At 44.5% G+C, this 53,800-nt stretch carries 55 protein-coding genes and 2 tRNA genes; 28 read left to right on the top strand and 29 right to left on the bottom strand.

Translation table 11 applies throughout. The features are described from left to right. Nucleotides 1–191 precede the first annotated feature (191 nt). Nucleotides 192–797 carry a bifunctional phosphoribosyl-AMP cyclohydrolase/phosphoribosyl-ATP diphosphatase HisIE gene (gene hisIE, locus ABS362_RS18140; RefSeq protein ID WP_350414298.1) on the top strand — a complete coding sequence of 202 codons (606 nt, stop codon included), beginning with the start codon at nucleotides 192–194 and terminating at the stop codon, nucleotides 795–797. Between the two features lie 60 nt (nucleotides 798–857). Here the strand turns inward: hisIE and ABS362_RS18135 are convergent, their stop codons facing one another. Both ABS362_RS18135 and ABS362_RS18130 read right to left on the bottom strand, forming a co-directional pair. Then, nucleotides 858–1,724 carry an alpha/beta fold hydrolase gene (locus ABS362_RS18135; RefSeq protein ID WP_350414296.1) on the bottom strand — a complete coding sequence of 289 codons (867 nt, stop codon included), beginning with the start codon at nucleotides 1,722–1,724 and terminating at the stop codon, nucleotides 858–860. Nucleotides 1,725–1,752: 28 nt separating this feature from the next. Beyond that, nucleotides 1,753–2,313 (bottom strand): TetR/AcrR family transcriptional regulator, encoded by a 561-nt coding sequence (locus ABS362_RS18130; protein WP_350414295.1) that lies wholly within the window; start codon nucleotides 2,311–2,313, stop codon nucleotides 1,753–1,755. Between the two features lie 186 nt (nucleotides 2,314–2,499). On the opposite strand from ABS362_RS18130, the gene ABS362_RS18125 reads away from it, so the two are divergent. Continuing rightward, entirely contained in the window at nucleotides 2,500–3,027 is a 528-nt protein-coding gene (locus tag ABS362_RS18125; RefSeq protein WP_350414293.1) for a hypothetical protein, read from the top strand. A 14-nt stretch (nucleotides 3,028–3,041) separates the two neighbouring features. Here ABS362_RS18125 and alr read toward each other — a convergent pair whose 3' ends face one another. From alr to ABS362_RS18110, 3 genes are all read right to left on the bottom strand, one after another. Further along, complete coding sequence (gene alr / locus ABS362_RS18120) at nucleotides 3,042–4,193, bottom strand: alanine racemase (RefSeq protein WP_350414292.1); 1,152 nt, start codon at nucleotides 4,191–4,193, stop codon at nucleotides 3,042–3,044. Between the two features lie 6 nt (nucleotides 4,194–4,199). Beyond that, nucleotides 4,200–5,363, bottom strand: coding sequence for an amidohydrolase (locus ABS362_RS18115; protein WP_350414291.1), 1,164 nt, complete (start codon nucleotides 5,361–5,363; stop codon nucleotides 4,200–4,202). A 117-nt stretch (nucleotides 5,364–5,480) separates the two neighbouring features. Beyond that, on the bottom strand, nucleotides 5,481–7,259 hold the full coding sequence (locus ABS362_RS18110; RefSeq protein WP_350414289.1) for a chloride channel protein: 1,779 nt from the start codon (nucleotides 7,257–7,259) through the stop codon (nucleotides 5,481–5,483). Between the two features lie 174 nt (nucleotides 7,260–7,433). On the opposite strand from ABS362_RS18110, the gene ABS362_RS18105 reads away from it, so the two are divergent. Further along, entirely contained in the window at nucleotides 7,434–8,258 is an 825-nt protein-coding gene (locus ABS362_RS18105; protein ID WP_350414288.1) for a metallophosphoesterase, read from the top strand. Here the strand turns inward: ABS362_RS18105 and mnhG are convergent. The 7 genes from mnhG to mbhE are packed head-to-tail and all read right to left on the bottom strand — an operon-like array spanning nucleotide 8,244 to nucleotide 14,143. Next, nucleotides 8,244–8,633 (bottom strand): monovalent cation/H(+) antiporter subunit G, encoded by a 390-nt coding sequence (gene mnhG, locus ABS362_RS18100; protein WP_350414287.1) that lies wholly within the window; start codon nucleotides 8,631–8,633, stop codon nucleotides 8,244–8,246. The two genes, ABS362_RS18105 and mnhG, sit on opposite strands and share 15 nt — an antisense overlap. Nucleotides 8,634–8,644: 11 nt before the next feature. Beyond that, nucleotides 8,645–8,914 carry an MrpF/PhaF family protein gene (locus ABS362_RS18095; RefSeq protein ID WP_350414285.1) on the bottom strand — a complete coding sequence of 90 codons (270 nt, stop codon included), beginning with the start codon at nucleotides 8,912–8,914 and terminating at the stop codon, nucleotides 8,645–8,647. Then, the gene (locus tag ABS362_RS18090; RefSeq protein ID WP_350414283.1) at nucleotides 8,911–9,402 is read right to left on the bottom strand and encodes a Na+/H+ antiporter subunit E; all 492 of its coding nucleotides are present in this window, start codon (nucleotides 9,400–9,402) and stop codon (nucleotides 8,911–8,913) included. Before ABS362_RS18090 ends, ABS362_RS18095 begins: the two co-directional genes overlap by 4 nt. Nucleotide 9,403: 1 nt before the next feature. Continuing rightward, on the bottom strand, nucleotides 9,404–10,918 hold the full coding sequence (locus tag ABS362_RS18085) for a proton-conducting transporter transmembrane domain-containing protein (RefSeq protein WP_350414281.1): 1,515 nt from the start codon (nucleotides 10,916–10,918) through the stop codon (nucleotides 9,404–9,406). A gap of 7 nt (nucleotides 10,919–10,925) precedes the next feature. Beyond that, nucleotides 10,926–11,294, bottom strand: coding sequence for a Na+/H+ antiporter subunit C (locus tag ABS362_RS18080; protein ID WP_350414279.1), 369 nt, complete (start codon nucleotides 11,292–11,294; stop codon nucleotides 10,926–10,928). Between the two features lie 3 nt (nucleotides 11,295–11,297). After that, nucleotides 11,298–11,840, bottom strand: a complete 543-nt coding sequence (locus ABS362_RS18075) for an MnhB domain-containing protein (RefSeq protein WP_350414278.1) — start codon at nucleotides 11,838–11,840, stop codon at nucleotides 11,298–11,300. Between the two features lie 2 nt (nucleotides 11,841–11,842). Then, nucleotides 11,843–14,143 (bottom strand): hydrogen gas-evolving membrane-bound hydrogenase subunit E, encoded by a 2,301-nt coding sequence (mbhE, locus tag ABS362_RS18070; RefSeq protein ID WP_350414276.1) that lies wholly within the window; start codon nucleotides 14,141–14,143, stop codon nucleotides 11,843–11,845. 155 nt (nucleotides 14,144–14,298) lie between these two features. Here mbhE and ABS362_RS18065 point away from each other — a divergent pair, with 155 nt between their 5' ends. Beyond that, nucleotides 14,299–15,219, top strand: a complete 921-nt coding sequence (locus ABS362_RS18065; RefSeq protein ID WP_350414275.1) for a universal stress protein — start codon at nucleotides 14,299–14,301, stop codon at nucleotides 15,217–15,219. Nucleotides 15,220–15,249: 30 nt separating this feature from the next. On the opposite strand, the gene ABS362_RS18060 is transcribed toward ABS362_RS18065, so the two are convergent. The 4 genes from ABS362_RS18060 to ABS362_RS18045 form a co-directional block, all read right to left on the bottom strand. Further along, nucleotides 15,250–15,876, bottom strand: coding sequence for a carbonic anhydrase (locus ABS362_RS18060; protein ID WP_350414273.1), 627 nt, complete (start codon nucleotides 15,874–15,876; stop codon nucleotides 15,250–15,252). Between the two features lie 94 nt (nucleotides 15,877–15,970). Next, entirely contained in the window at nucleotides 15,971–17,038 is a 1,068-nt protein-coding gene (locus ABS362_RS18055) for an alanine racemase (protein WP_350414272.1), read from the bottom strand. Nucleotides 17,039–17,041: 3 nt separating this feature from the next. After that, nucleotides 17,042–17,494: a GNAT family N-acetyltransferase gene (locus ABS362_RS18050; RefSeq protein WP_350414270.1), complete on the bottom strand. Its 453-nt coding sequence runs from the start codon at nucleotides 17,492–17,494 to the stop codon at nucleotides 17,042–17,044. Beyond that, nucleotides 17,434–19,173: a sodium:solute symporter family protein gene (locus ABS362_RS18045; protein WP_350414268.1), complete on the bottom strand. Its 1,740-nt coding sequence runs from the start codon at nucleotides 19,171–19,173 to the stop codon at nucleotides 17,434–17,436. The genes ABS362_RS18050 and ABS362_RS18045 overlap by 61 nt, the downstream gene beginning before the upstream one ends. A 510-nt stretch (nucleotides 19,174–19,683) precedes the next feature. Here ABS362_RS18045 and ABS362_RS18040 point away from each other — a divergent pair. Next, the gene (locus ABS362_RS18040; protein WP_350414267.1) at nucleotides 19,684–20,934 is read left to right on the top strand and encodes an aspartyl protease family protein; all 1,251 of its coding nucleotides are present in this window, start codon (nucleotides 19,684–19,686) and stop codon (nucleotides 20,932–20,934) included. Here the strand turns inward: ABS362_RS18040 and ABS362_RS18035 are convergent. Beyond that, a complete protein-coding gene (locus tag ABS362_RS18035) occupies nucleotides 20,931–21,224 on the bottom strand; it encodes a hypothetical protein (RefSeq protein WP_350414266.1) in 294 nt (97 codons plus the stop codon). The two genes, ABS362_RS18040 and ABS362_RS18035, sit on opposite strands and share 4 nt — an antisense overlap. Nucleotides 21,225–21,740: 516 nt before the next feature. On the opposite strand from ABS362_RS18035, the gene ABS362_RS18030 reads away from it, so the two are divergent. From ABS362_RS18030 to argH, 8 genes are all read left to right on the top strand, one after another. Beyond that, nucleotides 21,741–22,439, top strand: a complete 699-nt coding sequence (locus ABS362_RS18030) for a GNAT family N-acetyltransferase (RefSeq protein WP_350414265.1) — start codon at nucleotides 21,741–21,743, stop codon at nucleotides 22,437–22,439. Nucleotides 22,440–22,465: 26 nt separating this feature from the next. After that, nucleotides 22,466–23,677, top strand: a complete 1,212-nt coding sequence (gene argG / locus ABS362_RS18025) for an argininosuccinate synthase (protein ID WP_350414264.1) — start codon at nucleotides 22,466–22,468, stop codon at nucleotides 23,675–23,677. Next, entirely contained in the window at nucleotides 23,659–24,669 is a 1,011-nt protein-coding gene (argC, locus tag ABS362_RS18020; protein WP_350414263.1) for an N-acetyl-gamma-glutamyl-phosphate reductase, read from the top strand. The genes argG and argC overlap by 19 nt, the downstream gene beginning before the upstream one ends. 185 nt (nucleotides 24,670–24,854) lie before the next feature. Beyond that, entirely contained in the window at nucleotides 24,855–26,003 is a 1,149-nt protein-coding gene (locus tag ABS362_RS18015; RefSeq protein ID WP_350414261.1) for an aspartate aminotransferase family protein, read from the top strand. Between the two features lies 1 nt (nucleotide 26,004). Next, complete coding sequence (locus ABS362_RS18010; protein ID WP_350414260.1) at nucleotides 26,005–26,955, top strand: Rossmann-fold NAD(P)-binding domain-containing protein; 951 nt, start codon at nucleotides 26,005–26,007, stop codon at nucleotides 26,953–26,955. Between the two features lie 93 nt (nucleotides 26,956–27,048). Then, complete coding sequence (argB, locus tag ABS362_RS18005; protein WP_350414258.1) at nucleotides 27,049–27,843, top strand: acetylglutamate kinase; 795 nt, start codon at nucleotides 27,049–27,051, stop codon at nucleotides 27,841–27,843. Nucleotide 27,844: 1 nt separating this feature from the next. Then, nucleotides 27,845–28,909, top strand: a complete 1,065-nt coding sequence (locus tag ABS362_RS18000) for a M20 family metallo-hydrolase (RefSeq protein ID WP_350414256.1) — start codon at nucleotides 27,845–27,847, stop codon at nucleotides 28,907–28,909. Nucleotides 28,910–28,956: 47 nt separating this feature from the next. Next, complete coding sequence (argH, locus tag ABS362_RS17995) at nucleotides 28,957–30,291, top strand: argininosuccinate lyase (protein ID WP_350414254.1); 1,335 nt, start codon at nucleotides 28,957–28,959, stop codon at nucleotides 30,289–30,291. A 161-nt stretch (nucleotides 30,292–30,452) separates the two neighbouring features. Here the strand turns inward: argH and ABS362_RS17990 are convergent, their stop codons facing one another. Then, entirely contained in the window at nucleotides 30,453–31,139 is a 687-nt protein-coding gene (locus ABS362_RS17990) for an MCP four helix bundle domain-containing protein (RefSeq protein WP_350414252.1), read from the bottom strand. A gap of 196 nt (nucleotides 31,140–31,335) precedes the next feature. On the opposite strand from ABS362_RS17990, the gene ABS362_RS17985 reads away from it, so the two are divergent. The 7 genes from ABS362_RS17985 to ABS362_RS17955 all read left to right on the top strand — a co-directional run bounded on the left by ABS362_RS17985 (nucleotide 31,336) and on the right by ABS362_RS17955 (nucleotide 37,907). After that, nucleotides 31,336–32,052: a C39 family peptidase gene (locus tag ABS362_RS17985; protein ID WP_350414251.1), complete on the top strand. Its 717-nt coding sequence runs from the start codon at nucleotides 31,336–31,338 to the stop codon at nucleotides 32,050–32,052. Between the two features lie 8 nt (nucleotides 32,053–32,060). Further along, on the top strand, nucleotides 32,061–33,533 hold the full coding sequence (locus tag ABS362_RS17980) for a RimK family ATP-grasp domain-containing protein (RefSeq protein ID WP_350414249.1): 1,473 nt from the start codon (nucleotides 32,061–32,063) through the stop codon (nucleotides 33,531–33,533). After that, entirely contained in the window at nucleotides 33,526–34,788 is a 1,263-nt protein-coding gene (locus tag ABS362_RS17975) for a carboxylate-amine ligase (protein WP_350414248.1), read from the top strand. Before ABS362_RS17980 ends, ABS362_RS17975 begins: the two co-directional genes overlap by 8 nt. After that, nucleotides 34,782–35,510, top strand: coding sequence for an N-formylglutamate amidohydrolase (locus tag ABS362_RS17970; RefSeq protein ID WP_350414246.1), 729 nt, complete (start codon nucleotides 34,782–34,784; stop codon nucleotides 35,508–35,510). Before ABS362_RS17975 ends, ABS362_RS17970 begins: the two co-directional genes overlap by 7 nt. A gap of 297 nt (nucleotides 35,511–35,807) precedes the next feature. Then, on the top strand, nucleotides 35,808–36,413 hold the full coding sequence (locus ABS362_RS17965) for a YqaE/Pmp3 family membrane protein (protein WP_350414245.1): 606 nt from the start codon (nucleotides 35,808–35,810) through the stop codon (nucleotides 36,411–36,413). A gap of 158 nt (nucleotides 36,414–36,571) precedes the next feature. After that, nucleotides 36,572–37,522, top strand: coding sequence for a DnaJ C-terminal domain-containing protein (locus ABS362_RS17960; RefSeq protein WP_350414244.1), 951 nt, complete (start codon nucleotides 36,572–36,574; stop codon nucleotides 37,520–37,522). 25 nt (nucleotides 37,523–37,547) lie between these two features. Continuing rightward, nucleotides 37,548–37,907 carry a hypothetical protein gene (locus tag ABS362_RS17955; RefSeq protein WP_350414243.1) on the top strand — a complete coding sequence of 120 codons (360 nt, stop codon included), beginning with the start codon at nucleotides 37,548–37,550 and terminating at the stop codon, nucleotides 37,905–37,907. Here the strand turns inward: ABS362_RS17955 and ABS362_RS17950 are convergent. Beyond that, nucleotides 37,879–38,643 carry a pseudouridine synthase gene (locus ABS362_RS17950; RefSeq protein ID WP_350414241.1) on the bottom strand — a complete coding sequence of 255 codons (765 nt, stop codon included), beginning with the start codon at nucleotides 38,641–38,643 and terminating at the stop codon, nucleotides 37,879–37,881. The two genes, ABS362_RS17955 and ABS362_RS17950, sit on opposite strands and share 29 nt — an antisense overlap. 158 nt (nucleotides 38,644–38,801) lie before the next feature. Here ABS362_RS17950 and ABS362_RS17945 point away from each other — a divergent pair, with 158 nt between their 5' ends. Continuing rightward, nucleotides 38,802–39,002, top strand: a complete 201-nt coding sequence (locus ABS362_RS17945) for a hypothetical protein (protein ID WP_350414239.1) — start codon at nucleotides 38,802–38,804, stop codon at nucleotides 39,000–39,002. A 1-nt stretch (nucleotide 39,003) separates the two neighbouring features. Here ABS362_RS17945 and ABS362_RS17940 read toward each other — a convergent pair whose 3' ends face one another. Further along, entirely contained in the window at nucleotides 39,004–39,264 is a 261-nt protein-coding gene (locus ABS362_RS17940) for a hypothetical protein (protein WP_350414237.1), read from the bottom strand. 173 nt (nucleotides 39,265–39,437) lie between these two features. Here ABS362_RS17940 and ABS362_RS17935 point away from each other — a divergent pair, with 173 nt between their 5' ends. From ABS362_RS17935 to ABS362_RS17915, 5 genes are all read left to right on the top strand, one after another. Continuing rightward, nucleotides 39,438–39,857, top strand: coding sequence for a hypothetical protein (locus tag ABS362_RS17935; RefSeq protein WP_350414235.1), 420 nt, complete (start codon nucleotides 39,438–39,440; stop codon nucleotides 39,855–39,857). A 114-nt stretch (nucleotides 39,858–39,971) separates the two neighbouring features. After that, on the top strand, nucleotides 39,972–40,250 hold the full coding sequence (locus tag ABS362_RS17930) for a GIY-YIG nuclease family protein (protein ID WP_350414233.1): 279 nt from the start codon (nucleotides 39,972–39,974) through the stop codon (nucleotides 40,248–40,250). Between the two features lie 125 nt (nucleotides 40,251–40,375). Further along, nucleotides 40,376–41,377, top strand: coding sequence for a cation diffusion facilitator family transporter (locus ABS362_RS17925; RefSeq protein ID WP_350414232.1), 1,002 nt, complete (start codon nucleotides 40,376–40,378; stop codon nucleotides 41,375–41,377). Nucleotides 41,378–41,449: 72 nt separating this feature from the next. Beyond that, complete coding sequence (gene msrA / locus ABS362_RS17920) at nucleotides 41,450–42,121, top strand: peptide-methionine (S)-S-oxide reductase MsrA (RefSeq protein WP_350414231.1); 672 nt, start codon at nucleotides 41,450–41,452, stop codon at nucleotides 42,119–42,121. A 74-nt stretch (nucleotides 42,122–42,195) separates the two neighbouring features. Continuing rightward, nucleotides 42,196–42,600 (top strand): phage holin family protein, encoded by a 405-nt coding sequence (locus ABS362_RS17915; protein ID WP_350414229.1) that lies wholly within the window; start codon nucleotides 42,196–42,198, stop codon nucleotides 42,598–42,600. A gap of 67 nt (nucleotides 42,601–42,667) precedes the next feature. Here ABS362_RS17915 and ABS362_RS17910 read toward each other — a convergent pair whose 3' ends face one another. Then, a complete protein-coding gene (locus tag ABS362_RS17910; protein ID WP_350414228.1) occupies nucleotides 42,668–43,738 on the bottom strand; it encodes an oxidoreductase in 1,071 nt (356 codons plus the stop codon). A 571-nt stretch (nucleotides 43,739–44,309) separates the two neighbouring features. On the opposite strand from ABS362_RS17910, the gene ABS362_RS17905 reads away from it, so the two are divergent. Further along, nucleotides 44,310–44,783, top strand: a complete 474-nt coding sequence (locus tag ABS362_RS17905) for a hypothetical protein (RefSeq protein ID WP_350414226.1) — start codon at nucleotides 44,310–44,312, stop codon at nucleotides 44,781–44,783. Between the two features lie 252 nt (nucleotides 44,784–45,035). Here the strand turns inward: ABS362_RS17905 and ABS362_RS17900 are convergent, their stop codons facing one another. The 5 genes from ABS362_RS17900 to ABS362_RS17880 all read right to left on the bottom strand — a co-directional run bounded on the left by ABS362_RS17900 (nucleotide 45,036) and on the right by ABS362_RS17880 (nucleotide 51,165). Continuing rightward, the gene (locus tag ABS362_RS17900) at nucleotides 45,036–46,166 is read right to left on the bottom strand and encodes a tetratricopeptide repeat protein (RefSeq protein WP_350414224.1); all 1,131 of its coding nucleotides are present in this window, start codon (nucleotides 46,164–46,166) and stop codon (nucleotides 45,036–45,038) included. Between the two features lie 73 nt (nucleotides 46,167–46,239). Continuing rightward, nucleotides 46,240–48,789, bottom strand: coding sequence for a DNA gyrase subunit A (gyrA, locus tag ABS362_RS17895; protein WP_350414222.1), 2,550 nt, complete (start codon nucleotides 48,787–48,789; stop codon nucleotides 46,240–46,242). Nucleotides 48,790–48,870: 81 nt separating this feature from the next. Beyond that, nucleotides 48,871–49,110: a hypothetical protein gene (locus tag ABS362_RS17890; RefSeq protein ID WP_350414221.1), complete on the bottom strand. Its 240-nt coding sequence runs from the start codon at nucleotides 49,108–49,110 to the stop codon at nucleotides 48,871–48,873. Between the two features lie 122 nt (nucleotides 49,111–49,232). Continuing rightward, complete coding sequence (locus ABS362_RS17885; RefSeq protein ID WP_350414220.1) at nucleotides 49,233–50,003, bottom strand: SDR family oxidoreductase; 771 nt, start codon at nucleotides 50,001–50,003, stop codon at nucleotides 49,233–49,235. A 148-nt stretch (nucleotides 50,004–50,151) separates the two neighbouring features. After that, the gene (locus ABS362_RS17880) at nucleotides 50,152–51,165 is read right to left on the bottom strand and encodes a metal-dependent hydrolase (protein ID WP_350414219.1); all 1,014 of its coding nucleotides are present in this window, start codon (nucleotides 51,163–51,165) and stop codon (nucleotides 50,152–50,154) included. A gap of 106 nt (nucleotides 51,166–51,271) precedes the next feature. Between ABS362_RS17880 and ABS362_RS17875 the strand changes: the two genes are divergently transcribed. Next, nucleotides 51,272–52,309, top strand: coding sequence for an ion channel (locus tag ABS362_RS17875; RefSeq protein ID WP_350414218.1), 1,038 nt, complete (start codon nucleotides 51,272–51,274; stop codon nucleotides 52,307–52,309). Here ABS362_RS17875 and ABS362_RS17870 read toward each other — a convergent pair. The 3 genes from ABS362_RS17870 to ABS362_RS17860 form a co-directional block, all read right to left on the bottom strand. Next, nucleotides 52,302–53,468 carry a hypothetical protein gene (locus ABS362_RS17870; protein WP_350414216.1) on the bottom strand — a complete coding sequence of 389 codons (1,167 nt, stop codon included), beginning with the start codon at nucleotides 53,466–53,468 and terminating at the stop codon, nucleotides 52,302–52,304. The two genes, ABS362_RS17875 and ABS362_RS17870, sit on opposite strands and share 8 nt — an antisense overlap. A 127-nt stretch (nucleotides 53,469–53,595) precedes the next feature. Continuing rightward, nucleotides 53,596–53,668, bottom strand: a tRNA-Thr gene (locus tag ABS362_RS17865). A 58-nt stretch (nucleotides 53,669–53,726) separates the two neighbouring features. Further along, nucleotides 53,727–53,799, bottom strand: a tRNA-Thr gene (locus tag ABS362_RS17860). Between the last annotated feature and the right edge of the window lies 1 nt (nucleotide 53,800).

Genomic DNA, 53,800 nt, shown 5'->3' with positions numbered 1-53,800 from the left:
ATATAATTCTAGCGCCGGAATCTTTCCGGTGCCTAAGCGTGTGCGTGAGTCTCCAGACTCACTGTTGCAAACTATAGTATAAGCGAGTCTGGAGACTCGCATTCACAATGCGGCACGAGATGGATTCTCGCGCCAGGGTTAGTAGAGTCAAACTTTCTAACTCTCAAACTTTTTAACTTTCTAACTGACTTATGTTGGATTTCGATAAAATGGGTGGTTTGGTGCCCGCCGTGATACAGGACAACGCAACCGGCCAGGTGCTGATGCTGGGTTATATGAACCAGGAAGCCTTTGAAAAAACGCAACACGAAGGTCTGGTTACCTTTTATTCCCGTTCCAAAAACCGTCTATGGACCAAAGGCGAAACTTCCGGCAACACCCTGCAGGTAGTAACTATAGCCGAAGACTGCGACAACGACTCGCTGCTGATAAAAGTAAAGCCCAACGGGCCAACCTGCCATACTGGTGCTACAAGTTGTTTTGGTGAAGAAGCGACAGCTAAGCGTGTAAAAGCTATTCAGTTCATCGCGCAACTGGAAGAGGTAATACAAGAGCGGAAGTTAAATCCTTCAGAAGGCTCTTATACTAATTTCCTGTTCGAGAAAGGTATAAACAAAATTGCCCAGAAAGTAGGAGAGGAGGCTGTGGAAACTGTTATTGACGCAGTTGCCGGCAAGACAGAAACTATGAAAGGCGAAGCTGCCGATTTACTTTATCACTTATTGGTATTACTTGCTGCTTCGGGACTGGAGTTAGCTGATGTAGTAGCGGTGCTTGAGGAACGTCACAAAAAGTAAGAAGTAAGGTTATTATGTAAAGCAGCCGCAACCATAGTTTTATAGTTGCGGATGTTTTAGTTATTTCTGCTTTATAAAGATTTGAATTGCATCGGCAACTTCTCCGCCTCGTTCTTCCTGCACAAAATGGCCGGCTTTGTATTTGATAACTTTAGCCTCCGGAAATTCTTTTTCCCATTTATCCAGGAAGTTGATTGGCAACAGTTTGTCTTTCTCGCCCCACAGAATAAGCTTGTTTATAGTTCGCAGCTTCTCGCGTTGTTTCCATAGTTCGGCAAAGTAGGAGTTCGATTCGTGCAGGGCTTTTGCAAATTGCCAGGTTCCCATCCTGCTCGTTGCGGTAGCTAATGGTTTTTGGTAATGTAGTTTAAGGTCTTTAGTGAGGTGCTTGCTTTCGTGATAGCCTTGTGGTAACAAAATATTTGGTGAAAAACCCAGCCGCAGGTACAGGAATTTACCTATGCCCCCAGCCATAAATTTGCTTATCTTCATTATCCTGCTTTCATGTTCCAGGCTCCACATCCAGGTATTCAGGATAACTATATTCTTTACATTTTCTGGGTGGCGTATGGCGTAGCGCAAGCCAATTGGTCCGCCAAAATCATGCACAACCAGCGTTATGTTTTTTAGTTGTAGCTGCTCTATAAATTGCTCCAGGTTATCGGCATGCGCTTCAGGGGTATAGCTGAAATCTACAGGCTTTTCAGACAAGCCAAAGCCCAGATGGTCAGGGGCAAGGCAACGGTATGTCCTGCTTAACTGTTTTATCTGTTGCCGCCAAACAAACGACCAGGTAGGAGTACCATGCACGAAAACTACAGGTTCACCTTCTCCTTCATCAACATAGTGTATTTGTCCGGCAGCCAGCTGCACAGTGTGGTGTGCAAACGGGTACAAAATTCGGTCGAGCCATTTTGGTGATTTCATTTTTAAGCGATCTATAGTTAAAACCGGATTATCTTTTATACTTCATGATAAGCAAAGTAGCCACATCGTCGATCGGATAATTTTCGTGGAGCAGGTAATGTTGAGCCAGACCATCCAGAGAAGCAAAGTATAGTTTTGCTTCCAGGTCAGGGAAGGGGATACCGGCTTCTATCAGGTTCTGCTTAATTTGTGTCTCAATGTAAGCTGTTTGCTCTTTCATTTCTGCATTTAGCCTTTGCACAACTTCAGACTGCATTCTGATACCATGAATGAGTCTCCAGAAATCTTTTTTCTCTTTCAGGATCTTCACAGTTTGCCTGATGTGCCGCTCTATGGCCGACATGTTTTGCCATTCAGGAGTTACTTGTTCAAAAGAAACGCGAACATCGGAGGTACCACGTCTGCAAATTTCTACAAGTAGTTCTTCTTTGCTTTTAAAGTAGTTATACATAAGGCCCAGCGAAATGCCTGCCCGCTGCGCTATAGTTCGGATTGATGTAACATCATACCCTTGCTCCGAAAACAGAGCTAAAGCCGTGTCTACCATCAAGTTAATGCTCTGATCCCGCTTAACCTGTGATGTTTTCATATTATGAATGAACGTTTGTTCATAAAAATAGTTGTTTAATCTTGGCTATCAAAGTCTTTTTAAAATGTGAGTACAGTTCATCAGAAATAACACTTTCTCGTATCAGAACAAAAATTATTGTTACATGAGTCGATAAGCGAGTAAGCAAAACAGGAAGTGATTGGCACTGTCACAAACCTTAATAATATGCCAGCCTCTATAAGTGTTGAAAAACCGGCTGTAATAAAAGCGAATGCGAAGTTTATGGGTAGGGCAGCTGTAAAAGCTGCTGTTAAAATGCCGCTTTTGGATAAGAACGGGTATCACACTTTAGTAGCCGAAACCGGAAGTGCACAGCCAGAGCTACTGAAACCGATCCTGAAATCAACAAATTTAATGAGTGTAAAAAGCGGGTCTTTACAAAGTGCCAGCGTAAGTGTAACGTTAAAACGCAGCAACGCTTCCGGAACAATGCGCGTGCTATATCAGAATTTTAAAATCGAGCTGTTATCGGAAAGTGAAGGAAATGAACAGAGCCTGGGCAAAAAGATCATCAGCAAAGCGGCAAATAAGCTGGCTATAAAATCGGATAACCCGGAAGATGGCGAAAAGCCCAGGACAGGTAAAATATACGTTACAAGGAAGAAGATTCACTCTTTTTTTACGTACTGGAAAGATTGCCTTGCCAGTGTTTTTTTGTCGAGTATTGGTCTTAAAGCGTTATCTGAAAAATAAGCTCTGTCTATAGTTTAGTCGATCACTAACCGCGGAATATTAGATGGTAGTCGGGTTAGCAGTTCATAGTTAAGCTGCGTGCTCAGTTCGGCAAAAGAGGCAACCGTTATACTTTCATTTCCCTGGGTGCCGAGCAACACTGCCTCGTCATCTTTCTGTACACCTGGTATATCCGTTACATCTACCATCATCACGTTCATATTTACTATACCTACTACCGCAGCGCGAACTCCCCTGATCAGTACCTGGCCCTGGTTGCTTAGCGTACGACTATAGCCCCAGCCATAACCTACCGGTATAATGCCCAATGTCATGTTGCGTGGTGTCTGGTAAGAACTGCCGTACCCCACATACTCACCCTTCTGGATATGTTTGATGCTCATAATGCGGCTTTTCCAGTTTATCAGTCGGCGCAAAGGATCTTTTTTGATGGTACGCTGGCTAAAAAAATGACTATATGTTTCGGGACTGGGCCAGAACCCATATTGCATAATACCGATCCGCACCATATCCATATGCGTTTCGGGGTAAGAGACCATAGCCGCAGAACAGGCCGAATGCAGTTTTTCCGGTGAGTGACCTGAGTTGATAAGTAGTTCTGATAACTTCCGGAATTGCTGTTGCTGTATTTGTATGCGTTCATGATTCTGAAAGCTTTCTGCGCCGGCAAAGTGCGTACAAACAGCCTTTAGACTTACATGCTCTTTTGTGTCATCTAAGACTCTAATGGCGTGTGCTATAGTTGCGCTGTCAAATCCGGTTCGGTTCATACCTGTTTCAAGTTCCAGGTGGATCTTCGCTTTTTTGCCCAGCTTTTTAGCGATACTTGCGGCTTGCACTAGCCTGTCTGGTTCAAAAACAAAGAATTCTATATCATGCCGTATAGCCCATTCCAGTTCCGGATCATCAATATAGCCCATTATTAATGTGGTAGCCGGTTTTGGTAGAGATTGCTGCAGACGCAGCGCTTCATCTGCGCTGAAAACCGAGAAATGATCTACGCCACACTCCTGCGCTAAGGTAGCAAACTGCTCAATACCATGGCCATACGCATTGCCTTTTATAACAGACGAAAACTGTACACCTGGGCCGATCTCTTGCTTAATAACGTTGATATTGTTTTGTAAAGCTGATCTGCTGATCTCAATATAAGAACTATGAAACATACGGATTTATTTATTCAGGATGTGTTGGACTATGCCATAGAATACGGCGGCGCCGGTTGGTATAAGCTCGTCCGGAAAATCATAGTCGGAGTGATGGAGCTGAGGCTGCTCTGTGCCGGAACCAAGTCCGAAAAAAGCACCTTTATACCTGGCCGTAAAATGGCCAAAATCTTCTGACCATCTGAAAGGCTGTACGGCTTCCTGCACATCAAGTTCGAGGGCTCTTGCTGCCTGTTGTATAGTTTGCACCTGTTTACTGTGGTTCACAGTGGCCGGAAATTCTTCTGTAAAACGGATGCTAAACGTCAGGTTATAGTTGCTGGCAATTTCCTCTACCTGTTTGCGGGTAAGCTCTTTAAGTTTGTTCATGTCATCAGGCTGGTAGGTTCTAAGCGTGGCCATTACAGTAGCAAAACCGGGATTGGTACCAAAAGCTACTTCCCCAAGTCTTGCATGAATAACGGTTAACAACGTCAGGTCCTGGAACTGATCTTTTTGCCGAATGATATGGTTAAAAGCAACTATAATTTCGGACATGGCAAGCCCGGGATTCAAGCCATTTTCGGGTTCTGCAGCATGTGACGATCTTCCATGCAACTCCACGATCATACCGGTAGAGGCTGCAGCAAAAACATCTTCCCGAACAACAACCTGGTGCATCGGCTTGCCGGGTAAATTGTGCAAGGCAAACACATAGTCAGGCTTAAATTCTGTTTCAAAACGTTTGTCCTGCAGCACTGCCCAGGCACCGGCGCCGGTCTCTTCGGCAGGTTGATAGAGCAGAATTACTTTCCCTTTTGCAGGGCGCTGCTGGTGCAGCAGACTTCCCAGAGCAGTAAGTATGGCCATGTGCCCGTCGTGCCCGCACTTGTGACTTATGCTATCTGTTACCGAACTATAGTTAAGCTCTTCATTTGTTTCTGCAATAGGTAAAGCATCCAGTTCAGCTCTGAAAAGTACCGTTGGCCCATCTGTATTCAGCCCGTTAAAAACAGCTGCTACACCAGTTCCACCCAGGTGGGTATAAATTTTATCTGGTTTATAGATTTGAAGGTGTTCTACTATACGTCGTGCGGTTTCTGTTTCCTGGCCGGATAGTTCGGGATGCTGGTGAAGTTCCTGGCGTAATTTAACCAGGTCGGGGAGGTTTTTAAGCTTTTTTTGTTGCATGCAGTCTGTCGTTCGATCTCAGGGTAACTCTAAGATACGAAAAACAAGGCAGGGGTTTGTATAAAGAATGGTCGAACTATAGTTTTAGGTAACAGAACGCCCTTATAATTGACTCGCTTAAACGTTAGTAGTTTTGATCAGCAGCTTTCTGTATTTGGTGAAGATGCTTGATTTTGAAACAAATCCAAGGTATAGTTCTCCGTTCATTACTGGGAGATTCCAGGCACCTGTTTCATCGAACTTTTTCATTACGTCAGCCATGCTGTCGTCGTGCTGCACAGTAGCCGGGGGCTGTGTCATCAGTTCCTGAACCAAAAGGGTGTTATATTTTTCCCGTTTGAACATGATCTCACGCACATTTTCCAGCAATATGATACCTACCAGTTTTTGCTCGGCACTTACCACCGGGAAAAGATTCCGGTGTGAATTAGCGATCACCTCTACCAGGTCGCCAAGGGTAGCCTGGGGCGCAATTGGTTGAAATTCGGTCTCAATTAAATGCCCGATCTTCATGATGCGCAGGATCGTACGGTCTTTGTTATGTGTGAGCAGTTGTCCTTTTTGCGCCAGCTTTTTAGTATCCAGCGAATAGGGCTCAAAGTACTTTACAAGGGCAAATGCACTGGCTGAAACTAACATGAGCGGTATCATAAGTGTATAGCCGCCGGTGATCTCAGCAATAAGGAATACAGCTGTAAGCGGAGCATGCATCACACCGCTGAGGATACCTGCCATCCCGATCATCGTAAAGCTGCCTTCCGGTAATTTACCGGGCTGCAGCAGGTTTATAAAACGGGCCAGAAAAAAGCCGGCATGTGCGCCTACAAACATGGAAGGTGCAAAGTTCCCTCCATTGCCACCGGCCGATATAGTGCAGGTTGTTGCCACCACTTTTATCAACGCAAGCACTCCTATAAAACCAAGCAGTAACCATTCGTTCTCTCCAAAAATAGCGAACGGACTGCCCTGTATTAAATTCCCGGCACTATTACTTTCCAATAGCTTTATACTGTTATAACCTTCTCCGAAAAGCGGTGGAAAAAGCATGATCAGCAGACCAAGAATAGCGCTCCCTATAAAGGCTCGTTTATAAACCTGGTTATTAAAAGGCTCAAATAGGTCTTCAATTTTATGCACCATCCGCGTATAGTAAACCGACAGAAATCCGCAGAAAATACCCAACAAAATAAAATAAGGTAACTGACTGGCAGTAAAGTCCTGCACTGAACTGAAGTAAAACAGGATATCTTCCTGCAGAATAATTCTGGAGCATAAAGCACCTACCACAGCCGAGATAATGAGTGGTATAAACGCTGTGATACTAATGTCTGTCAGCAAAACCTCAATGGCAAAAAGTACCCCGGCAATTGGTGCATTAAATACGGCCGCTATACCAGCAGCAGCGCCGCAGGCAAGTAGCAAGGTTCTGTCACGGTAGTTAAGGTGGTAGTCGCGGCCAAAGTTAGACCCAATGGCTGAACCAGTTACAACTATAGGAGACTCCAACCCGGCAGAACCACCGAATCCGGCAGTAATACCACTGGTGATCACATGTGAGTACATTTTATGCCGCTCTACGATGCTGGATTTTTGGGAGATCAGGAACAGGATGTTGGCAGTACCCCGGCCCAGCTTACCGTTTAAGAATACGCGAACTATAAATACGGTCAGCAGTATACCGAACATCGGGAAAAGAACCAGCCAATAAGGTTGCTCAAGCAAGCGGTTACTGTAACTTATCAGTACCTGTATGTAATGCACCAGTGTTTTAAGCGCGACCGCAGCCAGGCCAGCTGTAAATCCGACCAACACACTTGAGATCAGTACAAAATTGCGGTCTGAGGTGTGCCGGCGCAACCAAAGCAGGGGTATTTTATACTTTTTTAGATAAGACATGTAAAGGCAGCAGGTAATACATTTTATTGATAAGCGGCCTCAAAGATAGCAACTTACTATCCTAAGCTCAAGTTATGACCGGATTTGCTCACTTACTCGTTTTATTTCGCATGGTTGCCCGAACCCCGGATACGTTTTTTCAGTTATAGTTTTGATTAGATCACCGAACTAAGCATGGCTCAGATAAAAGACTTAAGTGGATACCTGGTACAAACAGAGGCGCGTGGCCCCTTTGATATCATCGGGGATGTGCACGGCTGTTTTGATGAGTTGCATGAGTTGCTTCAGAAACTGGGTTACGAGGTAGATTTTGATAAAAAAGAAAGCCGGTTTACTGTTACGCCACCCAAAAATCATAAAGCGGTTTTTGTGGGAGACCTGGTAGACCGCGGCCCTGATTCGCCTAGAGTGTTACACCTTGTTATGGATATGGTGGAGGCTAAACAGGCGTATTGTGTTAGCGGTAACCACGATGACAAACTATACCGTAAGCTGGTAGGCAGAAATGTGCAGGTGCGGCATGGGTTGGAGCTAACAATGGAGCAGCTCAGCCATTGCAGCACAGCATTTGTAACCCGTGTCCGTGATTTTCTGGCTAATTTACCGCATCATATTCTGTTGGATGAAGGCCGCCTGGTAATTGCGCATGCAGGGTTGGCGGAACACCTGCATGGCAGTCACAACCGTTCTGTGCGCGACCTGTGCCTTTATGGCCCCACCACCGGCGAAACAGATCAGCATGGCTTGCCTGTACGATTAGACTGGGCAGCTAACTATACCGGGCATGCTATTGTTGTTTATGGCCACACACCTGTCTACGAACCATGCTGGCGTAACAATACCATCAACATTGATACCGGCTGTGTTTTTGGCGGCAAGCTTACATCTCTTCTGTATCCCGACCATATTCTAAAATCTGTGCAGGCCCATAAAACCTATGCTGAGTCTGTAAGGCCGTTTCTGCAACAAAATACAGCTATCGGTTCAGTCAACTATTGAGTCCTTGGATTTGTCTTCGAGATCCTGCAGGTCTTCCCGTTCCATATAATCCTTAAATTCATGCAGGTTCGTACGTTTCCAGAATGGGATCCGGGTTTTTACAGCAGTGCGACTGATAACATGAGCAGCCACTGGGGATGTTATAAAAATAAAGAACAGTATCAGCAACACTTTAAGCAGCACATCAGCCTTGTTAAAGTAAACGCTTAACCCTATTAATATAAGGCCCAGACCAAGTGTAGAGCCTTTCGTTATAGTTGACATCCGGGTATAGAAATCAGGGAAGCGCAACAGGCCTATGGCAGAAAGAAGCATAAAAACTACGCCGGCTAGTATAAGTATCGAACTGATTATTTCGTGAAGCTGATGTACCATATGGTGCTTTTTTAGTGCTTTGATTTTAAAAGGTAATAAGCAAAGGAAATAGATCCCAGGAAGCCGAAAATGGATAGGATGATAGCTACATCTATAAAGTCTTCGTTACCGGTCAGTTCTGCATAAACAGCTATTATACCGATTATGTTAGCCACTATAGCATCAAACGATGTGATGCGGTCTGGCAGCGAAGGCCCCATAAAGAACCGGATAGCAGCCATCGTCATAGAAATGGCAAGTGCTGCCAGAGCTATCTGTAAAGTAATACTGAATAAACTCATGCGATCAGTTCCATAATTCGTTTTTCAAACCCGTCTTTAATCTCTTGTTTTAGTACTTCTACACCACCTGCGGGTACGTAAAGCGAATGGATGTACAGCAATTTTTTATCGGGGCTAATATCTATGCTGAGCGTGCCTGGGGTTAGGGTTATAATACAGGCGAGCATTGTGATCTCAAAATCTGAACGAACAGTAAGCGGAAGCGCAATAAGCGTTGGCTGCATATGATACTTTAGTGTTAAGATATCGTGTGCGATTCGGAGATTTGCAGTTATAAACTCTTTTGAGAAATGCAGGAACAGTAAAAACGCTTTGGGCAGTTTCCTGAAATAGCTCCGCTGATAAATAAACGATGAAAGCCACAGCAGCAGAAAAAGGATAGTACCAACTATAGATGCTTTTATAGCAGTGCCTTCGTAAGGTGTGTGGCTAAAGAACAGGTAACTACCCACCACTGTCAGTATAATATGTGTAACGAGTGTTTTCATGTTACCTGTTTAGTACGGCATTTATGTAAAGGTCGGTGTGCTGTAGTTGTTCCGCTGCCCTGTAAACTAACCCAACTATAACTTCGGCATAAAAACTGATGAACAGGATGCAGGTTATCAGGAATATGACGGGCGCATAAAGCAAACCTTTTGTAAGGTTATCAGGTAGGGCAGGGGTAGGCAGATCCAGATCAACAGGGGCCTTTTTCCAGAACACTTCATTCCAGATCTTGGTCATCGAGAATAAAGTAAGAATACTGACCCCCAGCGATATTAAGATTATAGTGTAATCACCGGCTTCAAAACCTGCTTTGGCCAGCATAAACTTTGCCCAGAAACCAGAAAGAGGAGGTATACCTGCCAGCGAGAAAGCTGAAACCAGAAACAACCCGGCCAGGACAGGGTGCTTCAGATAGTTACTTCCTAACACTTTCAGATCAAAAGATCCGTTAAGTCTGCCTACTACACCGCTTATCAGGAATAGGTTGGTCTTAACCAGTATGTTATGCAGTATAAAAAAGATAGTACCTGCCAATGAGAGAGTTGTAAATATGGCAAGCCCCATGATCATGTATCCTATCTGGCTGATTATGTGGAAGGATAATATCTTTCTGAAATCATATTGCGCGGCTGCCCCCAACACTCCTATAACCATTGTAAAACCGGATATTATGGTAAACAATAGCAGGATAAGAGTTTGGTCAACTATAAAGATGAGGGTAAAAAGCCGGATCAGCGCGTAAACGCCTACTTTAGTTATCAGGCCGCCTATATACGCTGAAATGGCTATGGGTGGTGTGTGGTAAGAGGCTGGCAACCAGAAAAAAAGCGGAAAAACAGCTGACTTTATACCTAATGATATGATAAAGAACATACCTGCCATCAGGAAAAGACTGTTGTTTTCAGCAGGCCTACGAACTATAATTGCCAGTTCTGCCATGTTTAACGAACCTGTTAAACCATAAACCACACCTATGCCTGTAAGGAGCAGCCCCGAAGCTAAAAAGTTTATAGTTACATATTTAATAGCACCTTCTAACTGTGGCCTTGTTCCACCTAAGGTTATAAGCACAAAGCAACTTATAAGCAAAACCTCAAACCACACAAACAGGTTAAAAATATCGCCGGTAAGGCAGGCTCCGCTTACGCCAAGCTGGAGCATGTGCAGTAGCGGATAATACCCATATAGTTGCCTTTGTATTTTTAGACCCCTGAAAGAATAGATAAAAACGGCTGCACCTGTAACAGACGCGGTCAGCACCATCAGGCAACTGAAAAGGTCAGCAACCAGTGTAATGCCATACGGAGCGGGCCAGTTTCCTATCTGTGTTTTAAGTATGCCATAGGTGTGCACTTCGTATAAAAGAATGCCAGTGGCTAAAAGCAGTGCTGCGTTTATAATACTCCCGACAACCTTCTGAAGCAACACTCTTTTCCAGCAGAATAAACAGAGTATAGCACCGTATAACGGTAGCAGCAACGGCAATATCAGTAACAGGTGGTGCAGTTGCGGCATACTTCTGTCAGTCTTTATGTGTTGTATCTAATTTGTCTGTATTATTTAGGTCATCGAGGCTGTTGGTGCCAAAGGCCTGATATATTCTTTTAATGAGCACTATTGAAAAAGCCTGTATACCAAAGCCTATAACTATAGCCGTTAATAACAGTGCCTGAGGTACAGGATCTGCAAATGGTTCTGTAGCTACCTGTGCATCATCAGGTATTATTGGTGCTAAGCCGCGACTAAGCCTGCCTACCAGAAACAAGAACAGATTTGTGGCAAGCCCGAACAACATCATCCCCAGTATCAGTTTAAAAAAATGCCGGTGAAGGATCAGGTATAAACCAGTGGCATAAAGCAGCCCGATAATGAAAGGCATCAGTAGTTCCATAGTTTATTCCTCAGACATTACAAACGTTATCTTTAGCACAATACCTAATACAAGCAGGTAAACACCTATATCAAATAAAATGGGAGTGCCAGGTTTTCCGATAACAGGTATCACAAAGTCTGCCCAGAGCGAAGACATGTACGGACCTTGTGTAAAGAACCCTAAAAAACCACTGGTAGCTGCCAGTAATAACCCTGTTGCTATAATGTAAATGGGCTCTATCTGCATCATCCGGTGTTCCCATTTCCACTCACTGGCTAGCTTACGCCGGTGCATTGCGTTTACACGCTGCATGTGGTAATTGTAGCGTGAGCGGGTATAGTGATCTATTTCCTTGCCAACTATAAGCGTTAACTTTAAGTAGTGCTTCAGAGTTTGTTTGGAACCATATGTCATGACATATAATATAAAACCTATAGAACCGATGAGACCGCCGATAAAGCCACCTCCCGGGTGGTTGTGCCCCCTGAAAAGGATGTATAGAGAAAAGACCTGGAAAACCGGTATAAGTAACCTGATAGCTGTAGCAAGAATGATGGTTCTCATAGTCAGTCTCCTTTCTCAAGTCTTAATTTAAGTAAGGCATAGATACCGATAGCGGCTACTGCCAGCACTGTAATTTCTCCCAATGTATCCAGCGCCCTGAAGTCAACCAGTATTACGTTTACAATGTTTTTGCCTTTCCCCAGCAGGTAAGCATTATCTCCATAGTATTTTTTTAGCTCTGATGTTAATGGGAACTGTTTTACAAGCAGCACTATATAAGTCATGGTTGCTCCGAAAAGCAGCGAGATAACTACAAATGTGATACGTTGCCTGGCGTGCGTCAGGTATCGGAAGGCAGGAAGTTTATGTAATACCAGTACAAAAATGAGTACAGTAAGGGTTTCGATAAGTAATTGGGTGGCAGCTATATCCGGAGCTCCGAACAGTATGTATACGAGTGCAACGGTATAGCCCATAATGCCAAGCACGGCAATAGCAGTTAGCCTGGAACGTGTTTTTAGCACAGTGACAAGAACCGGGAAAACAAGCAGCACCAACAGCCATTCATGCAACTGTACCTCCTGTAGAAGGTATAGTTTTTCGTAAAGTAGCAGGGGCGGGCTGTTATACCAGATTGCAAATACCAGCAGCACAACCTGCGACATTATTATAGATGCTATATAGAGGCGCAGATACCCGTTTTGTATAGTTGCTGTAACATACCTGGCACCTGTCTGAAGCCCTTTTATAGTTAGAAAATACAGTTTATTAGGCCCGTAAGTGTAGAGTACACTAAAATTGGATGTTAATTGTCCGAAAGATTCTAAATAACGGTAAACTATAAAACCTGCGAGTAACGTAAGGATACTAAGCCCGAGTATAGGCGTAAAACCATGCCAGAGACTGAGTGTAAAATCTGAAGGATGCCCTAGTACAGCTGATGCAGACAGGTTTAGTAACGGGGAAACAAGCAGGCCGGGCATAAATCCAAAGGCAATTGATATAAGCCCAAGTAAAAGTGGCGGAAAAGCCAGTGCCTTTGAATCGGGGTGCAGCAGTTGGGAAGGTGCATTACGGTTGCGCCAGAAAATGCGGTACCCGGTTATGAAAGCTACAGCTACAAAGATAACCCCTGTAAAGAAAGAGAACAGCAGCAGCAACCAGGATGAGGCAGAGCTGGCTTCGTATAGTAGTTCTTTTGCAATAAACCCAAAAAAAGGCAGCACGCCTGCCATAGACAGAGATGCCAGCAGCGCAGCTACGGCCGTAAAAAGCATCGGTTTAAGTAAACCCTGAAGATGATGGTAATCTCGGGTGCCCGTGGCGTGGTCTAAATTGCCGGCAACCATAAACAGAGCTCCTTTGTATAGTGCATGAGCCAGCAAAAAAACAACCATTGCCTTTATTGCCTCTTCAGTGCCTATACCAATAAATGATACCAGTAGGCCCAGAGCACTTATGGTGGTATAAGCAAGGATCGCTTTAAGGTCCGAATGTTGAAGCGCCAGATAGGCGCCTAATAAAGCTGTAACTGTCCCGGTTATAGTTAAACTATATTGCCAGACGTCGGTGCCGCCTAATACAGGAGCCAGCCTGGCCAACAGGTATACACCTGCTTTAACCATAGTTGCCGAGTGAAGATAAGCACTAACAGGTGTAGGCGCTGACATGGCATTTGGCAACCAGAAATGGAAAGGAAACTGTGCAGATTTGGTAAAGGCACCTAACAGAATAAAGAGCAGCAACGGCAGGTATAAACTATCAGAAACGATCAGGCTACTCCGGTTAATGAGATCAGGAATACTATACGTGCCACTTGCAGCACCCAGTAATATAAAACCTGCCATTAAAGCTAACCCACCTAAACCTGTTACTAATAAAGCCTGCAAGGCCGCATTACGCGATTCTTCCTTCTCATGCCCGAAGCCTATCAGCAGGTAAGAGCTGATACTGGTCAGCTCCCAGAAAATGAATAAGCTGATAAGGTTACCTGCTGTAACTACACCCAGCATGGCCATCATAAAAAGGGTTAAGTACAGGTAAAACCGGCCTAATTTAGGATGATCGTGCAGGTAATGCGCGGCATAGAACATGATAAGTGCCCCAAAAACCGTTATCAGGAAACAAAAAAGCAGCGCTAACCCATCTATATAAAAATGGAGCTGTACACCCAGAGAAGGTACCCAGTCATGCGTAATTGAGTAGGTATTTCCGGCTAACACACCTGGTAAGAAGGTATTGTAATATAAGAGCAGCAAGAGAGGCAGAAGTACCTGTGGGATAAAAATATACTTACCAAGAAACCGGTGTAACACAGGAACTGTAAATGCATATAAGAACCCTCCCAATAAAAAGTATAGCATGTTCTCCGGCTTTATGTAAATTTTTAGCCACTACTTGCGTACGGTTACATATCAGGTAATACATCATAAGAATATTTAAGTTTCAGTACGTCAATAATATATAACAGCCTGGCAAACTATAGTTTGCGAAAGAACATCACACAAAATAAAACTGTATGGAACCCCTTAAAAACCTGCTGGTAGGGCTGGACTTAACGGAAATGGACGAAACGCTGATAATGTATACAGCTTTTTTGTGCAGCCGGCCCGGTATTGAAAACGTTTTCTTTGTACATATCCGAAAACAGAGCGATATTCCAGAAGAAGTGATTGACAGCTTTGGGAAGCATCGTCTGACGGAAGACGAAAGTATAATGCAGCACATAAAAACAAGGGTTGCTGAATACTTTGGTCAGTTAACGCATATACAGACAAATGTGCACCTGGCAGAAGGTGCTCCATTAAAAGAGATGCTGAAGTGGGCTAAAGAGAAGGAGGTCGACCTGTTTATAGTTGGACGTAAACTACGATTGCATGGCAGTGGCGTACTTTCAAAGAAACTGCTTCGTAATGGCAGGACAAGTGTGCTTTTTGTACCCGAAACCGCGGAGCCTAAATTAAACCGCCTGGTAGTAAGTATCGATTTCTCGGATTACTCCATGATGGCACTGGACCAGGTACTCCATTCTGCCTTAGCCCGGCCAAACCTTGAGATCATTTGTCTGCATGTATATGAAGTGCCGACAGGCTACATAACCTTAGGTATCAGGTATGAAGATTTTGAAGAGCGTATGCGCCGTTTTGCAGAAGATAAGTTTGATACAGTTGTGGCACGGTTTCCGGAGCTTAAAGAACGGGCGCAGCTTAAATTGGTTAAACAGGAGCAAATGGACGATATAGGAGAACTAATAGTGATGGAGGCAAAGCGGGCACGTGCCGATATGTTAGCTATAGGGGCAAAAGGGAAAAGTGCCGCTGCTCTATTTGTGCTGGGCAGTGTAACCGAAAAGCTGCTGGATAAAGATACCGATATCCCGCTTGTAGTGTTTAAAAAGAAAGATGAAGAAATAGGTTTCCTGGATGCCCTAATCGGGTAAAACAGTTTAAACCTAACTATAAATGCTTTACTAAGGAAGTATCCCCAGGCTCTGCCATTCCTTTGTTGGTAGTTCCAGGTCTTTTATGTAGCCGTGTTCAATATCAAGCACCCAGCCATGTACAGACGGAAATTTTTCTGTTTTGTATGCCCGGTGCATAACAGATGTGGTGCAGATATTTTTTACCTGTGCTATCACATTCAATTCTGAGAGCTTATTCAGCTTTTCTTTTTCAGTTGGAAGGCTGTCTATTTCCTGGCGGTTCTGCATGTAGATGTCGCGGATCGGGCTTACCCAGTTCTCTACTACACCTGTGGCAGTACCTTTGTAAGCCGCTTCTACACCACCGCAGCAGTAATGCCCGCAAATAACAATGTGCTGCACATCCAACGCTTCTACGGCATATTCCAGCACTGCCAGTAAGTTCATGTCCGTCAGCGATACCTGGTTTGCTACATTACGGTGTATAAAGAGCTCGCCGGGTTCTGTCTGAGTAAAACTGGAAATCGGCATACGGCTATCAGAACACCCGATATACAAAAACGGAGGCTTTTGCCCCTGGGCCAGTTGCTTAAAATATCCAGGAGTCAGTTCAAGCTTTTCAGCTACCCATTTACGGTTATTATTTATCAGATCGGCGTACTCGTGGTAGTGCATGTACTTTGCAGTTTAGGTAGTTTGCAGCTGAACTATACGCAGCTATCCGGCAAATATAGACAAGAATATTTAAGCTGGGATAAGTTTACACCAGCTACACGATCTCTTTGTTGATGTACCTGGAATTTAAGATGCTAAGCGCACCCATATACCGCAAGCTAAACTGCAACACATCGCCAACTTTATAGTTCTTCTCATTAACGCCAAGCTCTACCACCAGCATATCCGAACTGGCACCAACTACTGTCAGATCATCTTTGGGTAAAAGGAACTTTGGATTCACGTCCAGCAACCCAATATCCAGTATGGCGCGGTGCGATGTTTTACCATACAGGCTTTCGTCTATCTCATAATTGTCACCACTCGGGTTCTCAGCCAGTATGCCGTCCGGTATCATAGGTTTTTCAGTGAGCTCAATTATCTCGGCGCATAACTCGAACACGTCATCATGCATGCCTTCAAAAGTTTCGCCGGTAAACAGGTTAAGTCCGAAAAACAGCGCTTCCCCGATCCTGAAATGGTTGATACCCTTGGGTAGTTGATGCGTAAAAAGTAAAGGTATTGTTACCGAAGTACCCCCTGAAACCCACGGTATGTTTTTGTTGAATTTAGTCTCGATGATCTGTTTGTAAAGGCTTAATTGCACCAGTTTGTCGCGGGTTGGCATTACCCCGTGCAGGCAGTTGAAATTAGCGCCCAACCCGATCACTGAAATGCCGGGCAGTTCAAATACCTTTTCATAAAAGCCAACCAGTTCTTCGCCCATCACACCTTCGCGCAGGTCGCCCATCTCAATCATGATGATGATCTTGTGCAGCTTATTTTGTCGTACAGCTTCCGCTGATAGCAATTTTATGATCTCATACTCGGTCTGGAAGCTAACGTCGGCAAACTCTATTATCTCAGGAATGCTTTTTTTAGGGGCCGGCTTAATGTAAACCGTCTGTACATCGGGCGCTACTTTTTTAATGGCTTTGAGGTTGGTTACACGCGAGTCATGTATCTCTTTTACGCCTAAGGCCAGTACTTCTTTCAAGAATTTTTCTTCGCCGCACAGCAGTTTGGTTACGATGCCCCAATCTATGTTGTGCTCCTTAAATACCTTGTCAATGTGGCGATAATTGTGTTGTAATCTGTCACGGTACAGCTTTAAAACTGCCATAGTTTATCGTTGTAGTCTATACTCTAAATACTTGTTCGTAAAGCCCATTTTCTCGTACAGATGGCGGGCCGGGTTTTGTGGTTCAACATGCAGGGCTATACTGCCCGACACAGTTTCGGTTGCCAGTTGCACCAGCTTTTTGCCAACACCTTTTCCACGCTGGTTGCCATGTACTGCTACATATACCAGTATGTTCTCAGGTATATACCCGCTCATGCCGGTATTGTTCAGGATAAGGGCACCTACTACTTCTCCATTTTCGCGGGCTTCCAGCACGGCGCCGCCTTTCCCTTCGGCTGTAGATAGCGCATAGTCCATGCACTTGGCAATGTCTTCCCGCTTATCGCCATACTCATCTAAATGCTTGAAAAGGAAATCCAGTATCTCGTCCCGGTTTATACCTGTGTTGTTTTCAGGGGTATAGACGTTGTAGTGGAGACTGTTGTTCTCTGCCATGTTTTGTTCTTGTTTTTGTTGGGATATAAATAAGTTAACGTGATATAGATAATGCAGGACGCAGATAAGCCGAAGAAGTTAGGGTCTAGGCCAAATGGCAAGCGGAACGATAGGTTTATAACTGGCAAATAGACGATACTGTTAGCGGCTATAGTTTGCTGCAGTAAACTATAAAGTTCCGGGTTGCCCAGGCTGCTCCAGTTCTGTTGCAGCGTTGCCGGGAAGTAACTATAAATGGAGCCGGCTATAGTTTGCAGGTTGGCATTTTCATCTATAGTTGTAAGAATCGTTGTCTGCAGTAAAACAGTCACTATACCACCCATCAGCATCGCCCAGAAAGCAGCCACATTGCTGCGCCGTTTCCAGAACAGCGCTCCGATGATCGGCACAAATAAGCCTGAAACCATAAAAGCATATGAGTACAGCATCAGGTCAAGTACATTGGTCATCATGGTAGCCAGCCAAAGCGCCAGAGCACCAACTATAAGTGTAACCACTTGTGATAACCGTAATGTCTCGGGGGCATCCTGGTCTGTTTTCCTGAAGTGGCTGATGATGTCCGTAACGATGTTCCCGGATGAAGCCATCAGGCAACTATCTGCAGTGGATAGAATGGCCGAAAAATAAGCCGACAGCATCAGTCCTGTTAAACCAACTGGCAACACGGTGCGAAGCAACATGGGTAAACCGGTTTCAGGGTCGGTTATAGTTCCGCCTGCTACATTTACAAACATGCCTTGCTCTGCCGCAACACGGGCCAGTAAACCCAGCATCACCCCCATAAACGCCATGATCGGCCACTCAAACAACCCGGCCAGGTACCAGGCGCGGCGTGCTGTTCTGGTGTCGCGACAGGCATAAATGCGCTGGTACAGGGTCATCCCTACAAACCAGATCGGTATAATGGTAATGGCCCAGTTCACGATCTGTTGCCAGGTAATATTGGTTAGGCTTAGAAACTCAGCTGGCAATGTCGTACGGATAGCCAACATACTCCGGGCTGATTGCTCAGACAACCATTGCCAACTGGTAATGTTAGAAAAGGTAAGTTGCTCCAGACCGCCGACAGCCAGGAACGAGACCGGCAACCCGATAAAGATCAAGCCGCCCATAAGTATGGCCCACTGAATAGTGTCGGTATAAATGACGGCTTTCATGCCACCCATAACGGTATAAACTACCGCAATTACACCCATTATCAGCAGTGCTGTAGTAAGGTCTAAACCGGTTATAGTTCCACTGGCAAGTTTGGCCCCGGCCAGTATCTGCGAACTTGTAAAACCCGTGTAGCCAATGGCCGAAATGATGCCTGCCAGTAAAGCCACACGCCTGTTAAAGTAATGACCAAAGATCTGAGGGAAGGTTAGAAAGCGGCTGAAGGCAGGGTTATCTTTTACTTTCGGTATCAGGAAGACTGCAGCCAGCCACGCACCCAGCAAGCCGGTAAATAACATCCAGGAACCCGAAAGTCCCATAACAAAACCTAACCCACCTAAGCCAATCGAAAAGCCGCCACCAACATCTGTGGCTACTACCGATAACCCTATATGCCCGCTGCCCATAGTTCGGCCACCTACATAGTAATCGTCGGCACCTTCGTTCTTTTTCAGGAAATAAAAGCCAACACCGAGCATGGCCAGCATATAGATGACAAAAATAGATAGGTCTATGAAATGCATTTATTAGTAAAGTATAATTATAAGTTTTAGTTTGGAGTTGCTGTTATGTCTAAGTTAATCAAAAATAGGCTAAAATCACAGTTTTTTGGAGTTTAGCATGCTTGGTAAACATTAAAGACTGATTTTGCGCGGTTGGTTTTGTGCAAAATACTACAAGTAGGAGAGTAGCCTGCTTTTTGACAACAGCTATTATTTTACAGCTTATTTATTAGGTGAGTCCTATTTTTAAAACTATTACAAAAGACCGGCAAATAGCTGATCGACTTACCTGAAAAATACATAGATTTTACCTCTTAAATGCCAGGTTTTTGAAGGTGTCAAAAATCAATTTTATAGCAAAGCTTTGGTTCAGAAATCAGACATTATTACGATGTGCAACTATAGGTTTATAATGTGCAGAGAATTCCTGGGAGTATAAATTTATCCGGAATTTAGTATATTTATTACCTGACTATGGTTTTGTTACGTATCTTATAGAGTATTAACCTCTTACACGCGATCCCAACCATTATGACAAAAGCATTTTTCCCAATGTTGCTTTGTCTTTTAAGCTGCTTTCTGGTACAGCCGGAAGCGAGGGGGCAAACTATAGCTCAAGATACCGCATACTTTACCGGCAAAACCAAAAAGATCAAGGTCCCATTTAAGCTGGTTCACAATCTTATCGTTATTCCTGTAAAAATAAACGATTCCAAACCACTCAATTTTATTCTCGATTCGGGTGTTAACAGTACACTTATTACGCAGCTGGACTATAGCGACAGCATTAGTTTAAATAACTCCCGCAAAATAACGGTTCAGGGTTTAGGAGAAGGTTTTTCATTAGAAGCTCTTATTTCGAATGGTAACAACATGTACCTCCGCGAAATTGAAGGAGTGAACCACGAAGTGTATGTATTACTTGAAGATGTATTTAACCTGTCTACCCGTATGGGAATGCCGGTACATGGCATCATCGGGTATGATATTTTTAAAAATTTTATAGTTAAGATTAACTATAACACGCATGTTATAACACTCTACCGACCAGATGCTAAGATCAGGATCAGTAAAAAAGCTGAAGTGCATAAGCTGTCTATAGAGGATTGCAAAGCATATGTGTATGCTAAAGTGCGACAGTATAACGGTGATTCTTTAAACGTAAAACTGGTAGTTGATACAGGCGCCAGCCATTCGTTGTCGTTGTATTTGCCAACTAACGATAAACTAAAACTACCACCAAAAGTAATGGAAGCCTACCTGGGTCGTGGACTAAGCGGGGATATACACGGAAAGATAGGCAGGATAAACAGTATGTCGATTGGCAGATACCAGTTCCAGGACCTGCCTGCATCTTACCCTAATGAGCAGGCAATCCGGGTAGCCCTGAACATCGCAAACCGGAACGGAAATCTTGGCTCTGATATATTGAAGCGCTTCACTGTTATTTTTGATTATCCGCATAACCGCCTGGTGTTAATACCAAACCATAAATACAAACAGCCTTTCAGTTACAACATTGCCGGTTTTGAGGTAAGCACGCCCATGCCCGGGTTTAACGTTTATGTCGTATCTAATGTATCCGAAAACTCAGCAGCGAAAGAAGCAGGTATAAAACAGGGAGATCAGTTAATGGCTATAAATGGCAAAACCTGCAACGACCTGGATCTGAACCATGTGCTCAATTTATTGGATGGTAAGCCAGGCAACCAGTTACGGCTCACTTTCCATCGGAATTCTATTCCTTATACTGTAACACTTACGCTGCAGAACAGGATCTAAGACTGAGCCGGCATCTTCTGAAGATCCTGAATGATCTGTAGGATCAATAAAATACCAGCCATCACGATCAGTAAAATTCCAGCATAAAATCTCGCTTTTGGCACTGGTTGCTGTTCAAGGTCTCCAAACTCGTTCACGCGTTTAAAACGCAGGCTTGTAAGCAGTAGGCCGTTACCAAAACTCAGCCAGATGGCAGCAGTAAGGGGCTGGCCCAGCATAACAAGTGTAACAAGCCCAATTGCAGAAAATAAAATGCCGATCATCACCGGCAGGTTCAGGTTTCTCATCATGTAAAGCAGAAAAGCTGCAAGTTAATCCATATCAGCCAATTTCTATACTTTAACTACCGGTGCAGCACAAACTATAACTTACCTATATGATGTATAATTTTTAATTGAATTTTAAAGCGATTGTTGGAAAAACAATTTTTTAGTGAAAACATTTGCACTGCTTTAGAAGTAAAAAAGCAGCCAGACAGTATATCCGCTTACTAAACAAATGAAAAAAAAGGTCCTTTTATCTGGTGCCGAGCCAACGATAAAACACGCTGCCACTAAGCGTGCGACTTTTTCTGTCCGCGTATGCAGGGCAGTTTTCAGGTGCGCCTTTTCTTCATTCAGGTGCAGGCCCTAGGCCGACGTTTTCTCGGATCGCCTATGCGGTGATCCTGCCTCACAATCACTAAAATATTTCCGGGAACACAATGCGTAAGCTCAGCTTTTTCGAAAGGCAGCTCAAGGCATTTGCACATTCCAAATTTTACTAATTCCGGCTTTAGGTGCCGCTTTACTGTATTTTTTCCTTAGATGACCAATTTACCCGACTTTATAGTTGCTGTGGCTGATGAGCGCCACGTGGGTTATGCGCAGACTATCTGCGATGAGATGGAAGCTTCTGCCAAGGCGCGCGGCACCGGTATTGCCAAACGCAAGCCCGAATATGTGGCCCAGAAAATGGCGGAAGGCAAAGCTGTTATCGCCCTGCACCCGGACGGGAAGTGGGCTGGTTTCTGCTATATTGAGACATGGGGACACGGCAACTATGTGGCAAACTCCGGCCTTATAGTTTCACCGGAGCTTCGTAAAAGCGGCCTTGCCAGCAAGATCAAACAGAAGATATTTGAACTGTCGCGCACCAAATACCCTGATGCCAAAATTTTTGGCTTGACTACCGCGCTGGCAGTTATGAAGATCAACTCTGGCCTGGGTTACAAGCCTGTTACTTACTCAGAGTTGACTGATGATGAAATGTTCTGGAAAGGTTGCCAGAGCTGCGTGAACTTTGAGATACTTCAAGCCAAGAACCGCAGCAATTGCCTGTGCACTGCCATGTTGTTTGACCCAGCTAAGGAGCAGAATTTTATGCCTTTGCCAATTATGGAACAGAAGCCAGCTGCTAAAACCAACAGCCTGCAGGAGCGTTGGGTACGTTACCGTCAGCGCCTGGCCTTGCAGCCAATTGTATTACCGGAACAGGAAAAAGATAAGAACAAGCAAGCCTCCTAAAGGCTACCAATGTATAATTTATAGTTATGAAGAAAGTTTTGTTAGCCTTTAGCGGCGGTCTCGATACATCATATTGTGCTATTTACCTGTCGCAGGAACTGGGGCTTGAAGTGTATGCTGCCTTAGTAGATACTGGTGGTTTTTCAGCTGAAGAAATCCAGGAAATAGAGCGCCGCGCTTATAGTTTAGGTGTAAAACAATTTACACACCTGGATGAGAAAGAAAGCTACTACAAAAGTTGCATCAAGTACATGATATTCGGCAATGTGCTGAAGAACAATACCTATCCATTATCGGTAAGTGCGGAGCGCGTAACGCAGGCTTTAAGTATAGCCAACTTTGCGAAGAGCATCGGGGCAGATTACGTAGCGCACGGCAGCACCGGAGCCGGTAACGACCAGGTCCGTTTCGACATGGTTTTCCAGGCGATCATCCCGGATGTAGAGATCATCACCCCGATTCGTGACATGAAGCTGTCGCGCGAAGAGGAGATCGAATACCTGCGCAAGCATGGCGTGGAAATGGACTTCACCAAAGCACAATATTCTATAAATAAAGGCATCTGGGGTACATCAGTAGGCGGAAAAGAAACACTTACATCGCACCTGCCTTTACCTGAATCTGCTTACCCAACGCAGCTTACAAAGCAGGAGCCGGAGCGCGTAACTATAGTTTTCAAAAACGGTGAGCCGGTTGGCTTGAACGATGAAGTTTTTGAAAGCCCGGTACAGGTAATACAGCGTTTACAGGAAATTGCCGGTCCGTTTGCGATTGGCCGTGACATACACGTGGGCGATACGATCATCGGCATTAAAGGCAGAGTTGGTTTTGAAGCTGCTGCACCTATGGTGATCATCAAAGCACACCATACTTTGGAAAAGCACACGCTTACCAAATGGCAACTATACTGGAAAGACCAACTGGCTACCTGGTACGGTAACTGGTTGCACGAAGGGCAGCTGCTGGACCCAACGATGCGCGATATTGAAGCTTTCCTGGAGAGTACACAGCAAACGGTGACGGGTAAAGTACATGTGCTGCTGGCACCTTATCGCTTCCAGGTGGAAGGCATTGAAAGTGCACACGACCTGATGAGCGACAAATTTGGCAGTTATGGTGAAATGAACCGCGCCTGGACAGCCGATGACGTGAAAGGCTTTACAAAAATATTTGGCAACCAGACCAAACTATACCACAACGTAAATAACACCACCGACGCATGGGCGAGCAAAAAATAAAAGCGGGCATTATAGGTGGAGCGGGTTATACAGGTGGAGAATTGCTTCGCCTGTTGCTGAACCATCCGAATGTGGAGCTGACCTTCGTGCATAGCAAAAGCCAGGCAGGTAAGCCTGTACATGCTGTTCATGCTGATCTTTTAGGAGAGACCGAACTATACTTCAGCGACTCATTTCAGCAGGAAGTTGACGTGCTGTTTTTGTGTGTGGGCCACGGCGAAGCAAAGAAGTTTTTGGCTGAGAATACATTTGTTGAAAGCACTAAGATCATCGATCTTAGCCAGGATTTCCGATGGAACGGGGAGGCAGGCAATGCCCAAACTATAGATGCGAACGGAAGAGTTTTTACTTACGGTTTGCCTGAGCTGCAGCGCGAAAATATACAACAGGCGCAGCACATTTCCAATCCAGGCTGTTTTGCCACGACCATTCAGTTGGCACTATTACCATTAGCAGCTAATGGTCTGATAACCGATGAAGTGCATGTGAGCGGTATTACGGGTAGTACCGGAGCCGGCCAAAGCCTGAGCCCGACATCACACTATAGTTGGCGCAGCGGTAACATCTCTAGCTATAAAGTGCTGAACCACCAGCACCTGAACGAGATCCGTCGCACACTGCACGAATTACAGCCAGGTCAGGATTTGCCGGCAATACATTTTGTGCCGTACCGCGGGCCATTTACGCGTGGTATACTTTGCACCAGCTATCTGCCCTGCAGCTTAACTATAGACCAGGCCAACGAACTATACTGCACCTATTACAGTAAACATTCATTCGTGTTTATCAGCAACAGTATACCCGATCTGAAGCAGGTAGTGAACACAAACAAGTGTATTCTATATTTAGAAAAACAAGGTGAAATGCTTGTGATCACCAGCCTGATTGACAACCTTTTAAAAGGGGCATCGGGCCAGGCGGTACAGAATATGAACCTGATTTTCGGACTTGAAGAGACGGCTGGGTTAAAACTGAAGCCTTCGGGTTTTTAACTATGGAATGTCATCTCGACGATAGGAGAGAACTATCTCAGATTAGAAATAGATTTCTCGTTACACTGAAAATGACAATTGCCGAAATAACAATTAACAATACAACAACTAACAATTAAAACCATGTACGTCAAGTACTTCATTTACTGTCTTACTTCTTACATCTAATTCTCAACGCAGATACCATGAATCTCTTCGATGTTTATCCTCTCTTTGATATAAACCCCGTACGCGGCCAGGGCTGCTACATCTGGGACGATAAAGGTACCCGATACCTGGACCTGTATGGCGGCCACGCAGTTATTTCTATTGGCCATAGCCACCCTTACTACACCAAGCGTATTGCCCGCCAACTTTATGATATCGGTTTTTATTCTAATTCGGTGCAGATGCCGATGCAGGAAGAACTGGCTGTTAAACTAGGTGAACTCAGCGGTTACCCTGACTATAGTTTGTTTTTGTGTAACTCCGGTGCCGAAGCCAACGAGAATGCTATTAAACTAGCATCTTTCCAAACGGGTCGCAAAAAGATCATCGCATTTAAAGGAGCTTTTCATGGGCGTACTTCTGCTGCTGTGGCCGCTACCGATAATCCATCTATAATTGCGCCGGTAAACGAAACAGATAATGTGGTATTTCTGCCCTTAAATGATCTGGAAGCTTTTGCGCTGGCACTAAAAGAACATGGTGATGAACTGGCAGCTGTTATAGTTGAAGGGATACAAGGAGTAGGCGGCGTGCATATTCCGGAACCAACTTTCCTGAAGGTCGTGGAAGCAGGTTGCAGGAAATCCGGTGCATTGCTGATATTGGATGAGGTACAGTCTGGCTATGGACGTTCGGGTAAATTCTTTGCGCACCAGCATGCCGGCGTTAATCCAGACCTGATTACTATAGCTAAAGGTATGGGAAACGGTTTTCCAATCGGTGGCGTTCTGATAAGCCCGGAAATTGAAGCAAAACATGGTATGCTGGGCACTACGTTTGGAGGTAATTACCTGGCCTGTGCTGCCGGACTTGCCGTGCTGGAAGTGATGCAGCAGGAGCAGTTGGTTGATAATGCAAACCGCATAGGGCAGCGTCTGAAGGAACAACTACAAAACATGCCTGGTGTATGCGAAGTACGTGGGCAAGGTTTGATGATAGGAGTAGAGCTTGAAGAAGCTTGCGCCCCGATCCGTAAAGAGTTGCTGGAGAAACACCGTATTTTCACAGGCTCCTCATCTGATAAAAATACGCTACGCCTGCTGCCACCGCTTACCATAGGCGTGCGCGAAGTAGAGGCTTTTGTAACAGCTTTCGAAGCTATAGTTTGTACCCTTAAGGAAAAATAAAATGAAAAAATATACTTCTGTGCACGATGTTGCCAATGTGAATGAACTGGTAACCGAAGCGTTGCACCTGAAAGAAAATCCTTACAAATATAAAACGCTCGGCGAGAACAAAACACTTGGCCTTGTTTTCCTGAACCCGAGTCTGCGCACGCGCCTGAGCACACAGAAAGCAGGTCAGAACCTGGGTATGAACGTGATCGTGATGAACCTGGACAAAGAAGGCTGGGCACTGGAAACGCAAGATGGCGCCATCATGAATGGCACTACTGTAGAGCACATCAAAGAAGCGGCTGCCGTAATGGGTCAGTACTGTGATATCATCGGAATCCGATCATTTCCGAAACTGCAGGACCGTGAAGAAGACTATAGCGAAGACCTGCTCAACAAGTTTATCACTTACGCCAAAGTTCCCATAGTAAGCCTGGAGTCTGCCACGCGCCACCCGCTGCAAAGCCTGGCTGACCTGGTAACTATAACCGAACAAAAGCCAGCGGGTAAAAAGCCGAAAATGGTACTGACCTGGGCACCGCATGTGAAAGCTATTCCGCAGTGTGTAGCGAACTCGTTTGCCGAATGGATGCAGCAGGCTGATGTGGAACTGGTGATCACGAACCCGGAAGGCTACGACCTGGCTGAAGAATTTACGAAAGGCGCTACTGTGCTGCACAACCAGGATGAAGCCCTGAAGGATGCTGACTTTGTGTATGTAAAGAACTGGTCGAGCTACGAGCAATATGGTAAGGTGCTGACAGATGGCGAAGGCTGGATGATGACCAACGAGAAGCTGGCGCTGACCAGCAATGCCAAAGTAATGCACTGCCTGCCGGTGCGACGCAACGTGGAGCTAAGCGACGAGATACTTGACGGACAAAACTCGCTGGTACTGGAGCAGGCTAACAACCGCACCTACGCTGCGCAGGCTGTACTTAAACGCATGCTGGAATCACTTTAGTTTAGACAAAAGACTACGTGACAAAGGACAAAAGACTATTCTCATCAAACCGAGAAGTCGTTTGTCAAGTTGTCAAGAAACTCAAAAAAATAAATGCTGACTATAGTTAAGATCGGTGGAAATGTAATTGATGATCCCCGGTTGCTGCAAAACTTTTTGGTTGATTGGGCTGCAGTAACGGGTCCTAAGTTGTTGGTACATGGCGGCGGTAAAATAGCGTCTGCCATTGGCCAGCGGCTGGGCATCGAACCGAAACTGGTAGACGGGCGCCGTATTACAGATGCCGAAACACTTGAGGTTGTTACAATGGTGTATGGCGGACTAGTGAACAAGAATATTGTAGCGAAACTACAGGCCTTAGGCAACAACGCGATTGGCTTAACTGGTGCAGATGCCAATATCATTAAAGCAGAAAAACGCCCGGTTAGAACTATAGATTACGGTTTTGTTGGAGATGTTAAAGGCCCTGAAAGTATAAATGTGCTGGCGCTGGATGCCATGCTGCAGGCAGGTTTTACACCAGTTATCGCACCGCTCACCCACGATGGCAATGGCTCTTTGTTGAACACCAATGCTGATACAGTTGCTTCGGTTTTAGCTGTAGCCATGGCGCAGAAGTATAACGTGCAGTTGCTCTATTGTTTCGAGAAGAAAGGCGTGCTGGAAGATGCTGCAGATGATGAATCTGTAGTTGCTTTGCTGACACCAAACAAGTATAAAGCCATGCAAGACGCAGGGCAGGTTTACGCAGGTATGCTTCCGAAGCTGGACAATGCGTTTGCTACCTTGCGAAGTGGCGTAAGCATTGTTAAAATTGGTCAGTCGGAAGATGTGCTGGCGATGGCAGAAGGAAAAGCTGCCGGAACAACTATAGCGCTGGAAGCATAACATGACAACTGATCAACTATACACCGAAGCGCTGGAGCTCTTAAAGGAACTGATCAGTATTCCGTCATTCAGTCGAGAAGAGGATAAGACTGCTGATGCCATTTGTCATTTCCTGCAACGGCATGGTATACAAGCTGAGAGACAGGGAAATAACGTGTGGACATTCAACCAACACTATAAACCGGAACTACCAACTATACTATTAAATTCGCACCACGATACCGTAAAACCAAACGCAGGCTATACCTTAGATCCGTTCTCGCCAACTATAAAAGATGGTAAACTATACGGACTCGGCAGTAATGATGCCGGTGGTTGCTTGGTGTCTCTGATCGCGACGTTTTTATACTTCAATCCGCAGCAGAACCTGAAGTATAACTTCGTACTTGCCGCCACTGCCGAAGAAGAAATATCTGGTACAAACGGGCTGGAAGCTATACTTCCAAAACTGGGCAAAATCGACTTTGCCATAGTTGGCGAACCTACTCAAATGCACCTGGCCGTAGCTGAAAAAGGGTTGTTGGTACTGGACTGTGTAGCGCAAGGAAAGGCAGGCCATGCCGCCCGCGAAGAAGGTGTAAACGCCATCTATGAAGCACTACAGGATATTGAGTGGTTCCGCAACTATAAGTTTGAGAAGGTATCAGAAACGCTCGGCCCGATCAAGATGAGTGTTACAGTGGTGCAGGCTGGTTCGCAACATAATGTAGTGCCCGATACATGTAAGTTTACCGTAGATGTGCGCGTAACCGATGCCTATAGTTTAGAAGAAGTGCTGGAAACGGTAAAGAAGCATGTGAAGTCAACTGTTACGCCACGCTCGGTACGTTTGCAGCCATCCGGTATTCCGCTCAGCCACCCAATTGTACAGGCTGGCTTATCGCTTGGCCGTAACATCTATGGTTCACCCACCACATCCGACCAGGCGTTGCTGCGTGTACCATCCGTAAAACTCGGCCCTGGAGACTCCGCCCGCTCACACACCGCTGATGAATACATAGAACTACAGGAACTGGAAGAAGGCATCCAGCTTTACATCAAAATGCTTGAAAAGGTAGTTTTATAGTTACCAGATCAACAATTTAACAATACAGCAATTTAACCATCAACAACATGAAGCTCTGGCAGAAAGATATACAGGTACAGGAAGAAATAGAACGTTTTACCGTGGGAAACGACCGTGAAATGGACCTGGAACTGGCTCCGTTCGACATACTTGGTTCGCTGGCGCACACGCGCATGCTGAATCAAGTTGGTCTGCTGGAGCATGATGATCTGACTGCAGTACAGATAGAGCTGAAGCAAATGTACCGTGAAGTGGCGCAGGGTAATTTTGTGATTGAAGATGGCGTAGAAGATGTACACTCGCAGGTAGAATTGCTGCTGACCAATCGCATTGGCGAAGCAGGTAAAAAGATACACAGCGGCCGCTCCCGAAACGACCAGGTGTTGGTTGACCTGAAACTATACATGCGCCACCAATTGCGCTTGGTGGTAGAGGCTAGCGAAACCTTATTTAATACCTTACAAAACCTGAGCGAACAGCATAAAAACAAATTATTGCCCGGCTACACGCACCTGCAGGTAGCTATGCCTTCGTCGTTTGGATTATGGTTTGGTGCATATGCCGAGAGCCTGATTGATGACTTGCTGGTAGTACAGTCTGCCTACCGCATCAGTAACAAAAACCCGTTAGGATCTGCAGCCGGCTATGGTTCGTCGTTCCCGCTAAACCGCCAGCTAACTACAGACTTGCTGGGCTTTGAGAGCCTGAACTATAACGTGGTGTATGCGCAGATGGGACGTGGAAAAACGGAACGTGTGGTTGCAACCGCGCTGGCAACTATAGCCGCAACTATCGGCCGCATGGCGATGGACCTTTGCTTGTACATGAGCCAGAATTTTGCATTTGTTAGTTTGCCTGATGAACTGACCACCGGCTCCAGCATTATGCCGCACAAAAAGAACCCCGATGTGTTCGAACTGATACGTGGCAAGTGCAACAAACTACAAGGCTTGCCAAATGAAATAGCCCTTCAAACTTCCAACCTGCCGTCCGGCTATCACCGCGATATGCAGCTCCTGAAAGAAAGCCTTTTTCCTGCATTTAGCACCTTGCTCGACTGCCTTCACATGGCGAACTACATGCTGCCAAAGCTAATCGTTAAAGACAACATCATGCAGGACGAAAAGTACAAGTATGCCTTTAGCGTGGAAGTCGTGAACAATGAAGTACTGAAGGGGGTACCTTTCCGGGATGCTTATAAGAATGTTGGGGCAACTATAGCCAACGGATCATTTGAAGCGCCTGATCAGTTAAATCACACCCATGAAGGAAGTATAGGCAACCTTTGTACAGAACAGATCAGGCAACAAATGCAGCAGGTATTACAAGGCTTTGATTTTGCTAAAGTTGATGTGGCTGTAAATGCATTATTAGCTGATTAGATCCAGTTTAGTCTTTGCCAAGAACAAGCTCTATTATGGGCAGCGTGTAAACTCAGTTTCATAAAAAAAGAGACGCAAAAAATTGCGTCTCTACATAATACATCAAATCCTTTTAGTTACAGCCATAGCCTGATCCTGAAATCCATCAGATCTTGAAATTCTTAATTCAGGTGGAATTTCTGGGGCTTTACCTGGTTTAGCCTTCGCGATGTTTGCAGTAGGGTACCAACTATAAGTGCTATAATTACCGCTAGTCCGATCACCAAATAGGAGAGGACTTTTAACATTTTTACATTTTTGTCAGCTGACTGGTATAGCTCCTGACCCACATTGACCTGCACCCGGATTAGCGCATGAAGTGGCTCCAGCAAGCCCTGGAATGCTTCTTGTCCGCTTGTTAAATAGAGTTTACGGGCCTTTGCTTTGTTACCCTGGCTGCTCTGTCTAAGTATCTCGTCCTGAACCTGCACCAGGTTAGCAAACTGCACTTTATAATCTATAAGCTCTATCATTTCCTGCTCTACGAGGTACGTGTTCTCGAATTTAGATGCCAGCGAATCTATGGTTGTTGTGTTGGAAATAATAATCTGTTGCAGGCTGTCCTGACTTGTAGTGTTGGTTGCCAGAATGTGTTCTTCCAGCAGCATGCGGTTCTGGTAATAGCGTTCCAGCATTTCCGAAATATCCAGAGAAGGCACAAGCCTGTCTTTGTATACAGACTGAAACTTACGTCCGACCTGCTCCATACTATAGCTAACAAACCAATTCGCGATCACGATAATCACAAACATGGAAACAAAGGCAACTGCTACTTTAGTACGCTGCTTAAAACTGAAGCTCCACTGCATCTCTTAAATTGATAACTGGTTTAAACTAAGATAACCAATTTAGCTCACATACTAAAGTATAGCCTATCTTTTTGACAGTCCGCTGGATGGTTTAGTTCTTATCGGTCATATTCTATCTTGTTTTATTCAAAAAACTTATAGTTGGTAAAGCGTATAAGGTTCACACTGTTACTTGTTACATACAACGCAAAACATAGTGATACCAATAAAGATACACACACAACCAGACGACTCAACCTGCGGCCCAACCAGCCTGCATGCCGTGTACAAGTACTTTAAAGATCCTATTCCGCTGAGTGAGGTAATAAAAACAGTTCCTTACCTAGATGAAGGCGGCACACTGGAAGTTCTGCTCGCCTGCCATGCTCTGCAGCGCGGCTACAATGCCACTATTTTCACTTACAATCTGAATGTTTTCGACCCGACCTGGTTCGATCTTTCAAATGAGGAGATCATAGCCAAACTGGAACAGCAGCTGGAAATTAAAACGGGCAAAAAACTCAGAAGAGCATCCAAAGCTTACATTGAATTCCTGAAGCTGGGCGGCACATTGCGCTGCGAAGACCTAACAGTTGCCTTGCTGCGAACTTTTTTTGATAACGGTGTGCCAATGCTCACTGGCCTTAGCGCCACCTATCTGTACCGGAGCGCACGAGAATTTGCCGATGAAGCTGGTAATTCTGTGTACGATGACGTGCAGGGCTACCCGATGGGCCATTTTGTAGTGCTTTGTGGTTTTACCGACGACCTGCAACATGTAGTAGTGGCTGATCCGTACCCGGAAAACCCCTATTTTAAAAATAACTATTATGAGGTTGGGCTCTCGCATCTGCTCAGTTCTATTATGCTGGGTATGTCTACTTTCGATGCCAACCTGCTGGCCATTGAGCCCAAAATACCCCTAACCGAATAACCCCAAACATGCGAAAGATAGTAGTTGTCGATTACCCAAAAGACTGGGAAACGAAGATAGAAGACGTAGAAGTTGTTGATGCCCAGACATACCTGACAGATACTACTTATACTGATATAAAAAATGCCAGGATCTTTAACCTTTGCCGCAGCTATAAATACCAGAGTGCCGGGTATTATGTGTCGTTGCTGGCAGAGGCCCGCGGTCATAAGCCCATACCAAGTGTTACCACCATGCAGGACCTGAAAACGCCAACTATAGCGCGGGCCATTACCATGGAAATAAACGACCTGGTGCAAAAAAGCCTGGGTAAGCTAAAATCAAAAACTTTTACGCTGAGCATTTACTTCGGACAGAACGTGGCTGAGAAATACGAAAAGCTATGCAAGCAACTGCATGACCTGTTTCAGGCACCACTGCTTCGCGCGCAATTTGTTTTTAAGGATGAATGGGTGTTGCAAAGTATCTCTCCGATTCCGGTTACTGATGTGCCTGATAACCATAAGCGGTACATGAACAAGTTTGCGAAAGCCTACTTTGCACGCCACCGTTTTGCAGGTGCGCGCATTGCACGCAAAGTATACGACCTGGCCATTTTAGTAGACCCCGAAGAAAAAGCTCCGCCATCAAACGAACGCGCGATACAAAATTTCGTAGAGGCAGCTGAACAGCAGGGTTTCTACACTGAACTTATTACCAAAGATGACTACCGCAGACTAGCCGAGTTTGATGCTTTGTTCATCCGGGAGACCACTTCGGTGAATCACCATACCTACAAATTTGCACGAAAAGCATTTGCAGACGGACTGGTGGTGATCGATGACCCGACATCTATTTTAAGGTGTACAAATAAAGTGTACCTGGCTGAGCTGCTTACAAAGGCAAAAGTACCTGTGCCTAAGACCATGATCATCCATAAAGATAACCGGGAGCAGGTAGAGGAGGAGTTGGGTTTGCCGTGTGTGCTCAAGAAGCCGGACAGTTCTTTCTCGCAGGGTGTGGTAAAAGCAACAGATACAGAAAGCCTGAAAAAGGAACTGGATGAAATGCTTTCAGACTCTGAACTGATCATCGGGCAGGAATTTACACCAACTGATTTTGACTGGCGGATTGGTGTACTGGATAAACAGCCGCTTTATGCCTGCAAATACTTTATGGCAAAAGACCACTGGCAGATCTATAACTGGAACGGAAAAAAGAAGCAGGACGAAGAAGGAGATGATGAAGTAGTGCCGTTCGAGGAGGTGCCGTTTCATGTGTTGCATACAGCCCTGAAGGCGGCCAACCTGATTGGCGATGGCCTGTATGGCGTGGACATTAAAGAAATTGACGGAAAAGCTTACGTAATAGAAGTAAACGATAACCCGAGCATCGATTCGGGCTGTGAAGATAAAATCCTTAAAAAAGAACTATATGCTGCTATCATCAAATCCATTAAGCGACGTATCGACAACCATAAAAACATCAGACCCAATGAATAGCCTTGAGCCTAAATGCACGTTGGGCCTTTTTCAAGGCTTCGGTGTGGAGTTAGAGTACATGATCGTAAGTAAAAAGGACTTGCGCGTACTGCCAATAACCGATAAACTGATCTATGATGAAGTTGGCCAATATATTTCGGATGTAGAGTTTGGTGAAATAGCCTGGAGCAACGAACTGGTGCTGCATGTGGTGGAGCTTAAAACGCAGGGGCCAGTAAGATCTGTTGAAGGTCTTCATTGTAAGTTTCAGGAGCATATACGGAAAATAAACCAGATGCTGGAAAAGTACGATGCCATGCTTCTGCCAACCGGAGCACACCCAACTATGAATCCGGATACCGAAACTCAACTATGGCCCCATGAGCACAACGCTGTTTATGAAGCTTATAACCGTATTTTCGACTGCAAAGGGCATGGCTGGGCAAATTTACAAAGCACACACCTGAACCTGCCGTTTGCCAACGACGAAGAGTTTGCAAAACTGCATGCAGCCATTCGTATGGTATTGCCGATACTTCCGGCGCTAAGTGCCTCTTCTCCGATACTGGACAGCAAAGTTACCGGTATGTTTGACTCACGACTGGAGGTCTATCGCCATAACCAGGGCAAAATACCAAGTATAACGGGCAAGGTAGTTCCAGAAGCGGTGTTTAATAAAAAGGATTACGAAGAGCAGATCCTGAATAAAATGTATGGCGATGTTGCGCCTTACGACCCGGAAGGAACACTTCAGGAAGAATTCCTTAATTCGCGTGGAGCTATAGCCCGTTTTGAGCGTAATACAATTGAGATTCGGTTACTGGATATACAGGAAAGCCCGGTGGCTGACATGGCTGTAATACAGGCAACAGTATCGTTAATACAGGCTTTGATAGGAGAGCGCTGGATATCATTAAAAGAGTTGATGACGTTTGACGAGAACAGGCTTTCCAGGATCTTAGTACAGGTTATATCTAACGGGCAGGAAACCATTATTACTGATTTAGAATACCTGCGTTGCTTTGGTTTTGATTGTAATGGTAATTGCACGGCCGGCGAATTATGGCGACACATTGCCGCAGAATGTATTAATCTGGAAGAACAGCCTGAGGTGCAACATGCGCTTAATGTCATCTTATCGAGGGGGAACCTGGCCAAGCGAATTTTAGATGCTACTAAACTAAACCCTGATAAAGAAACTATCGAAAAAGTATATACCCAATTGGCAAAGTGCCTGCAAAACGGAGGTGTATATTTACCTGAAAAACCATGCTAAAACTATTGCTTACCTGCGAACACAGCGGAAACCAGGTACCAGCGGTCTACTCTTCTTTTTTTGAAGGGAAAGAATCTCAATTGTACTCTCATGAGGGGTATGATATTGGTGCGCTGGAGCTTTTCCGTGAACTGGAGCCTTTAGCAGATAAAACCTTTCATTCGGAGACCACGCGCCTGCTGGTAGAACTGAACCGGTCGCTACATCATGCAAAGCTTTTCTCGGACATTACAAAGCAACTGCACGATGATGACAAGGCAATTATTTTAAAGGAATATTATTTCCCGTACCGCGAGCAGGTAGAGCACTTTATTCATGATTTTGTGATGGCCGGCCGGCAGGTACTCCATGTTTCGGTACATAGTTTTACCCCCGAACTGAATGGCGAGATTAGAGAGACCGATATAGGGTTGCTGTATGACCCTAAGCGAAAGTTAGAGCAGACCATTTGCCGCCGCTGGAAACAGGAATTTCAGAATGAAGATAATGATCTGATGGTGCGTTTTAATTATCCTTATCTCGGCATTGCAGATGGTTTCCCGACGTATCTGCGCCGCAAATTTACCGATGAACAGTATATTGGTGTTGAGCTGGAAGTAAATCAGAAATTCTATACTGAGAAAAAGGAAAGGTGGGAGCATATCAACCAAGCCATCTATAGTTCGCTACAAAACACGCTATCTCATTTTCGGCCAGAACTGACTGAGGAAGAAGAACTATAGCTAATCTTATAGTTAGTAAGCGTGCTCCTTTTACCTATAGTCTACTCGTATGAAGGATGTATTGAAAGTATTGTTTTAAGCTGGTCTCGCATCCAAAGCCAACAAGTTCATAACAGTATAGTTTAGCTCTAATACACATCTATAGTTAGCTTAAAATAGAGATGAACATATCTTTCGTTTTGAACTATATTTAAATACTACAACAAATTTAAATCATATATAGTATGAGTTAGCAGCAAGCCTTGACAATGCTAAAATTTTGGAACTGTTATTAATTACCACATAACCCCTTTTACTATGAAATTTAGAAATCTACTTCAATTAGTTTTTGTTTTGATCGCTGGTCAGTTACTCTTTGCCTGTAACTCCGCAAAGTACTACGAATTTGCCGCTCACAAACAGGCACCATATTACGAAGCTAAACAGAAACAGGCACCAGCTGCCACAACCGAAGAAACAGAGAGCCTGTCGCAGATTGCCATGACAGCTGCTGAAGCAGAAGCAACCGAAAAAGCAGAAACTCCGGCCTTGGAAGCATCACTGGAAACCAAAATTGTAAAAGTACCTGTAAAACTGGCGCCTGTAGCACCTGCCACTCTAGAAGCTCCTGAAGCTGAAAAGGTAGTTACAGAAGCTGAGGCCATAGAACTGGTAAAAGAGCGCATGGCAAACATGACAAGCGTTGAGAAGAAAGAATTAAAGAAAGAACTGAAAGAAGCACTTAAGCAGAGTGGCTCCAGAACTTCTATAGTTGAGATTATCCTTGCCGTGCTTCTTCCGCCACTTGCGGTATTCCTGCACGATGGTATTGGTACTTCTTTCTGGATCAGCCTTATACTGACGCTGTTATTCTGGATACCGGGTGTAATCTATGCATTACTGGTTGTTACGGATACGATCTAGCGTAAAAAGAACTAAAAATTTAAAAGAAAAGCACCTGCAGAGGTGCTTTTCCTGTTTACAGGGTTTTCGTAACTTAACCGTAAACCAGCCGGGGTTTATCACGTTTTTATAAGCAGTATGTATCGTGTGTTTTACACAAATACCGCACCTCAATCATCATGGACTATAAAGATTATTACAATATTCTGGGCGTAAGCAAAACAGCCTCTCAGGCTGAGATCAAAAAAGCTTACCGTGCCCTTGCCAAGAAATATCACCCTGATAAAAATAAAGGCGACAAAGCTGCAGAAGATAAGTTTAAGGACATAAGCGAAGCCTACGAAGTAGTAGGCGACGAAGAAAAACGCAAACAATATGACCAGCTGGGTTCTAACTGGCGCCAGTACCAGAACGCTGGTGGTGGTTTTGGTGGTCAGCAGGGACAATACTATGGCGGGCAACCTGGCGGTGGTGGCTTCCGTGGGTTCGAAGGTGATCCGGATATGTTTGGCGGCGGTTTTTCTGATTTTTTTCAGCAGTTTTTTGGTGGAGGAGGCGGTGGCTTCGGGCAGCAGGGCAGGGGCGGCCGGGGCCAGGCGGCCAAAGGGCAGGACTACGAAGCCGAAATGGAAATTACCTTGCAGGAAGCATACCATGGTACTTCACGTTTACTTAATCTGCACAATCAGCAACTACGCATCACTACTAAACCAGGCGTTGCCGACGGACAGATCCTTAAAATAAAAGGAAAAGGTGCGCCGGCAGCAGGCGGTAGAATGGCCGGAGACCTGTTCATTAAAGTTTTTGTGAGGCCGGATACGAAGTTTGAGCGAAAAGGCAGCGACCTTTATTCCACTTTACCTATTGATATGTACACGGCTATACTGGGCGGAGATGCCCATGTGCAAACACTGACCGGGCAGTTGAAACTTAAGATACCAGCCGGCACTCAAAACGATAAAACACTGCGCTTGCGTGGCAAGGGTATGCCTGTTTATGGTAAACCTGACCAGCATGGAGACCTTTACGTAAAAATTATAGTTGAATTGCCGACACATCTGAGTGATGAAGAAAGGAACCTGCTGGAAAAACTGCGGGACCTGCAACTGGCAAAAGCAACAGCACGATAAATAACCTCTAATACTTTAAGCAACTATGTTAGCAACCTTAGAACAATTACACTATCACAGCCTGATAGATGGTTTCCTGGATAGCCTGGCAGAGCGCAACCTGAAATTTTATGCCAGCGACTTGCTGGAAAAACATGGTTGCCAGAGCCGCGAGGAATTGGGTCAGGCTGTAAAGCGTGCTACAGAAGTTTGTAGTTGTATGCACTTACCCCTACAGGAAAACATTAAAGCCGTTTATCGTGCTCAGAACGGCCAGCTGGTACAGGATTGGCGCTTATCTCCAATGGCCTACATGCTACTTGTTATTAATGCTGATTCCAGGAACGAGCTTGTCGCACACCTGCAGGTAGAATTAATTAAACGTGCGCTTCACCAGGAGGAGTAACTATAGCCGGATGTATAGTAGCGTTGTGCGCTACTAAAGCATCTTCCCAGTTAAACATGCGGCAAAGCCTTGTCATGTTAGGTGATAAGTGTGCTTTCAGGTGTATCTGCTTACCAGTGTATGGGTGTGTAAATGTGAGATCAGAGGCATGCAGGTTCATGTAAGGGCTGTCCAGTTCGTCCAGGAACATCTTGTTATGGCGCCAGTCGCCGTGCTTTTTATCACCCACTATATAATGCCTGATATGGGCAAAATGCTTGCGGATCTGGTGCATGCGACCCGTCTCGGGGGTAACCTGTACCAAACTATAGCGTGAGGTGTTGTAACGACCTACAGGAATGGGTAATTCTATAGTTGCCAGCCGTTTATAGTGTGTTACGGCATCCTGTGGTTCTTTATGCTGGTGATCTTTGTCCGGGCGGATGGGATTATCTATAGTTGCAACTTCGGGTGTATAGCCGCGCACAATAGCATAGTATACTTTCCCGGTCTCACGGTTCTCAAATAGCTTTACCAATGGAGCTGCAGCTTCAGAAGATTTGGAAAATAACAGCACACCGGAAGTACCACGGTCGAGGCGGTGAACAGCATAAACTTTATGGCCTAACTGGTCGCGGAGCATTTGGAGGGCAAACTCTTTTTTTTCTTCAGCTATGCGCGTACGGTGAACCAGCAACCCGTGTGGCTTATTGATCGCCACGTAATGTTCATCTTCAAAAATAATATCCAGCACCATCTAAACTTCTTAAAGCTGTAAAGGTACTAATTATCTATAGTTTGGCATTAGGTGTGGGATAACTGTAACTATAGTTTAAAACAGTAAATCCGTAAAAAATAATGAAAGATGCAGGTTGCATTCCCCGAAACAGTAACTTTGCGTCACCTACTTACTATATGGCTTTAGCATTTAACAACCTCCGTAAAGGAAACAAATACAGACTTTGCAACCACGGCGAAGTATTCGAGTTTTGGGTAATAGACATGCCTGAAGAAAATGTGTACCAGCTTAAAGACCTGCATACGTTAGAGGTCTATCACCTGCACGAGCTGATACAGTTTGGCAAAGGCAAAGATTATGACCTGCAGGAACTATAGTTCATGCCCTATCTACTTTTCCTTTTAAATCCCAATGGCTTTTAAGTATTTCCTGGGTACCAGGTTTTCGTACAATTTTCCGAACATAGCGCTCCCCGGTTATGGCACCATCGGGGCGGCGTGTACCAATAAATAAAGTGACTGGCTCACCATATTCGTTCGTTATAAAAGTTAGGTCTTTGCCAAGCATTTTATCGTCTATCCGCGAATCAGGGGAGTAAGATTTTTCCAGAAAGTACGCTATCTTTTCGTTCAGTGCCATACGTCTTTATACGCAAGATGCAGGTAAGATTGATGCTGGTTAACGGGACGAGCGTACTACTGTAATCCGGGATAACAAGAAACTTCCACTAAATATTTAAGTAAAATAACACCAAAAAAATATAATACTTGTATAACTATACAATTGGTTAGCAAGGTATTAAATAAGGTTTTATGGAAATATTAAAGCTTAAGGCGCAACTGGATGCACCACATGTAGCTGATTTTTTGAAACTCTATAGTTGTGAAGATGATACGGTGTTGCTGGCAGATTGGTCTGGTGTGCTCGATGCATCACGGGCACGTAATGGTTGTCCTGTTATGCTTGATATTCTTCGGAAACACCCCTATACCAAAATCCTGAATAACAATTCGAAAGTGACAGGGCATTTTCCGGGTGCGTTGGATTGGCTGGTTGAGGTTTGGTTTCCGGGTCTGTATGAACTTGGGGTGCGCCATTTTGCATGGGTATATTCCTATGATTTTTATACCCAGATCGCTACTGATGAAGTCGCCAAGCTTAGTAATACAGTCGAAATCCAGACATTTTACCAGGTATCTGATGCCCGGGACTGGTTGTTGTCTTTGCCTTAAAAAGTGATGAAAATTAAGCATAGAAGCTCAAAAGCAAAATCAGGAAAAGTCTTTATAACACTAGCCAACACTGCCGCTAACTATACGTATAGCTGTAAATAAATATAGCAGACTATGCAAGCGAACGATAACCACTACTTTGTATACATTTGCGGGGGCACACCCGATAAGAACCTGCAAATTGGTACAGCAGGCAACCTGCAAAAGCACCTGCAGCAAATGCAGCCGCAAAACACTACCCAACCCCAGAAACTGGTTTACTACGAGCACTATGACCGTGAAGCCGTAGCGCTTGCCCGTGAAAAACAAATAAAAGAAAACAGCACAAACGACAATCATCGGCTCATAGAATCCATGAACCCGAACTGGCTGGACCTGAGCGACCTGCTTTAACCATTCCTTTGGAATAGTAATAAACAGAACTTCAACTGCCCCGTCAATGGCTGAAAAACGGGTAAGGGAGGGGTATTTTTCGTATCTTTGCCTGGTATCTGTTTATTAGACCAGCCTGACACCGGATGTTGCAAACTATTAGCCGCCTGCGCGAAAATATTAGACTACAGTTAGTGGTGGTTTTAGTAGGCGTGTTGCTGCTGCTTGCCAAATTTGTTGCCTATTTCCTTACCAATTCAAATGCTATCCTTACTGATGCCCTCGAATCTATTATAAATGTAGTAGCCGGTGGGTTTTCGCTTTATAGTCTGGTTTTATCGGCCCGGCCCCGCGACGAAAACCACCCGTACGGGCATGGTAAAATAGAATTTATAGCTGCCACTCTCGAAGGTTCTCTTATCCTTGTGGCCGGTAGTGTTATTATCTTTAAATCGGTTTATAACCTGTTTGAGCCACAAACCCTGCATCAACTTGATATTGGTATTATACTTACAGCAGCTACCGGTATTGTAAACTACACAGTGGGCTATATTACAGAGCGTAGAGGCGAAAGTGTTAATTCATTGGTTTTAGTAGCAGGAGGGAAGCATCTTAAATCAGATGCGTATTCTACGGCAGGCATTCTGGTGGGCCTGTTACTCATTTTCCTGACCGGTTATATATGGTTGGATAGTTTGGTGGCTGTTATTTTTGGTGGAGTGATATGCTATACCGGTTATAAGATATTAAGGTCATCGGTAGCTGGTATTATGGATGAAGCGGACTATGAACTGCTGCAACGAATAGTGGCTGTTCTTAACGATAACCGCCGCGAAAACTGGATCGATATTCATAACCTCAGGGTCATAAAATACGGCGCAACACTGCACATCGACTGTCATTTAACTGTTCCGTGGTACCTTAACGTGCTGGAAGCCCACGACGAAGTAGAAGCCTTGGGCTCACTTGTGCGTGATAAAATTGATCCGAGCATTGAATTGTTCGTTCATACCGACCCCTGTATTGAAGCTTCGTGCAGCATCTGCTCTAAACAGGATTGCCAGGTGCGAAAACACGACTTTAAAAAGCTGGTACCTTGGGATTTTGAGAAAGTGATCTCCGACCGCAAGCATAGTCTTTACGAGTAACTATAGTTTAGGGTGAAGTTAAACCAATCCGTTGTTTACCTGTTGTCGTAGTTATACTATAAACACTAGCCTATGTCAACCTTATTTTATATTTTCCTGCCCTTTTTTCTTTTCCTGAGCTCCTGTTCTCAGGCAGAAACCAATACCGAAAGTGAAGCAACTATAACCGAAGCAAACCTGGTTCAGGCCGATACTGCTGGTCTTGCCAAAGCCACTTTTGCAGGTGGTTGCTTCTGGTGCACCGAAGCTTATTTCGAGCGACTGACCGGAGTTAAAGCAGTCATTTCGGGATACTCAGGCGGCAAAGAAAGCAAGCCAACTTACGAACAGGTTAGCGCAGGTCTATCTACGCATGCCGAAGCAGTGCAGGTATATTATAACCCCAAACAGATCACATATTCTGAACTCGTAAATGTGTTCTTCGACACCCACGACCCAACCACACTGAACCGTCAGGGCCCGGATTACGGCAAGCAATATCGCTCGATCGCTTTTTACAGAACGCCTCAGGAGAAGGCTATTTTAACCGAGTATATCAAAAAGCTGAATGAATCGGAGAAGCATAAAAAGAAGGTTGTAACTATAGTTCAACCTTTTAAAAAGTTCTGGCCAGCCGAAGCCTATCATCAGGACTATTACGAACGCAATCCATCTGACCCGTATGTGGTAAGCGTAGCCCGCCCCAAAGTGCGAAAATTTGAAGCAAGCTATAAGCAGAAACTAAAGCCAGAATATCGGAAATAGAATATTAGCTATCTAAATATAGCTTTTTACCGTAGTAGGGAGTCTAATGAATTTAAACTCTAAATAATAAAACTATGGACTTCATTATTAACCTGTTGGTGACAGCAGCTGTTATTTTGCTATTATCGTATGCCATGTCGAGTGTGCACGTAAAAAGTTTCTGGACAGCGCTTTGGGTAGCGTTCCTGACTGCTATACTTACTGCAACTATAGGCTGGCTTTTGGGTGGTGTACTAAACCTGGTAACGTTCTTTTTACTGGAAGCTATTGTAGGGCTTATTGTTACGGCCCTGATGCTGAAACTGGTAGATATGCTGGTAAGTAATTTCAAGATCGACGGCTTTTTACCAGCACTTATTATAGCTATAGTGGTGGCTATTGCACTGGCTATAGTTGGCTGGCTAAGAGGCGATAACGATGATGAATACGCTAAATTAGATGATAAGCCGCTTACAGAACAGGTTTATCAGCAAGCGTAAACTATAAAATCTCAAAACAAGAAAGCCTGGACAGTGATGCTGTTCAGGCTTTCTTGTTTTATATCACTCAGCTGAAACTATAGCTTAATGTTCGATTTTCCTGGCTACTTTGCATAGCCAGTTCAATTATCCTGATCGTATTTCGGGCTTGTTCTGGTTTAACTTCCAATTCATCCTGGCCAATTATAGCATCATATACATTCTGGTATAAGCCACTATAATCACCAATTTCACTTTCAATCTTACCTTTAAAATGAAGGCCATTGAGTTCTGTGTTTAGCATGCCCCACAATTCTTCAGGTTCCTGGCCCCAGTCTGTGGCAGCTGCAGTAGGGAAGGAGCCAGCCTTTAAAGCAGCCTCCTGCACATCCATGCCATATTTTACAAAAGAGCCTTTTGAACCATGCAGAATAAAGTGTGGGCCAGTTTCACGCACTAACATGCCAGCTTTTAATATCACTTTCAGGTTGCTGTAAAATAAAACAACTTCAAAATAATCCGGAATCTTAGATCCCTGGCGTTGTATTTTTATATCGGCATAAACACGTTGGGGTTCGCCAAAGAGTACCAGTGCCTGGTCTATCAGGTGTGCTCCAAGGTCATACAATATGCCAGCGCCCGGCAAATTCTCTTCTTTCCAGGTATCTGGTTTTATCTCATTTCTGTACCTGTCAAAATGCGCTTCATATTCTACCAGTCTACCAAGCAGGTTGTCTTGCAACACTTTCTTAACTGTTTTAAAGTCGCTGTCCCAGCGGCGGTTCTGGTAAACGGTAAGTACTTTTTGCTTTTCCTTAGCCAATACGATCAGTTCATCGGCTTCAGCGCTGGTAATGGTAAATGGCTTATCAACTAGTACATGCTTACCAGCCAGTAACGCAGCCTTTGCCAGATTGTAATGTGTGGGGTTTGCAGTAGCAACAACTACCAGATCTATCGTTTCATCTTCAATAATATCCTGTTCAGAGGCTACAATCTCAGTTTTCGGGTAACGCAGTCTGGCTAATGCAACACTTTCAGGCCGGTTTGCTTTTATCTTTTTAAGTTTAAGTCCGGCTACATTTGCTATAAAAGGAGCATGAAAAAGCCTACCGGCCATACCAAAACCAAGTAATCCAACATGTATAGTTGCTGCCATAGTTATGCTAAAGATTTATACAAAAATAAAAGAGCGTCTTTATAATTAGACTATAGAGGCGCTTATAGTACTAAAACAGGCAAAGCCTAGTGCTGCTTAAAAGTCGAAGAAATCAATTATTTCTTCCAATTCACCGCGATCTAACCTAATTCCCCGGCATTTCGGTTAACAAACAATCTAAACTCCATTTTTATCGCTCATCAAAGGCGTTGTATTGCAGGAAGGGCACTTCGTGGTAAAACTAAATATAGTCAAAGAACGCCGGAAAACCGATTGAATTGCATTTCTATAGATAAGACTACATATATGATTTGACATTTTAACAGGGTTGATGAATTATTCTTAAATCATAATGAGATGTAGTAAGTTCTTAGCTATCAATAAAATATATAATTATTATTATATATTAGATAATAACAGGCATAAATAGATAGAGATTGTCCTATATTTGCACTTATAATTTTTAAAGTTCACCTACATAGCGCAGCAAAACTGTTCTGGATATCTGAGCATAAAAATTGCACAAAAGGGCAGGAGCCCGAACTACTAAAACAAATTTATAATCAATTAAATGAAAAAAGTATTACTATTAGCAGTAGCTGTAGCAGCTATGGCAACAAGCTGTACAAGTGTAAACAAGACAATGCGTGAACCAAATACACACGTTGAGCTTGTTAAAAGCGATTTTATTTACTCCGGACAGGTAACTGCAGAAGCTACAACTACAAAGATACTGGGTATCGATTTCGAAAGGATCTTTAAAGCAGAAGGTGGATCAACTCAGGGTGGCGGGCCAATCAGTATTGCATCTGTGCCAGTAATTGGCAATATGATCGCTGACCGTACGGCAAACTATGCGCTGTACAACCTGATGGTAGCTAACCCGGGTTATGACGTGGTATTTTACCCACAATACGAAACTAAAGTAGTGAAGCCATTCTTAGGCATCGGTCTTTTAACAAAGATCACAAAAGTTAAAACTACTGCACGTTTAGCCAAACTTAATGGCGACACAACATTAGAAACTGCTAAAGCAAAGAAGTAACAGACCTGACTTAGTATAATAAAAAAAGCCTCTGATAATTCAGAGGTTTTTTTATGGTTTGTAATTTAGATCAACAGATTTGTAACTATAGATTGTTGGCGTCTTCTATTTAACATAAAGTATATTATCAGTGACACTTATTTAGAAAGTATAAATAAGACTTATAATTTATATTATGTTAAGTAGCGTATTTGATAAGTAAAAAGGGAGGCTATTATAACCTCCCTTTTTACTTATCTGTTACTGAATAAATTATTTCAGTTTCTTGTTAATGCGTTCTGCATCTGCCTTGCGGCCTAAGCGAGTATACACTGACATCAGGTTTCTCAGTGTAGACTGATCTTCCGGCTGGATCTCTATAGCTTTCTCGAAATAAGGTACAGATGCCTGGAAATGCTTATTAGCTTCTGCTTCTATTGCTTTACCTTTTTTCTGGTAAGTTGCATAGTCCATCTTCTCTGCTTTCTTAGATACTGCTACACCTTTGTTAAACTCCAGTACTGCCAGGTTATAGTAAGCATCAAAGTTTTTAGGATCAATTTCAATGGCTTTCTGGTAGCTCTTGTAAGCGCCGGCCATGTCGTTCTTTTTCTCCTGTAGGTTACCTAATACGGCATAAAGGCTGGCGTTATTCGGATCAGCTGCAATCGTTTTTTCCAGTTTCGCCATTGCTTCGTCAGCACGATCGTTCTTCAGGTAATAACGAAGTTCTTCCTGCATCAGGTAAACACTGTTCGGATATGCTTTCAAACCTTCTGCAAGTGCTGCCATAACCTGCTCATCGCTGGCTTCAGACTCCTGCAGCAACTGTACTTTAGTTTTATAAGCATCTTCATCAGCTTTGCCGCTTGCAATTAACTTGTCGTAAAAACTAATTGCTTTTGGATAGTCCTTGTTATTGATAGCTGCGTAAGCACCATACTTAAGTGCTGTCGTATCGCCTGGCTTTGCTTTAAGTGCCAGTTCATAGTTGGCAATGGCTTTATCCCAAACCTGGCTGTTATGGAATTCTACTGCCTGGTTTAAAACCTGACCGTAAAGTGCTTCCAGTTTAGCAGGCACTTGCTTGCCATACTGACCATCTTTACCATCCAGGGCTATAGTTTTATCATACGCTTCAAAAACTATCTTTGGCGTTTCTTCTGTAGCCAGTTTACCATATATCGGGTGACCGATGATGTCCTGGTAAATAGCGCCGCGGGTAAACCACGTCTTTGCTTTATCTTTTGTCTTGTCGTGGGCAATGGCCTGGTCTATAGAAGCTTGTGCTTTATCCAGTGTACCATTTTTATGGCTAAGGATGGCACTGTTCACAGCCGAGTTCTGTGCGCTAGCCACTGTAATGGTAGCAGCTGCCAATGCAGTTAAGAGTACTTTTTTCATGCTCGTTTATGAAAGGTTTGTATTTGTTGTTTAACGTTAATTGAATGCAAATAAATTCCTGACTGGCAATGTTTTATGATTCTTCAGTAGTTTCAGGGTCTACCATGGTATCCGGTTGTAAGGTTTCTTCAGGTTCTAATTCTGATTGTTCCATTACTACTTTTTCCATTTCTTCTTCGGTATCCATCTCTACCTGAGCCACTGAAGAAATCTGGTCTCCTTCATTCAGTTTTATCAGGCGTACACCTTGCGTTGCACGGCCGATAGTACGAATATCCGAAACATTTAACCTGATCGTAATACCTGATCGGTTTATGATCATCAGGTCATCTGTATCAACCACACCTTTAATAGCTACCAGTTTACCAGTTTTTTCAGTTACGTTCAGGGTTTTAACACCTTTACCTCCACGGTTCGTGATGCGGTACTCGTCCAGTACAGAGCGCTTACCGTAACCGTTTTCTGATACAACCAGTAGTTCAGTCTCATTGCTCTCTACACAAACCATACCAACAACTTTATCCTCTGGTCCGGCAAGTGTTACGGCTCTTACACCGGCAGCGTTACGGCCCATTGGGCGCACCTGCGTTTCGTTAAAGCGAATCGCTCTCCCCGACTCCAGCGCGATAATTATTTCGCTGTTACCGGTAGTCAGCTGCACATCCAGCAATCTGTCGCCTTCGTTTATAGTAATGGCGTTTATACCATTCGTTCTCGGGCGTGAGTAAGACTCCAGCACTGTTTTCTTGATCGTACCTTTCTCGGTAATAAATACCAGATTGTGGTTCAGAATATAATCCTGGTTTTTCAGGTCGTGAATGTTCATGACAGCACGAACTTTATCTTCCTTCTCGATCTGGATGATGTTCTGGATAGCACGTCCTTTGGTGGTCTTCCCTCCTTCCGGAATCTCATAAACCTTCAGCCAGAATACTTTACCAAATTCGGTAAAGAACAACATATAATTGTGCGTGCTGGCTACGAATAAATGCTCTGTAAAGTCAGTCTCCTTAGAGGCAGCAACTCCACGCGAACCTATGCCGCCACGGCTTTGGCTGCGGTACTCACTCAGCGAAGTACGTTTTATATAACCCTCATGCGAAATGGTAATAACCATGTTCTCTTCAGGTATCATGTCTTCGTATGAAATATCGCCGGTGCTGGCTTCTATACTTGTGCGACGTACATCACCGTAACGTTCTTTAATCTCAGCAAGCTCATCTTTGATGATCTGCATGCGAAGCGCTTCATCGTTCAGGATAGATGTCAGGTAATCGATCAGCTGCATGATCTCCTTATACTCGTTCTCTATCTTGTCGCGCTCCAGGCCGGTAAGGCGCTGTAAACGCATGTCCAATATCGCTCTGGCCTGTATCTCTGATAAGCTGAAGCGTTCTATCAAACTGTTGCGGGCAATCTCAGGGTCACGCGAAGAACGGATCAGGTTGATCACTTCGTCCAGGTTATCCAGCGCTATCAGTAAGCCTTCCAGGATGTGGGCACGCTTCTTCGCTTCTTCCAGTTCGTACTGTGTTCTGCGAACTACAACCTCATGGCGGTGCTCTACGAAATGAACTATAAGATCTTTCAGATTCAGCGTCATCGGGCGGCCTTTTACAAGGGCCACGTTGTTCACGCCAAACGAAGACTGCAGTGCTGTATACTTGTAAAGGTTATTCAGTACAACATTCGGAATAGCATCACGCTTCAGGTCGTAAACAATACGCAGACCGTCACGGTCAGACTCATCACGCAGATCAGAAATACCTTCAATTTTCTTTTCGTTGATAAGCGCGGCTGTTTTCTCGATCAGGGTAGCCTTGTTTACCATGTAAGGTATCTCGGTTACAATGATCTGCTCTTTACCGGAAGGCAAGGTTTCAAAAATGGCACGACCACGCATCAGCACACGGCCACGGCCGGTCTCAAACGCAGACTTTACGCCATCATACCCGTGAATGATACCACCTGTCGGGAAATCCGGAGCCGTGATGTACTGCATCAGTTCGGCTATAGTTATATCGCGGTTATCGATGTAGGCAACTATACCGTTTATAACTTCTGTTAAGTTATGTGGCGCCATGTTAGTGGCCATACCTACTGCAATACCAGACGTTCCGTTTACCAGCAGGTTCGGGAATTTGGCAGGCATTACGCTTGGTTCCTTCAACGAGTCGTCGAAGTTCGGCACGAAGTCTACCGTGTTCTTGTCCAGGTCGTTCAGCAGCTCGTCGGCAATACGCTTCAAACGAGCTTCGGTATAACGCATGGCAGCCGGCGAGTCACCGTCTATAGAGCCATAGTTACCCTGGCCATCAACAAGCGGGTAGCGCAGCGACCATTCCTGGGCCATACGCACCATCGTTTCGTAAACCGAAGAGTCACCGTGCGGGTGATACTTACCCAACACCTCTCCCACTATACGGGCCGATTTTTTATAGGCTTTATTATACGATACCCCCAGTTCAGACATACCATAAAGCACGCGGCGATGCACCGGCTTTAATCCGTCCCGAACATCGGGTAAGGCTCTCGAAATGATAACAGACATTGAGTAATCGATATACGCGCCGCGCATTTCGTCTTCAATGTTTATTGGTATTATTCTTTCGCCTTCATTCATGTTTCGAAGTATAAATAATTGGTTTTTATTAAAAAGTAATATTCAGGCAATTTAGCAAAAATCAGCGTTTAGCTATATAGCTTAGTTCTTATTTTTACTCTTATCCTTTTCGTTCTTAGGTCGCTTTTTCTGTTTTGGCATCTTCTCGCCGTATTTCATATTCTGTTTTTTCCAGATAGGGACTCCCCTGTACTCGCCTTCGCCATGCGGATGCACCATACGTATCTGGCAAGGTTCGATCGGGCAGGCCGGTCTGCAGGATAAAACTGATAGGGATAGAAGAGAAATAATGACAAGAAGTAGAATGCGGTTTGTAGCCATGTTGTTGGGTTTTAGAGAGCAACGAAATAAGTAACTACTCCCATATCCTGAACATACAAATTTACACTTTTTTACCTACAAAAACCAGCATTTAAAAGCTATAGTTTCATGTTTTTAGCAGTTTATTGCGGGTGAAAACCGTTGATGGTAAAACCGCCATCCACTGCCAGTGTTTGGCCGGTAATGTAAGCTGCTGCAGGCATACACAAAAAGGCTATAGCAGCTGCTACATCTTCTGGTTTGCCAATCTTGCGGAGCGGTGTGTGATTGATTACATTATTGTAGAATTCTTCGTTTTGCAATACCGTCTGGGCGAGCGGGGTGCTGATATACCAGGGAGCTATAGCGTTTACCCGGATATTGTCTTTAGCCCATTCTGCTGCCAGGTTACGGGTAAGTTGAGTTAGAGCAGCTTTTGTCATGCCATATACACTGCCTGTGCGCACATGCGTAAGTCCGGCTACCGAGGTAACGTGTATGATATTTCCCTGCTCTGCAGCTGACAACAAAGGGTAAAGCAGCCTGTTCAATTCAAACGCCGAACGCAGGTTTGTATTCATGATAAAGTCAAACTCCTCGGTACTATAGTCTGCTGTTGGCTTCCGGATGTTTGTGCCCACATTGTTTACTAGGATATCCAGGCTGCCCCAATTGCCTTCAACCCAGCTAACCAGTTGCTGCCTGCCTTCCGTGGTGCTCATATCAGCCGCCAAAATGTGCAGCGAGCTGGTTGTATTATCCTGTAGCTTCTGCAGGTCTTCCGGCTTCCGGGCTACGGCCAGGACATCTGCACCCAATGCTAAGAACTCCTGCACCGTTGCTTCGCCTATGCCTTTGGATCCACCTGTAACTATCGCTTTTTTATTTTGTAAAGACCATCTGTTCGTATTCATCCTTTTTAATGCTATTCGTCCGTAAATTAACTTCTCAAACTATAGTTTATGCTTTTGCAAGTGCAGCAGAAAGCTATACTAGTTCTGTTCAAAGATAAGCATTAGCTGCCAAACAAAAAGAGCAGGTGCTGCTGACCTGCTTTCGCTGCTAAATTCCATTTATCCGATCCCAGTAATCCTTAAAATATTCCTTATCTATCTCAGGACGGTTATTTATCTCTTTAAACCCAAGCGAGCCATCCGGGTTTTTCCAGACATGGTACACAAACACGTAGCCTCCACCTCCGGCGCGCCAATCGTCAAACTTACCAAAACGCAGGTCATTGATTAGGATACCTTTTTCGGCCGGAACTATAGTGTAGTAGCCTTTCGTGATCTCCATCAAACGATCTAATCTTGGATTACCCAGGTATGGTTTTAATAAATCTTTGTTCTGAGGCTCGAAACTATAGTTTATCTTTTTGCCGTCATCCAGCAACGAATAAAAACCATGATAAAAACCACTTTCTCCTTCAACTGTAACCGACCAGAAAATAGTGTTTAGCGGCGTTGGCTTACTGATGTACGAACTATAGTTGATGTCATGTGCTTTCAGGTTCTTTTCAAAAACATTGTTTGCCGCTGCTTTGGCACCGAACGAGAATAGCAAATATGCTGTACTAAGAGCAAGTCCGGTATAGTTTAAGATGCGGCGTTTAGGGTTTTTTCGGTTATAAAAAGCTGCTGCTACAACACAGATCAGGAAGGGCAATGTATACAGCGGATCGATAACAAAGATGTTGTAAAAAGCGACGCCATAGTTACTGAAAGGCCAGAAAAGCTGCGTTCCCCAGGTAGTGCAGGCATCGAGCAAGGCGTGTGTGGTGAAGCCTAAAAAGAAAAGCAAGGTCCAGGGTGCAAAGCCAAGATTATCTTTCTTGTAGAGCCTGTTAAGTAGCCAGCCGAGTAAAGGCGACATAACTATAGCAAATAAAAACGAATGCGTGACAGACCTGTGAAAGCTTAGCTGGCCTACCATGTCAAGCATAGGATTAGCGAGCACATCCAGATCCGGTATAGTTCCGGCAATGGCACCCCACAACAGCGCCTTATTCCCGATCTTTTTGCCGGCAACTGCTTCGCCAACCGAAGCTCCTAGTACAATTTGCGTAAGTGAATCCATAAGTCAGAGAGCAGATAATTTGTAACTCCAGCGCTAAGCGAAACAACCTGCTGATGTTTGTAAAGGTATAACGACAAATGCAAAACTCCATACCTGAACAAAAACGATGCACTATATCCTGTTAACAGCCGGGGGTGGCATTTTGATTTTGCTGACCATCTATGACCTGTTGTATACTACGCTTTCATCACGGGGGGCCGGACCAGTCAGTAATATTATCAGCAAAGGCATCTGGTACTTTTCAAAAAAATTAAGTAAGCTTTTCCGGTCTCAGTCCATGTTATCCTGGGTGGGCATTGCAATTATTTGTGCCACCGTGGGTAGCTGGGTTATCATGCTTTGGGCTGGCAATGCGCTTATTTTTATAGCTGACCCTATGGCTGTTGTAAAAAGCGAAACGAACCAGCCTGCCGATACTTTTGAGCGGATATACTATACCGGCTATTCACTTTCTACTATGGGGAACGGTGATTTTATTGGTGGCTCTGATCTTTGGAAAATATATGCCTCTGTTATCTCCTTTACAGGACTGATCTTTATCACAATCGCTATAACGTATATGGTGCCGGTATTAAGTGCTGTTACTACACGCAGGTCGCTGAGTATTCGAATGGCCTCAATGGGACATAGTGCACAGGCGTTGCTGATAAATAACTGGAATGGGAAAGACTTTAAAATGCTGAACAGCCAGTTTGACGGGTTAGAAGAACAGTTGGCGCAACAAGGTCAGATGCACCTGGCCTATCCGGTACTATTTTATTACCATCATATAAAAAAAGAAAACAGTCTGTTACTGAATATTGTCGTGCTGGATGAAGCAATAAGTACCCTATACCTTTACATAGAGGAAGACAAAAGACCGGACCAGGAATATTTACTACCCTTGCGAAAAGCGCTGACCAGTTATATCGAAACGATAGGTTCTACCTTTGTACAAGCCAGTGAGGAAAAGGCTCCGCCACTGGATATATCGGAACTGATAAAAGTAGGTATACCTATAGTTCAGCCAAGCAATGAAACTATTGAACAACTGGCTTATAGACGCTCCTGCCTTAAAACGATAATCGACAAAACCGGTTGGGAATGGGAAGACCTGACTCGCCCCGCCTTCGATAAAAAACTGGATCTTCCGGGACTTATTTAATGATCGGCATGCGCTTGAATTCCTTTGTCCTGTCGAAGAGGTAACGGAAAGTGCCATGGGTTTTATAGATGCGGCTACCCAGATTCTCTACCAGGTTCATCATTTTAGGGTTAAAATCACCGATCCAGTTCATTTGCAGGTCTACGTAAGGGATACTGGAGTTACCCTGTATAAGCTTGCCTGCCTCTACCACCATAGCGGATTCAACACCTTTACCCTGGTGTTCCGGCGTAATTCCGAACACAATGCCATACATGGTTTTACAGGCACCTCTCCACTTATGGAAAATAAACTTCAGCTTACCCCATAAATCCATTTTGCCATTTACGTACCGGAACAAACTGTTAAGTTCCGGGATAGCTATAAAGAAACCCACAGGTTCGTTTTCGTAATAAGCAAACCACATGATCTTTTCATCTATCACAGGCTTCAACGTTCTCATTACAGTAGCAGCCTGCGTTTCAGTCATAGGTTTTACGCCTTCGTGTTTTGCCCAGCCTTTGTTATAAACTGTCCGGAAATCTTCGGTATATTTTGGCAGGTTCTTTATATCCATATGCTCAAAACGATACGCCGGGTTTGCAATAATCTGCTTTGCTTTTTCGCGATATTTTTCCGGGATCGGGTCGTTCACCATGCGGTGATACGTGTACTGGTTAAAGTAAAGGCCAAAACCATAATTCTCGAGCAGGCGCTGGTAATATGGGTAGTTATAGTGCATGCCATAGTTTGGCGGCGTAAAACCATCTATCAAAAGTCCCCACCATTTATCGCGGTCGCCCAGGTTAATCGGACCATCCATAGCTTCCATGCCTCGCTCCTGCAGCCAGTTCTTACACGCATCAAGCAGCATATTGGCAGCCTCCTGGTCATCTATACAATCAAAAAAACCCATGCCACCCGTAGGCTGATCTCCGGCTTTAGATGTTTTAGGGTTTATGAATGCAGCCACACGACCGATCAATTTTCCTTTATCATCTTTCAGTACCCAGCGGATAGCCTCTCCATCGCGCAGCAACCTGTTCTTTTTAGGATCAAAAACGCCAAGCACATCTTTATCCAATGGCCTGATATAGTTCTTGTCTTTTTTATAAAGATCGATCTGAACCTGCAGGAAAGCATTTTCAAGGGCAGGCGTGTTTACTTCGATGAGTTGCATAGTTTAGTTAACCTTTGAGATCAAACACCAAAATAAAGGATTAAACCTGATAAATCATAAGCTATAGTTACGGCAGGCCCAGAAACAAAAAAGCCTTCAGGTAGTGAACCTAAAGGCTTTTGGAGTGAGCCCCCAGTCGGAATCGAACCAACGACCTACTGATTACAAGTCAGTTGCTCTACCAGCTGAGCTATGGAGGCTTGTACTTATGTTTGAAATAAAAAGCACATGCAGTACAAACATGTGCTTTTTTAGGTGAGCCCCCAGTCGGAATCGAACCAACGACCTACTGATTACAAGTCAGTTGCTCTACCAGCTGAGCTATGGAGGCT

It is taken from the genome of Pontibacter populi, from assembly GCF_040278685.1.
Lineage (GTDB): Bacteria > Bacteroidota > Bacteroidia > Cytophagales > Hymenobacteraceae > Pontibacter > Pontibacter populi.
Note: the sequence above shows the minus strand (reverse complement) of the source record. Positions and strands in the feature narration are given on the sequence as shown.

What these genes read in the sequence shown, in the direction of transcription:
- ABS362_RS18125 (WP_350414293.1), top strand. Translation starts at nt 2,500, where the DNA reads ATGCCAGCCTCTATAAGTGTTGAAAAACCGGCTGTAATAAAAGCGAAT.
- ABS362_RS17905 (WP_350414226.1), top strand. Translation starts at nt 44,310, where the DNA reads ATGAAAAAAGTATTACTATTAGCAGTAGCTGTAGCAGCTATGGCAACA.
- ABS362_RS17875 (WP_350414218.1), top strand. Translation starts at nt 51,272, where the DNA reads ATGCACTATATCCTGTTAACAGCCGGGGGTGGCATTTTGATTTTGCTG.
- ABS362_RS18015 (WP_350414261.1), top strand. Translation starts at nt 24,855, where the DNA reads ATGAATCTCTTCGATGTTTATCCTCTCTTTGATATAAACCCCGTACGC.
- ABS362_RS17885 (WP_350414220.1), bottom strand. Translation starts at nt 50,003, where the DNA reads ATGAATACGAACAGATGGTCTTTACAAAATAAAAAAGCGATAGTTACA.
- ABS362_RS18130 (WP_350414295.1), bottom strand. Translation starts at nt 2,313, where the DNA reads ATGAAAACATCACAGGTTAAGCGGGATCAGAGCATTAACTTGATGGTA.
- ABS362_RS18035 (WP_350414266.1), bottom strand. Translation starts at nt 21,224, where the DNA reads ATGATGAGAAACCTGAACCTGCCGGTGATGATCGGCATTTTATTTTCT.
- ABS362_RS18055 (WP_350414272.1), bottom strand. Translation starts at nt 17,038, where the DNA reads ATGGCAGTTTTAAAGCTGTACCGTGACAGATTACAACACAATTATCGC.
- ABS362_RS17925 (WP_350414232.1), top strand. Translation starts at nt 40,376, where the DNA reads ATGTTGCAAACTATTAGCCGCCTGCGCGAAAATATTAGACTACAGTTA.
- ABS362_RS18095 (WP_350414285.1), bottom strand. Translation starts at nt 8,914, where the DNA reads ATGAGTTTATTCAGTATTACTTTACAGATAGCTCTGGCAGCACTTGCC.
- ABS362_RS18085 (WP_350414281.1), bottom strand. Translation starts at nt 10,918, where the DNA reads ATGCCGCAACTGCACCACCTGTTACTGATATTGCCGTTGCTGCTACCG.
- ABS362_RS18050 (WP_350414270.1), bottom strand. Translation starts at nt 17,494, where the DNA reads ATGGCAGAGAACAACAGTCTCCACTACAACGTCTATACCCCTGAAAAC.
- ABS362_RS18000 (WP_350414256.1), top strand. Translation starts at nt 27,845, where the DNA reads ATGACAACTGATCAACTATACACCGAAGCGCTGGAGCTCTTAAAGGAA.
- ABS362_RS17930 (WP_350414233.1), top strand. Translation starts at nt 39,972, where the DNA reads ATGCAAGCGAACGATAACCACTACTTTGTATACATTTGCGGGGGCACA.
- ABS362_RS18060 (WP_350414273.1), bottom strand. Translation starts at nt 15,876, where the DNA reads ATGCACTACCACGAGTACGCCGATCTGATAAATAATAACCGTAAATGG.
- ABS362_RS17965 (WP_350414245.1), top strand. Translation starts at nt 35,808, where the DNA reads ATGAAATTTAGAAATCTACTTCAATTAGTTTTTGTTTTGATCGCTGGT.
- ABS362_RS17950 (WP_350414241.1), bottom strand. Translation starts at nt 38,643, where the DNA reads ATGGTGCTGGATATTATTTTTGAAGATGAACATTACGTGGCGATCAAT.
- argB (WP_350414258.1), top strand. Translation starts at nt 27,049, where the DNA reads ATGCTGACTATAGTTAAGATCGGTGGAAATGTAATTGATGATCCCCGG.
- ABS362_RS17990 (WP_350414252.1), bottom strand. Translation starts at nt 31,139, where the DNA reads ATGCAGTGGAGCTTCAGTTTTAAGCAGCGTACTAAAGTAGCAGTTGCC.
- ABS362_RS17890 (WP_350414221.1), bottom strand. Translation starts at nt 49,110, where the DNA reads ATGGCTACAAACCGCATTCTACTTCTTGTCATTATTTCTCTTCTATCC.
- ABS362_RS17945 (WP_350414239.1), top strand. Translation starts at nt 38,802, where the DNA reads ATGGCTTTAGCATTTAACAACCTCCGTAAAGGAAACAAATACAGACTT.
- ABS362_RS17980 (WP_350414249.1), top strand. Translation starts at nt 32,061, where the DNA reads ATGCGAAAGATAGTAGTTGTCGATTACCCAAAAGACTGGGAAACGAAG.
- argC (WP_350414263.1), top strand. Translation starts at nt 23,659, where the DNA reads ATGGGCGAGCAAAAAATAAAAGCGGGCATTATAGGTGGAGCGGGTTAT.
- ABS362_RS18105 (WP_350414288.1), top strand. Translation starts at nt 7,434, where the DNA reads ATGGCTCAGATAAAAGACTTAAGTGGATACCTGGTACAAACAGAGGCG.
- ABS362_RS17910 (WP_350414228.1), bottom strand. Translation starts at nt 43,738, where the DNA reads ATGGCAGCAACTATACATGTTGGATTACTTGGTTTTGGTATGGCCGGT.
- alr (WP_350414292.1), bottom strand. Translation starts at nt 4,193, where the DNA reads ATGTTTCATAGTTCTTATATTGAGATCAGCAGATCAGCTTTACAAAAC.
- argG (WP_350414264.1), top strand. Translation starts at nt 22,466, where the DNA reads ATGAAGAAAGTTTTGTTAGCCTTTAGCGGCGGTCTCGATACATCATAT.
- ABS362_RS18010 (WP_350414260.1), top strand. Translation starts at nt 26,005, where the DNA reads ATGAAAAAATATACTTCTGTGCACGATGTTGCCAATGTGAATGAACTG.
- gyrA (WP_350414222.1), bottom strand. Translation starts at nt 48,789, where the DNA reads ATGAATGAAGGCGAAAGAATAATACCAATAAACATTGAAGACGAAATG.
- ABS362_RS18115 (WP_350414291.1), bottom strand. Translation starts at nt 5,363, where the DNA reads ATGCAACAAAAAAAGCTTAAAAACCTCCCCGACCTGGTTAAATTACGC.
- ABS362_RS18065 (WP_350414275.1), top strand. Translation starts at nt 14,299, where the DNA reads ATGGAACCCCTTAAAAACCTGCTGGTAGGGCTGGACTTAACGGAAATG.
- ABS362_RS18135 (WP_350414296.1), bottom strand. Translation starts at nt 1,724, where the DNA reads ATGAAATCACCAAAATGGCTCGACCGAATTTTGTACCCGTTTGCACAC.
- ABS362_RS18090 (WP_350414283.1), bottom strand. Translation starts at nt 9,402, where the DNA reads ATGAAAACACTCGTTACACATATTATACTGACAGTGGTGGGTAGTTAC.
- ABS362_RS18080 (WP_350414279.1), bottom strand. Translation starts at nt 11,294, where the DNA reads ATGGAACTACTGATGCCTTTCATTATCGGGCTGCTTTATGCCACTGGT.
- ABS362_RS17870 (WP_350414216.1), bottom strand. Translation starts at nt 53,468, where the DNA reads ATGCAACTCATCGAAGTAAACACGCCTGCCCTTGAAAATGCTTTCCTG.
- hisIE (WP_350414298.1), top strand. Translation starts at nt 192, where the DNA reads ATGTTGGATTTCGATAAAATGGGTGGTTTGGTGCCCGCCGTGATACAG.
- ABS362_RS18075 (WP_350414278.1), bottom strand. Translation starts at nt 11,840, where the DNA reads ATGAGAACCATCATTCTTGCTACAGCTATCAGGTTACTTATACCGGTT.
- argH (WP_350414254.1), top strand. Translation starts at nt 28,957, where the DNA reads ATGAAGCTCTGGCAGAAAGATATACAGGTACAGGAAGAAATAGAACGT.
- ABS362_RS17970 (WP_350414246.1), top strand. Translation starts at nt 34,782, where the DNA reads ATGCTAAAACTATTGCTTACCTGCGAACACAGCGGAAACCAGGTACCA.
- ABS362_RS18040 (WP_350414267.1), top strand. Translation starts at nt 19,684, where the DNA reads ATGACAAAAGCATTTTTCCCAATGTTGCTTTGTCTTTTAAGCTGCTTT.
- ABS362_RS18110 (WP_350414289.1), bottom strand. Translation starts at nt 7,259, where the DNA reads ATGTCTTATCTAAAAAAGTATAAAATACCCCTGCTTTGGTTGCGCCGG.
- msrA (WP_350414231.1), top strand. Translation starts at nt 41,450, where the DNA reads ATGTCAACCTTATTTTATATTTTCCTGCCCTTTTTTCTTTTCCTGAGC.
- ABS362_RS17935 (WP_350414235.1), top strand. Translation starts at nt 39,438, where the DNA reads ATGGAAATATTAAAGCTTAAGGCGCAACTGGATGCACCACATGTAGCT.
- ABS362_RS17940 (WP_350414237.1), bottom strand. Translation starts at nt 39,264, where the DNA reads ATGGCACTGAACGAAAAGATAGCGTACTTTCTGGAAAAATCTTACTCC.
- ABS362_RS17960 (WP_350414244.1), top strand. Translation starts at nt 36,572, where the DNA reads ATGGACTATAAAGATTATTACAATATTCTGGGCGTAAGCAAAACAGCC.
- mbhE (WP_350414276.1), bottom strand. Translation starts at nt 14,143, where the DNA reads ATGCTATACTTTTTATTGGGAGGGTTCTTATATGCATTTACAGTTCCT.
- ABS362_RS17975 (WP_350414248.1), top strand. Translation starts at nt 33,526, where the DNA reads ATGAATAGCCTTGAGCCTAAATGCACGTTGGGCCTTTTTCAAGGCTTC.
- ABS362_RS17915 (WP_350414229.1), top strand. Translation starts at nt 42,196, where the DNA reads ATGGACTTCATTATTAACCTGTTGGTGACAGCAGCTGTTATTTTGCTA.
- mnhG (WP_350414287.1), bottom strand. Translation starts at nt 8,633, where the DNA reads ATGGTACATCAGCTTCACGAAATAATCAGTTCGATACTTATACTAGCC.
- ABS362_RS18030 (WP_350414265.1), top strand. Translation starts at nt 21,741, where the DNA reads ATGACCAATTTACCCGACTTTATAGTTGCTGTGGCTGATGAGCGCCAC.
- ABS362_RS17955 (WP_350414243.1), top strand. Translation starts at nt 37,548, where the DNA reads ATGTTAGCAACCTTAGAACAATTACACTATCACAGCCTGATAGATGGT.
- ABS362_RS17880 (WP_350414219.1), bottom strand. Translation starts at nt 51,165, where the DNA reads ATGGATTCACTTACGCAAATTGTACTAGGAGCTTCGGTTGGCGAAGCA.
- ABS362_RS17900 (WP_350414224.1), bottom strand. Translation starts at nt 46,166, where the DNA reads ATGAAAAAAGTACTCTTAACTGCATTGGCAGCTGCTACCATTACAGTG.
- ABS362_RS18045 (WP_350414268.1), bottom strand. Translation starts at nt 19,173, where the DNA reads ATGCATTTCATAGACCTATCTATTTTTGTCATCTATATGCTGGCCATG.